The following is a 57,671-nucleotide window of genomic DNA, read 5'->3' as shown; positions in this document are numbered from 1 at the left end:
TTTAGAGGTTTGATTTGGATTTAACTGCTTTCCCCTATTCCCATGCACCTGAGAATATTGTCTGTTAACTCCATCTGTTCCTTTATTGGCGTTAATTTGATTTGAATGATTTTGTTGAGGGGTGATTTTTTTGCTCATTGTAATAAGTTGTTGATTGAATTATAAATATACTCTTCTTATAAAAGACCTTTTTTCATTATGGGATTAAATATACCTTCTCCTATATCTTCCAACAAAGAAGAGATTTTCTAAGCAATTTTCAAAATATCCTCACACATCAACAAATAAAATAAAACCTCCCGATTTCAAAATGAAATCAAGAGGTTTACATTGCGCTACTTTTTTACTGTGGTGCCACCAGGAATCGAACCGGGGACACAAGGATTTTCAGTCCTTTGCTCTACCAACTGAGCTATGGCACCATCACTTGATCGTGATTCGCTTGCAAAGGTAGATCTTTTTTTTGAATCTCCAAATGTTTCGCCCATTTTTCTTCATTTTTTTCTGTTGAAATGGCTATTTTCTGCCTTTTCTATATCTTTATGCCCTGCATAACAGAAAGAAGAGAAAGAGAAAGATGGATAAGTTGCGCCCCATTATGTTTGTCGGAACAGGTTCGGATGTCGGGAAGTCGGTTGTAAATGCCGGTTTCTGTCGTGTATTCTTACAGGATGGCTACTCGCCTGCTCCGTTCAAAGCACAAAACATGTCTCTGAACAGCTATGCCACGCCGGATGGTTTGGAGATAGGGCGTGCACAAGCAGCTCAAGCAGAAGCGTGCGGACTGGCATGCTCGGTGGAGATGAATCCGATACTTCTCAAGCCGAGCGGCAATCTCACTTCGCAGGTGATTGTGAATGGGAAGCCGTGTGGCAATGCTACGGCAAAGAGCTATTTTCGAGGCAACTTCCGTCAAGATCTTTTCGAGCATGTTCTCACGGCTTATCACAAATTGGAGCAGAAGCATAACCCTATCGTGATAGAGGGAGCAGGGAGCATTTCCGAGCTCAACCTGAAAGATAAAGACATTGTCAATATGCGAGTTGCCGTGGCAACCCGGGCAGCCACTTACCTTGTAACGGACATAGACCGGGGAGGGGTGTTTGCAAGTGTTTATGGCAGTATCATGCTTCTGCCTCCGGAAGAGAGAGCCTGCATAAAGGGCGTTATCATCAACAAGTTCAGAGGCGATATCTCTCTATTCGATGAGGGGAAAAAGATCATCAAAGAGCTTACCGGCGTACCCGTTGTAGGCGTTTTGCCTTACGCCCCGGATATATACATCGAGCAGGAAGACAGCGTTGTTCTGGAACGTTTGCAGACCAAATCGAAAGAGGGAAAAATCAACATCGGGGTGGTTCGACACAAACTCTTCTCCAACTTTACCGACTTCGATATGCTCTCGCAGATACCCGAAATCAACCTTTACTTCTCCGAAGACCCCATGGAGATAGCCAAAGCGGACATCATCATCATTCCCGGTTCAAAAAATACCATTGCAGACTTGGAACGTATGCACGAAAACGGCATGGCGGAAGTGATATTGAACCATCACAAAGCAGGCAAATCTCTCTATGGTATATGCGGTGGATACCAGATGATGGGCAGGAGCGTTCAAGATCCTCTCCATATCGAGGGTGAGCAGGAATACACCAACGGCTTGGGCATTCTTCCCGTAGATACTATTATAAGTACGGAGAAAAGCACCAAGAGCTGTACGTTCTCGTTCATGAATGAACCCATTCACGGAACGGGTTATGAGATACACATGGGTGTAACGAAAACGGACAAACCTCTCCTCCGAACGAGCCACAATGAAGAGGACGGCTATATTCTGAACTCTCGCACATGGGGTACATATCTTCACGGCATCCTGGATAATGCTTCGGTGATCAACCGTATCATACAGGAAATAGATCCCAACTTCCACACCGACATAGACTACAAAGCAAAGAAAGAAAAGGGTTTCAATGCCCTTGCAGACCTCATACGAACCCACGTGGATATGGACTATATCTACCAAACAATGAAGCAGGAATGATCAACGGACACGGAGACGACTCACATCTATTCGGTCGAGAGAGTCTGCTGGACTTTAGTTCAAACATCCCCTACCGCAACCACTCGGACGCGATCATCGCTCACATCGGAGAGGTACTGCCTCGGATAAAAAACTATCCCGATCCCAATGCTTCAAAGCTTACCTCTCTGCTTGCCCGAAGACAACGGCAAAAGGAGTGCTCGATAGTCGTAACCAACGGCTCCACAGAGGCATTCTACATCACGGCTCAGGCTTACAAAGGGGCAAAAAGCATGGTTGCCATCCCCTCTTTTGCCGAGTACGAAGACGCCTGCACTCGTTTCGGGCATCGGATCTCCTACCTCACATATCCGGAGATTACAGCCAAAGAGGTGAAGCCATACGATATGCTTTGGATGGCTTACCCCAACAATCCGGACGGTTACATCATTCCCACCGATACGCTTACCGATATTCTGGAGCAGTGTCCCGATACGCTTGTCGTGGTAGATACCGCCTACTCCGAACTCTCCCACACTCCCATTCGGATAGATAGCCTTCACAGCTGTTATCCCAACCTTATCACCATCCATTCTCTGACCAAGACGTTCGCCATTCCGGGGCTACGTTTGGGTTACATCGTTGCATCCGAAAAGATAGCCGAGCAGATCTCATCCATGCGTATGCCCTGGTCGGTCAATGCTTTGGCACAGGAAGCAGGATGCTACATCATGGAACATTACGAGGAGCTGCTCCCTCCGTCGGAAGAGCTGATAGCAGAGTGCCGGCTCTTCAGAGGCGAACTTCTGAATGAGATAAACCGGCTGGCGATCTCCCCCACCTCTTCCAACTTTTTTCTGGCATGGCTTCCCAAAGGGGATGCAAAGAGCTTGAAGTCGTACCTGATAGAGCAGCACGGCATCCTTATCCGCAATGCCGACAACTTCAGAGGGCTCTCCCCTCAACATTTCAGAGTATCGGTGCAAGGTCCGGAAGCCAACCGCAGACTGCTCGAAGCTCTTCAGGACTATCTCTCACAGACTTCCATCTAAAACGGCAACCGCCCTCATTTCATGATCTATTCCGTAGCACCTCTTCTTTTAGGCTGGAGCATAGATGCTCTTATAGGTGATCCTTACTCACTCCCACACCCTATCCGGCTCTTCGGAAACCTTATTGCTTTCGGAGAAAAGATACTGAACAGAGGTTCTCATCGCAGGCTCAAAGGGACGCTGTTATCGCTGTTTTTGGTTGGGTTGGTTATCGGAGTCTTTTGGCTGGCAACCTATCTCCTCTCTCCTTATCCCCTGTTCAAAGGCATCTTTGAAGCGATCTTTATTTTCTACGGACTCAGTGCAAGGCAGCTTGTGAAAGAGGCTCTTGCCGTAGAGCACTTTGTCCAAATAGACGATCTTACGGGGGCACGGCACAGAGTGGGCTATATTGTAGGACGAGACACAAGCAACCTCTCGTTCAATCAGATACGCACAGCCACACTGGAGACACTGGCAGAAAATCTCTCGGATGGTGTCGTCGCTCCCCTCTTCTTCTATGCCATTGGGGGCGTTCCGCTTATGATGGGATATAAAATGATAAATACGCTGGACTCCATGATAGGATACAAGAACGAGAGATACGGAGAGTTCGGCTACTTTGCCGCCAAAATCCTGGACGATTGGGCCAACTATCTCCCCGCCCGAATCACTGCAATACTCATCTGGATGCTTCACCCCTCCCGGCAGGTATGGCATCACATCCGGAGGTATGCACGTGCGCACTCCAGCCCCAACAGCGGATACCCGGAGTCTGCCATGGCAGGACTTTTAGGTTGCCGTTTCGGGGGTCCCAATGTCTACCATGGGAAGTTGGTGGAGAAACCATACATAGGAGAGATCGAACGGGACATCACTCACGCAGATCTCATCAGAGGCTGTCGGGTAGTCTCTGTCGTTACACTGCTCAGTGTCGGTATCGTTTGCGGAATACTCCTTCTGCTATGATGGTCGCTACTCCGTTTTCGGGACTCTTATCTTGTGAGGCATCTCAAACGGAATGATCATAGAAAGCTCCACAAAGCCCATATAACTCCCCTCTTCGTACCAAGGGATTTGGTAGATGAGCTTCTTCACCCCGTTTTTCTCTATTGTGTAGGCATTCTTAGTCTGCTTTTCCATCATCTCTTTTAGCATGGAACGCGCCGGTTCAGGGTGGCAATCCAGTACATTGCTCCCTATCAGATTCTGTCCCGGTTTCTGATTCACCTTTTTGCTTTGCTCGTTCATCTCTATGATGATGCCGTCTTTATCGCAGACGGTTACGGCAATATCTGCCTCATTGAGATAGTTTATCATAAATAGTCTATGTTTAAGTTTAGAGCCTACCAACGGCTCTTTTTATTTCCCTTATGGCTGACATCAAGGGTTAGACACCGGTTTTGTTTTATAATCCGGTATTTCGTAGAAGTAGATATTCTCTCCTTTTTCTCCGCCATAAGCCTTGTTAAATGCCTCTACACGAAAGATAGAATATTTCCCGGCTTGTTTCTTAGGCAAGTCGATATAGATTAAGTAAGCCATTTGCCTTGGACCTCCTATAAATTCTCTTACTGCCTGTACGGACTGTATAGCCACCGGAACATCATCTGCATACACCTTAAACTCAATTTGATCAGGCTCGACAGAAAGATCGACCTCCTCTGTTTTTTCCGATTTCACCTTACCGCTCCAAACATCCTGCCCGTAAGAAAGCAGTCTGCCCAAGCTCATCGGACGAGTATAAATAATCATACTCGGATAACCTCCATTTACACTGAAAACGGTAGTGCCATACAGTTCGAGACGATGATACCGAGGATTGATTGTCAGATCCTTATCTGCCACAACATTCCAAGCCCAAAACTCCAGCCGCATATCTTTCTCTGCCACTTTCAGTTCCTTCGGATATTCATTGGGGCGGATGGCATAGATTGCCATGTACTTTCCTTTCTCAACATTCGGGATAGAGTAAAAGCCCTCATTATTGGTATACGCAGAATAGGCAACAGAGAAGTTCGGATAAAATAGAGCAACAAAGCAGCTGTCAATCGGATTGCCATTAAAGTCTGTTGCTCTCCCTGAAATTGTAATTGTATCACTGTTTTGCGCATAGGAGATTCCCATCACACAAATAGAGAGAAAAAGGGTAAGTAAGTTGCGTCTCATTTCAATGTTATTTACTGCTTTCCAAACGTATTAACACCCTGCGAATATACATATTTTATTCATGCCGAATATACTATTTTTCACATCTGTAAAGGCAGAAAACGAATCTGTTTCCAAATCTCATTTTTCCTCTACTTCTCAACCCATTAGCGGATAGAAATTGTCTCTATACACTATAAAAAGATGCTCTAAACGGCAATACAAACTGCCTTAAAGCTATTCAGTATCCTAAATCAAGGCTCGACTTCCCCACTTCAAAGCTTGCTCTGCTCTTTTCAAGGCTTGATTTCTACAAATCACACTTCGATTTCAAAACTTTAATCCGTTGAGCATAAGATATAAACGTATTCAGGAAAACATCCGAAGCCGTTAAAGTCTATTTCTATGGCTCTTCTTTGATTTTGGGAAGTGTGGATATAAAACAAAACCACCGCTGTATGAAAAGTTCATACAGCGGTGGTTCTATCTATTCTCTCTTTGGAGAGATTAAGCTAATTCCGCTTGTATTTTAGCGATGCTCTCTTTGGCATCACCGAGAAGCATAAGCACTTTTTCTTTGTTGCTGTAAAGCGGATTCTCTACTCCGGCATAACCCGGTTTGAGGTCGTAGTTACAGAAGATGATACGCTTTGCTTGGTCGGCAAGAAGAATAGGCATACCATAGATCGGAGTGCCTTCTGCTTCACGAGCGGCAGGGTTCACCACGTCGTTTGCTCCCACTACGATAACAAGGTCGGTAGAGGCAAAATCCGGATTGATACGCTCCATTTCGTAGAGTTCATCATAATCCACGTTTGCCTCAGCCAATAGAACATTCATGTGTCCCGGCATACGACCGGCAACCGGATGGATTGCAAAACGGACATCAGCACCTTTCTTGCGAAGAGATTGTGCCAACATTGCCACCTGCTGCTGTGCTTGTGCAAGAGCCATACCGTAACCCGGTACGATGATGACACGTTGTAGATCGTTGAGAAGAGCAGACAGAGAAAGCTCTGTTCCGGAATTGCTGTTCATCGGAGCGTCTGCTACTGCCTCATTAAGAGCCTTATCTATCTTGGCGATGCTCTCTTTGGCATCACCGAGAAGCATTGTTACCTTTTCTTTATTGCTGTACAACGGATTCTCTACTCCGGCATAGCCCGGCTTGAGGTCGTAGTTACAGAAGATGATATGCTTGGCTTGGTCGGCAAGAAGAACAGGCATACCGTAGATAGGAGTGCCTTCCGCCTCACGAGCAGCAGGGTTCACCACATCGTTTGCGCCGATTACGATGACAAGATCAGTAGCGGCAAACTCCGGATTGATACGCTCCATTTCGTAGAGTTCTNGTTTGCGCCGATTACGATGACAAGATCAGTAGCGGCAAACTCCGGATTGATACGCTCCATTTCGTAGAGTTCTTCGTAATCCACGTTTGCCTCTGCCAATAGGACGTTCATGTGTCCCGGCATACGACCGGCAACCGGATGGATTGCAAACTTAACATCTGCACCTCTACCTTTCAAAGCATTTGCCAATGCCGCAACCTGCTGCTGTGCTTGTGCAAGAGCCATACCATAACCCGGTACGATGATAACACGCTTGGCTGTCTGTAATACAGAAGCAAAAGATGGAGCCGCAGCCTTTGGAGCTTCCGCCGGAGCAGACTCAAGAGACTCATTAAGAGCCTTGTCAATCTTGGCGATGCTCTCTTTGGCATCGCCGAGAAGCATTGTTACCTTTTCTTTATTGCTGTACAACGGATTCTCTACTCCGGCATAACCCGGCTTGAGGTCGTAGTTACAGAAGATGATATGCTTGGCTTGGTCGGCAAGAAGAACCGGCATGCCATAGATAGGAGTGCCTTCCGCTTCACGAGCGGCAGGGTTCACCACATCGTTTGCGCCGATTACGATGACAAGATCAGTAGCGGCAAACTCCGGATTGATACGCTCCATTTCGTAGAGTTCTNGTTTGCGCCGATTACGATGACAAGATCAGTAGCGGCAAACTCCGGATTGATACGCTCCATTTCGTAGAGTTCTTCGTAATCCACGTTTGCTTCTGCCAATAGGACGTTCATGTGTCCCGGCATACGACCGGCAACCGGATGGATTGCAAACTTAACATCTGCACCTCTACCTCTCAAAGCATTTGCCAATGCCGCAACCTGTTGCTGTGCTTGTGCAAGAGCCATACCGTAACCCGGTACGATGATAACACGCTTGGCACTCTGAACGATTGTACCCAAAGAAGGAGCAGCAGCTTGTGGCTTTTCTGCTTTTACAGGTTCCGCCTGCTTCTTTTGAGCAACCGGAGCAGGAGTATCTTTCGGGAAGAGGATATTCATAAGGCTTCTATTCATCGCTCTACACATGATCTGTGTGAGGAAGAGACCCGATGCTCCAACGATACCTCCGACTATAACAAGGAGAGGATCGCCCAATGCCATACCGGCTATACCGCCTGCCACTCCGGAAAGAGAGTTGAGCAGTGAGATGGTGATAGGCATATCCGCACCACCTACACGGATGGCGAAGAGGTGCCCAAAGAGTCCGGCACTGAGAATAGCGATGATGATCCAGACTATTGCAGATGAACCGATCAAGACATCAGCACCCACAATGGCACTCCAAACAAGGCAAACAGCCATGATGGTAGCTGCTCCCATAAGAGCGGAACGGTGTCTCGGTATCACAATGGGTCTTCCCGGAAATACGCCATGAAGCTTTGCCGCAGCAACCAAACTGCCTGTAAACGTAAGCGCACCGATAAGAATGGCAAGCATGGATGTGATATTTCCAAAGGTCAGATGCTCCAATGCCGAAAGATCATAAGCAATGGTTGCTCCGCTCATCACCACAGCTCCTACGAGCATAGAGGCCAAACCTCCGATACCATTGAGCAAACCCACAAGCTGTGGCATCTGTATCATCTTGACTGTTCTGGATAACCAGATCCCGACAACAGAGCCGATAAGAATACAGATAATAATGGGAACGAGTGCTGCAAAATTGAAACGTACAACGGTAAGCAGTACCGCCAAAAACATGGCTACCGCACTCACTCTGTTTCCAAGCCGTGCCTTGGTTACTTTTGTCATCATGACAAGACCAAGGATAACGAGAAGAGAGATAGCGATAGAAAGGATTACTACAACTGATGGAGAGAGATTCATTCGTCCTTCCCTCCTTTCTTTTTATTGAAGAAACCCAGCATTCTTTCGGTAACACCAAAACCACCCACAATGTTGATAGTGGCAAGAATAAGTGCCGAATATGCAATAATATAGAGCAATGTTACTCCAAAACCGGCAGGCAGTACCCTTAATGCCACAATAACAGATATGGATCCCAAGATGGTTATACCCGATAAAGCATTCATGCCGGACATAAGTGGCGTATGCAGCAAACTCGGAATCTTACTAATGATAAGGTACCCCACTATGGACGAAACTACGAAGAGGAGTACAAGAACAAGCGGACTCATAATAAATGTGATCTGATTATCCTGATTTTATAAAAAGAAAAAGACCACTCGCAAACCCGTCCTTTGAGGATGAACTTTCCGAGTGGTCTCTAAAAAATTTATGATTACGCAATACCCATTGCTTCTTTAGTTCCGACGTGAAGTATCTCTCCGTTATTGGTTACCAATGCACTGGATACCACCTGATCCGTCATATCGAGGTTAAGCTTGCCTCCCGGAACAAAATATTTTACCATCTGATACATGTTCTCAGAGAACATATAAGTGGAGGCTTGAGGGATCATACCCGGAATGTTCTTGATACCATTGAGTATCACTCCGTGTTTAATCTCTTTCTTACCCGGAGGTGTGATCTCACAGTTACCACCTTGGTCTATCGAGATGTCCACTATACAAGAGCCACGCTTCATGCCTTTGACCATATCTTCGGTAATAAGCACAGGAGCAATCTTACCCGGTACAAGAGCACTCAAGAATACTATATCCATGTCCTTGATGGCTTCACGGATCACTTCTCTCTCCTTAAGCAACCATTCGTTAGGCAAATGTTTTGCATACCCACCTTCTCCAACGCCGAGTTCATCCGGAACAGAAGTTTCGATAACCTTGGCTCCAAGACTTGTTGCCTGTTCGCGAGCAGCAGGACGGATATCCATAGCGTAAGTGGTAGCTCCAAGACGGCGAGCAGTTGCAAGAGCTTGAAGACCGGCTACACCTACTCCGATGATCAATGCTTTAGCAGGAGGCATAGAACCAACCGCAGAGAAGATAGGAGGTATAAACTTCACCATATCGTCCGCAGCCATGATAATACCCTTGTAACCCGCACATGTACTCATGGATGTAAGTGCATCGAGCTGTTGTGCTCTGGATATACGAGGAATACCATCAAGAGTAATAGAAATAACACCGCGCTTTGCAAGATTTCTTACCATATCGTGGTTCACCGGAGATGCAGGGTGGATAAAAGTGATAAGCACTTGTCCTTCCTTCATCATGTCCACTTCATGAATGTTGAGAACACTATTGAAAAGAGGCTCTTTCACCTTCAAGATAAGATCTGCATCATTGTAGATGGACTTCACATCCGTACGGATTTCAGCACCTGCAGCCTTGTAGTCTTCATCGTGATAGAGAGCACCCTCTCCGGCTTCCGCTTCAAAAAGGACACGGAAACCATCTTGCACAAATTTGCGCACGGTATCGGGAGTGGCAGAGACGCGATGCTCGCCACTCATTATTTCTTTTGGAATACCTATTATCATTGTTGTTTGTAGTATTTGTGGTTTTATTCTATGATAGTTACCCAGCCATGCTTATCCTCTACATCGCCATATTGGATACCGCGTAGGGTTTCGTACATCTTTGTGGATATAGGACCGGCCTTGCCATCTTTAGAGAAGACGTAGCTCTTATTCTCGTCAAGGTCGTCCACTCTCAATATTGGAGAGATCACTGCAGCAGTACCGCAAGCTCCGGCTTCTTCGAATGTTTCGAGCTCTTCTACCGGAATGTGGCGACGCTCAACCTTCATACCCAAATCTTCTGCGATTTGACAAAGACTCTTATTCGTAATAGAAGGAAGGATAGAAGGAGAATCTGGAGTGATGTATGTATTATTCTTGATTCCAAAGAAGTTAGCCGGACCGCATTCGTCAAGATACTTCTTCTCTTTAGCGTCAAGGAATAGCACCGCAGAGTAGCCTTTTTCGTGGGCAATATGGCCCGGTTTAAGGCTGGCAGCATAGTTTCCACCCACTTTGATAGTACCTGTACCAAGAGGAGCTGCACGGTCGTAGCCACGCATGATAGCCATTGGAGTAGGCTTGAATCCATCTTTGAAGTACGGGCCAACAGGTGTAACGAACACCAAGAACATATATTCCGAAGCAGGCTTCACGCCTACCAAAGGACCTACACCGATAAGCAACGGACGGATATAAAGCGATGCCCCACTTTCGTAAGGCGGAACAAAGTGTTCGTTTGCTTTGACTACCATCTTAACGGCTTCGAGAAACTTTTCTACCGGGAACTCCGCCATCATGATACCATGAGCAGAATCTGCCAAACGGCGAGCATTCTCTTCCGGACGGAAAAGACGAATCTTACCATCTTTGCCTCGGAAAGCTTTTAGACCTTCAAATGCTTCCTGACCATAGTGCAAGCACGAAGATGCCATGTGGATGTTGATGTTAGTATCCTGAGAAAGTTGTAGCTCTCCCCATTTACCATCTTTGTACTCGCATCTTACGTTGTAGTCCGTAGGATAATAACCAAATGTAAGTTGGCTCCAATCTGGGTTTTTCATTGAAACTTAATAATATTAATATAAGACATAAGCTATTCAAAGAAGACAAAGACACGGAAACGTCTCTGCCCTATCTCCTCGCAAAGCTACGTATTATTTCCTGAAATAAAAAGAAGAAATAGGGATTTAATTCTTCACTCTCCTCTTCACAAGAAATTCGCAAGATAAAAGCTCTTTTTTCCATTCCTTTTTAACCCCCTTTTCCCTCTCCATTTTTATATATTCCATACCACCTAAAACACCCTATTTTTATCACTCTCTATTTTAATCAGAGATAGTGTTTTCAGAGCGCGACCGAATTGTTAAATCAGTCCCGATTTATTAACACAATTTCCGATACCCGTTAAGCAAAAACGGTAAACAAGCATATTGTTTCGGCTTAACGTATTTAATTTTTCAATGAACACGTTTACCGATTTCATTTAATACGTTTACCGGATTCAATTAACGTGTTTAGAATTTTCACCTATAGTTCTGGCTATTAACATTTTACCGTTTTTCTCCTCTTTTTTGCCGTTTTCGAGCATAAAATAGGATTAGGATTTATTTACACAACACCCTGTTAAAATTCACCCATATTAACGCGAAAAAGCCCCATCAAACGGACTGAAGAAAAAATTTCTCCAAATTTAAGATTTTACATAACAACATCAAAATCAGAATCTTAAGAAGCACTCCAAATTTTACAAAGAGAAAATCAAGACAGAGAGGGAGGGAAAATCGGACAAAATCAAGAGTTCGTTTTTATATAAAAATTCCGCCAAAAGCCCCTTTTGAATCGGGACAAAAAGCCTCTTGAAAAGGGCAAAACAGAAGTATCATTCCTATCCTCCAAAAACCAGATACAGATAATAAAAAATAGCTATCTTTGTGCATTAAGACTCTAAGCTCCTTTTCTTGCGCCGTGCAAGCTGCACAGAGAAGAAAAAGACAAGACTCTAAACCTGATGTTCAGTAGCAAAAAACAACATATCAACTGGAAGGAAGATGGTGGTACAAAGATATGTATGACCATAGGAGAGTTGGCGCAGATGTACGGCATCACCGAAAGCATTTTGCGCTACTGGGAGAAGTGCAAGCTGATATCCCCCCGAAAGTCTAAAAAAGGTACCCGATACTACCATAAAAAAGATGTGGAACAGGTGGACAGAGTCTATTACCTTGTGCAAGAACAAGGCTTTACCGTGGAGGCTGCAAAGAGAAAACTCTCTGAGAAACAGCCTTCGGACGGTAAAAGTGTCGTGGATAAGCTCATGGAGATAAAGGCAGGGATAGACGCCTTGATAGAGCAGTGCGACTACATCATCGAGCGAAGAGAAAAATCAGAACATTCCTAACTGATTTGACGCGTACATCGTAACGAAATGAAGACAAAATTTACAGGACACAGCTACCTGATATTTTTTTACCATCTGCTACTCTCGTGGCTGATGTTCAACATAGGACGTCTGGTATTTTATATCCACAACCTCTCATCTTACGAGCATCTCTCGGCAGGTGAAATCTGGACTGCATGGCTCGGCGGACAGCGATTCGACATTGCGGCAATGGGCTACATCAACAGCCTCTATATGTTTGCATTCATCGTTTTAGGCTACTTTCCCGGCAGAGTAAGAGAGAGCAAAATCTCCTATCATCTGGTCAAGTGGCTCTTCCTGATACCGAATATTGCTGCAGTCATCCTCAATGTGGGAGATGCCGGATACTTTCCTTTTGTTCGCAAAAGAATGACGTCCACCGTCTTTCAAGAGTTCGGCGGAGACAATCCGTTCTTTCTCGTCTTGCGCCTTGCGTGGCAAAATCCGCTTCTTACCTCGGTTGCCATAGTCATGATTGCTCTCTTGATATGGGCTTACGGCAGGATAAAATATCGCAGCACCACAAACACCTCTGCACTTTGGAGGTTCATCATCACCACGGGGAAGGCTCTTGCCGTAGCGTTCGTTACGGTTGTCGGAATACGCGGAGGGCTTGTTCACAGCATACGTCCGCTCTCCCCTTTCAATGCACACTCGTATGTGAAAGAGGTTAAAGACCGTGATCTTGTCCTCAACACTCCTTTCTGCATGATACGAACAGCAGACAAGAAGGTGCTTAAACTGATAGACTACATTCCGCGAGAAGAGGCAGAGGCTCTCTTTTCCGCAACATATAAAGCCGCTCCACTCGGAGAGCAGGACTCTCTTTTTGGTTCATACAAAGATTATAACGTGATGATCCTGATCCTGGAGAGCTTTGCAAAAGAACACATAGGGGCATTACAGCCGGACGGCAAAGGGTTTTCTCCGTTCCTGGATGGTGTCATACGAGACAGCGCAACACTCTCGTTCCCCTACGCTTTCGCCAATGGCGTGAAGTCCATAGATGCTATGCCGTCGATAGTGGCAAGCATCCCGGCATTGGGATTGAACTTTGTTACCAGCAACTATTCCGGCAATGAGATAGACGGTATGGGCAGTTGCCTTATGCGACATGGCTATAAAGAGGCTGTCTTTATGCACGGTGCACCAAACGGCTCTATGGGATTCGATGCCTTCTCTACACACATGGGATACACCGGCTATCACGGCATGAAAGAGTACAACAACGATGCCGACTACGACAATGCTTGGGGAATATGGGATAAGAAATTCTTACCGACACTTCCTGCGGTCGTTACCGGACAATCCTCTCCATGGCTTACGACGATATTTACACTGTCGAGTCATCATCCGTTTAAGCTGCCTAAAGAGGAGAAAGGAAAATATCCGGAGGGAAAGGTGGATCTGCAACGGATGATCGGCTATTCGGATGATGCCCTCCGGTTGTTCTTTGAAAAAGCATCTTCCGAACCATGGTTCAATAAAACGATATTCATCATCACGGCAGACCATACCTCGCAAAGTGCAAATCCTGCATACGCCAATGTTGCAGGACGATTTGCCATACCGCTTCTCTGGTACATACCCGGTAAACCTTTGCCACAAGATATATACACCAGCAAAGTAGTGCAACAGGCAGACATCTATCCGTCTCTACTCTACTTGTTGGGCATAGAAGATGAGATCGTTTCATACGGACACAATCTGTTCGATCCGCATTCCACTTCATACGCCGTGGTATTCGGCGGAGAGTATAATCTGATCTCAAAAGACGGGGTGTTTGCTCTTAACGAACAGAACGGAGAATGTAAAAGATTGGATCTTGACTCGGAACTTCTTCCGAAAAGAGATACGATACAATCTCATGTTATAACAGATAAAATGCTTCCAGCCGTTGTCATGGACTATAACAGACGGCTTGTGGAAAACAGATTGAGTGCAAAAAAGATAAAAGATAATACTACAAAATAAAGAATTAGATATGCTCACATCAGCAGAGATACGGCAAGCGTTTCTCGACTTTTTCGCCTCGAAGGAGCACCATATAGTGCCCTCGGCTCCAATGGTTATTAAAGATGACCCGACGTTGATGTTTACCAACGCAGGGATGAATCAGTTTAAGGATATAATATTGGGCAATGCTCCCATCAAGTACCCTCGTATAGCAGACTCACAAAAGTGTCTCCGCGTAAGCGGTAAGCACAATGACCTTGAAGAAGTAGGGCATGACACCTATCACCATACCATGTTTGAGATGCTTGGTAACTGGTCTTTCGGCAACTATTTCAAGCAAGAAGCCATCTCATGGGCTTGGGAGTTTCTTGTGGATGTACTCGGTCTGGACAAAGACAGAATATATGTAACGGTCTTTGAAGGCTCGCCAGAAGAAAATCTTGAACGAGACAACGAAGCGGCTTCTTTCTGGAAAGCCTATCTTTCCGAAGAGAGAATCATAGACGGCAATAAGAAGGACAACTTCTGGGAAATGGGAGATACAGGTCCTTGTGGCCCCTGTTCCGAAATTCATATAGACCTTCGCCCGGACAACGAACGCCGTGAGGTAGAGGGCAGAAGCCTTGTGAACCATGATCATCCACAGGTCATAGAGATATGGAACCTGGTATTCATGCAGTATAACAGGAAAGCGGACGGAACATTGGAGCCACTACCGAATAAGGTAATAGATACCGGTATGGGCTTTGAGCGTCTCTGCATGGCTCTTCAAGGTAAGACATCCAACTACGATACCGACATCTTCCAGCCGATTATCCAAAAAATTGCATCGGACTGCCGCATACCGTATGGCAGCAATCCTAAGACAGATGTGGCGATGCGCGTTATTGCAGACCATATCCGTACTATCGCATTCTCCATCACGGACGGACAGCTGCCGTCCAATGCGAAAGCAGGCTATGTGATACGCCGTATCCTTCGTCGGGCTGTTCGCTATGGTTATACTTTCCTTGAACGCAAAGAGGCTTATATGTACTCCCTCATCCCTACACTCATAGAGGTTATGGGAGAAGCTTATCCGGAACTGCCGGCACAGCAAAATCTGGTACAGAAAGTGATGAAAGAGGAAGAAGAGTCTTTCCTACGTACTCTTGAGACCGGTATTCACATTCTTGAAGGATATGTAGAGGCTCTTAAAGCAGAAGGGAACAAGGTTCTTCAAGGCAGTAAGGTGTTTGAGTTATACGACCGCTACGGTTTCCCTACGGATTTAACGGAGCTAATCCTTCGCGAACATGGTTTGGAGTCCGACTTGAAAGGCTTTGAGGTGGAAATGAACAAGCAGAAAGAGAGAGCTCGTAACGCTGCCGCCATCGAAGCAAAAGATTGGGTCGAACTGTCCGAAGGGTCTCCCGAATTTACCGGATACGATTTCACTGAGACCACAGATGCTCATATTCTCCGCTATCGTCAGGTTACGAAGAAGAAGCAAACCTATTATCAGATCGTGATGGACAAGTCTCCATTCTATGCCGAAATGGGTGGACAGGTAGGAGATACCGGCGTAATGATCGGCGCGGAAGATGGTGAGAGCATCACCATACAAGATACGGTGAGAGAGAATAACCTGCCCATACATATCGTTGAAGCTCTTCCGAAGAACCCTTCACAGCCATTTACCTTGAAGGTCGATGTGGAAAAACGCATTGCAACAGAGTGTAACCACACCGCAACGCACCTGCTTCACGAAGCTCTCAGAGAGGTATTGGGTACACACGTAGAGCAGAAAGGATCTTATGTATCCTCTGAAGTTTTACGCTTCGACTTCGCTCACTTCTCCAAGATGACACAGGAAGAGATACGTCTTGTAGAGCGTAAGGTTACCGAAAAGATACGTGAAAACCTCACAAGAGAAGAGATGCGCAACATCCCTATTGCTGAAGCAAAGGCAATGGGAGCCATGGCTCTGTTCGGTGAAAAATATGGTGAAGAGGTTCGCGTGATTCGTTACGGCAACAGCATCGAGCTTTGTGGTGGTACGCACATATCGGCTACGGGACGCATCGGAACATTCAGAATTGTTTCAGAGTCCTCCATTGCAGCAGGTATCAGACGTATAGAAGCAGTTACCGCAAAGCATGCAGAAGATTATCTGTACGGTATGCAGACCACCATTCAGTCCGTACAAGAGCTGTTCCACAATGCTCCGAACGTTGTACAGGCAATACACAAGCTGCTCGAAGAAGATGAAGCTCTCAGAAGAGAGATACGTGAGGCGGCAGAGCTGTCCAAGAGACAAATCATCAAAGAACTGCTTTCACAAGATCATCCGGTCGTGAATGGCGTTAAGGTGATCCAGATCAAACAAAACCTCAAACCCGAAATCGCCAAAGACGTAGCCTTTACAGTAAAGGCGGAAGTCGGCACAGACAGTTTTGTATGCCTTGCAGGCTCTTACTCCGAAGAGGAGAAAAAGTGTACCATAACACTGATGTTGGGAGACGCTGTCGTTAGTCAGGGTGCCAACGCAGGCGCTTTGGTGAGAGCTGCAGGGAAGTTCATCCAAGGTGGTGGAGGTGGTCAGCCTCACTTCGCAACCGCAGGAGGTAAAAATCCTCAAGGACTCGATGAAGCATTGGACTTCATATTGGGCGAACTCCAATTGAGATAAACATAAACTCAATATGCAACCACGCTGTTCGGATACCATCATTCGACTTGACATCGAGGCAGACCTGCTCTCGAAAGTCTTGCTTGAAATGGAGCCGGATGGCGTGGTTGTCGTTTGTGATACCCATACCCGGGAGCTTTGTCTTCCGCATCTTCTCTCCCGTCTCGGCTCATATACTCCCGAAGTTATCACCATAGAGCCGGGAGAACAAAACAAGAGTCTTGAGACGGTAAGCCTCTTGTGGGACAGGTTTTACCACCTCAACCTCTCTCGCAAAACCGTTGTCATTCTTCTTGGAGGTGGCTCTCTTTTGGACATAGGAGGTTTTGCCGCATCCACTTTCAAGCGTGGGATGCCTTGCATCAATGTACCTACAACCATCTTGGCTGCCGTTGATGCCGCTGTCGGAGGCAAGAGAGGTTTCAACTTCAACGAGACCAAAAACATCATCGGTTCGTTCTATCCCTCTTCTTATGTGGTGTTGGATCCCGGCTTTTTCCGCACACTTCCTCCAACAGAAAAGCTTAGCGGATGGGCGGAGATACTGAAACACGCCCTTTTGGAGCCGGACAGAAAAGCACTCATAGAGCTGCTGAAAGAAGATCGACAGCCGGAAACTCTCTCTCTTCAAAAGTGGGGCAACCTGATTTCCCGATCCATTCGGACAAAACAGCGCATCGTCGAAGAGGATCCATACGAAAACGGCGTCAGACAGATGCTCAACCTTGGGCATACGTTCGGACACGCTGTGGAAGCCTATATGCTTCATAACAGAAAGAAAGAGCTGCCACACGGATTTGCAGTGGCTGCCGGCATCATCATGGAGCTTTATTTGAGCTTCAAGCTGCTCGGTTTTCCACAAGAGCTTCTCACTAAGGTCTGCTACTACATACGAGATACCTATCCGGTTGTTCCGTTCAACTGCAAAGCCTACAACACTCTCATTGCCTACATGGAGCAGGACAAAAAAAATCGTGGCAAGGTTATCTCCGCCGCACTGCTCAAGGACATCGGTCTGTATGCTTACGGCACACCTCTCTCTCCCACTCTGTGCAAAGAAGCCATGGATTTCTATCGAGACCTGTACAATACCTGACACCTCATCATGATACTCCATAAGACATTTCAGATAAAGCCACTTCCCTCTCTTTACTCTCACAGACACCTCATACAAGTATGGGGTTCCTGCTTTGCGGACGAGATGTACAAGTATCTTCTCGAAGGGGGCTACCGTGTATTTCCTTCACCATTCGGTACGATGTACAACCCTCTCAGCATCGCTTCCGGCATCGCTTCGGTTCTTGACGGTACGCAGGCAGATCCCTCTCTGTTTACCGAACGGGACGGGAACTATTACAGCTACATGCACCATAGTCGCATATCAGGCGAGAGCATGGAAGCCTTAGCTTCTGTTATCAACGAGCGTTCTGCTCAAAACGGTATCATTTGGAAGCACACTCGTCTTCTGGTTGCCACGTGGGGTACAGCCTATGTCTATTATAAAGATGACGTAGTGGTGAACAACTGTCATAAGCAACCCGAAAAACTCTTTAAGCGTCGTCTCATCTCCGTAGAGGAGATTGTTGCGGTTTGGGACGCCCTATTGCAAAAACTTTGGGAAAGATTTCCCAATCTTCGAGTAGTGCTTACCGTGAGCCCCATACGCCATTACAGAGACGGCATACACGCCAACACTCTCAGCAAGGCAACGCTTCAACTCGCCATAGAACAGCTACGACTCCGATACCCGGAACGTATCTCTTACTTCCCCTCCTACGAAATTGTTTTGGACGAACTCAGAGACTACCGCTTCTATGCCGAAGATATGGTTCACCCATCGCCTTTAGCCATCTCCTACATCATGGAAAAGGCAAAAGCGTTTATGTTGGACCCCGAAAGTTTCTCCTTTGCAGAAGAGTGGCGCAAAGCGTACAAGCTCGCCAAGCACACACCTTCGGAGAAAGGAAAAGAAGCGCATCAGAGAGAGGTCTATATGCTCTTTGAATCTCTCCGAACCGAACGAGACACCCTCTACCCTCCTCTCACCACACGACCATGAAGCTATCACGACTGGCATCCATACTCGGCATCCAACGGATCGACCACGATAGAGAAATAGAAGTACTCCTTACAGACAGCAGGCAGCTCACATTTCCCTCATCCACTCTATTCTTTGCTCTCATCACCCCAACGGGGGACGGACATCTTTATATAGATGAACTCTACCACGCCGGAGTGCGTGCATTTGTTGTGGAAAAGCTGCAAAAAGAAGAAGCCGAATACCCCGAAGCACAATTCCTGATCGTTCTGGATGTTCTCGATGCACTACAAAAAATCGGAGCGGAAAGACGCCAAGCCTTCAAAGGGAAAGTGGTGGCGATCACCGGGAGCAATGGCAAGACGACCATAAAAGAGTATCTCTACCAGCTTCTCACTACCGCCGGAGTGAATGCCGACCGCTCTCCTCGAAGCTTCAACTCGCAGATCGGTGTTCCTCTCTCCCTTTGGCAGGCAGACCCCGAAGCGGAAGTGTGTCTTGTGGAAGTGGGAATATCGAAACCGGGAGAAATGGAACGGCTCGCCAAGATTGTGGCTCCGGACATCATCCTCATCACCAATATCGGAGAAGCGCATCAGGAAAACTTCTCATCCTTACAGCAGAAAGCGGAGGAGAAATGCAAGCTCGCGACCCACTCCTCTCCGGCTCTGCTGCTCTACAATGGCAGAGACAGAGTGTTGTCGGAGGCTGTTTCCGGCATCAGCCAACCGCCTCTATGCCGTTCATATACAGAGCATCGGAGCAGACTCACCCCTCCCGTATCCGTTGCCGAGCTGCTTCTCCCCGAAAATCTATCGGCTATCATGGCTCTCTTGGATGAGCTTGTGCCCTCGCTCTCTCCCGATACCACCATCTGGAGTCAGCTTGAACCGGTGGAGATGCGCTTGGAAATCTTCAACGGGATATACGATACCACCATCATCGACGATGCTTACAACAACGATGCTTCTGCCTTGCTGCTTGCTTTGGAACAGCTCAAAAGAGTCTCCGAAAAATCTCAAACTCCATCCTGTCTCATTCTTTCGGACATGACAGGTATGTCTGCTCCGCATCTCCGTGAGGCTCTTCTGTCTCAAGTATCGGATATGATACGGAAGATGCCGCCCGACAAACTGATATTTGTAGGGAAACAGCTTGCCGCACTGACTGCAGAACTCTCCGGAATGACTTCGACTCCTCTCTGCTTCGAGAGTACCAATCATTTCCTCGAAACATTCGATCCTCAAACGCTGAAAGGCTATACCATACTGCTCAAAGGAGCACGAACTTTCAAGTTTGAAAAGATCTCCGCTCTGTTTCATCCCAAACGGCATCAAAGCATTCTGGACATCAACCTCACGGCACTGCTGGATAACCTGAAGTATTACCGCTCCCTTGTCCCTTCGGAGACCCGATTTGTCGCCATGGTAAAGGCGTTCGGATACGGTAGCGGAGACGTAGAGATAGCCCGGCTATTGGAGGCACACCACTGCCATTACCTTGCCGTGGCTCTTATAGATGAAGGTGTGAAGCTGCGAGAAGAGGGTATAAGGATGCCCATCATAGTGATGAATCCGGAGTCTTCCGCCCTTTCTCACATGTGCAAACACAGCTTGGAGCCGGAAGTGTACAGCCTTGCTTTGCTGGACAAACTCATAGAGAGTTGCAGACGGCTTGGCATCACACACTATCCCATACACATAAAGCTCGATACCGGAATGCATCGCTTGGGATTCGATACCCATGAGGAGTTTCTGCTGCTTCTGGACAAATTGAAGTCCACCAACCGTGTTCGGGTCAAAAGCATCTTTACACACCTTGCTGCGGCAGACGATATTACGGCAGATGAAAAGACTCTCGGACAGCTCCACACCTTCCAAACATGGGCAGAAGAGCTGGAAAAGACACTCGGCTATACCGTTCTGAAACATGCGCTCAACTCCGCCGGCATCTCCCGCTTTCCGCAGTACAGCATGGATATGGTGCGTCTCGGAATAGGATTGTACGGCTATCCACCCTACGAGGATAAGGGTACTCTCAAGACCTCGCTCCGTGCAGTGGCTTCCCTCAAAAGCATCATCTTGCAGATCAAGCAGATTCCGGCAGGAGACTCCGTAGGCTACGGCACTCACGCCACTGCCGACACTCCCCGAAGAATAGGCATAGTGCCGATAGGATATGCCGATGGAATAGACCGGCGGTTAGGCAACGGCAATATGTCCGTCCGCCTGCAAGACGGCTCGTTGGCACCGACAATAGGAAATATCTGCATGGATGCAATGATGATAGACCTCACTCAAGCCTCATCCGTAAGCGAAGGAGAGGAGGTCGTGATCTTCGATGAGCAGCTTCCTCTGCAGCGTCTCTCCTCCACACTTGGCACTATCCCGTATGAGATCATCACCTCCATCTCCTCCCGTATAGCGCGCCATTACTTCAGAGAATAAGGTTTACAAAATCTTCTGAACATATTTACATCTTTTTCCAAACCTGTTCGGAAGTAAAATTCAAGGCTTGATTTGCAACAATCAAGCCTTGATTTTTATGTACCAAAGCACGAATACCACCGACCACGCCTCTATTTCAACTTCTGAAAAGGTTTAAGGGAAACATCAAATGCTTTCGGACAACTTTTTGTCCCTTATAAAATCAAATTTGAAAGAGGTTGTACCCTTTCCGCAACCGAATCTTTAATAATAAGAAATCCCTGCTTCCGATACCGGAAGCAGGGATAAACAAGATGATTTGAGGATAAAAAATAAACTTTACTTACTCAATGCTGCTCCTATGGTCTCGATAATCTTGACGATGTTTGCCATGAAGAATTTCACGGAGATAGCCAAAAGGATAACGCCGAAAAACTTACGCAAAACATACACACCGCCTTTCCCGAAAAAGCGTTCCAGCTGATTCACGAACCTGAGCATCAAGTATATCATCAATGCATTTAGTAGCAACGCAATGGCAATGTTCGTAGCCGCATAGCCATCCGCTTGCAGAGTCAGAATCGTGGTGAATGTTGCGGCACCGGCAAAGAGTGGAAAGACCAAAGGAACGATCGTGGCACTGCCCGAAGGCCCGTCATCCTTAAAGATCTGCACGCCAAAGATCATCTCCACAGCCATTACGAACAGGACGATAGCCCCGGCAACGGCAAACGAAGAGATATCCACCCCGAAAAAGTTCAGCATAGGCTCTCCGATAAACAGGAAAGCCAACATCATTATGCCTGAAAAGAGACTCACTTTTACGGTGCTGAAAGTCTGTCCCTTATCCTTCAGACTAAGGACGATAGGTATGGCGCCGATAATATCGACCGCCACAAAGAGGATCACAAAAGCCCCCACGACATCCTTGATGTTGAAGTGGCTCAAGTCCTGCATGATGTTTTCTAATACGTTCATTCTGTTACAGTAGTTTTTTGTTTGTTTGTTGATATGTTGGTTTATCAGTGTGTCGCCATACCGGCGAGAGTATTACAGTTTATTCTTTTCGCTTTTTCGGGGAGCATACAACCTGCTGCCCATAAATATTCGGCACAAAAATAGAAGAAAAAAATGACAATCCGGTCATTAAGGAGAGCCCGAAAAGCCGTATATTTGAGACACTGTTTGAGAAACTTACACGACAAAACCATAAATCAGACCACATGAAACCGGGAAAAACAATCCTTACCCTGCTTCTTCTACTCTGCTGTACAGCATCGGTATATGCACAGAAAGGCTATAACAGACTCATAGAAGAGGCCTCCGACCTGATGTACAACGGGGCGGACTCCGTTAAATATGTCAAAGCGATGCAGATCTTCGACGATGCATTCCGCCTCTATCCCGATAGCATAGATGTCGCAGGGCTGTATCATGCCTCTGTCCTTGCGGCGAGACTGGATCGGAAAGAGCGCGCTTTCTCGTTCCTCCACAGCATGAACGCACTTGAAAAAGATGAATACGGATTTCCCGGATGGTTTACCATCGCTTCCGAAGAGCAGATCGGGAAGGAGTATCCCAACCTGATAGGCGATCCGAGATGGCAGGAAATGCTCAAAGATGTGGAGAGAAGAAAAGCGCTGTTCGACAAAAGGCTTGCCCTCTCTCAAGAAGAGTTCTTCGCCTCCTCATACACCGCTCCGGACACCACACTCACGCCGGAAGAGCTGTACGGAGAGTTGCAAAAGGAGAGAGGGTATCTGCCCAAGAAAGAGAGAAACTACTCCATCAAGTTCAGGATAAACGACTCTGCCCTCACCTCTTACTACGTTCATCTCCCGGCAGATTACTCCCCCGACAAGAGCTATCCTATGCTTGTGATCCTGCACGGAGCGGTGAGAAACAACTCTCTATTGGAGTTTCTCACACCGGAGATCTGCCTTGAGGGCTTCAACCGATTCTATACCAAGTATGCGGATCAACACGGTGTCGTACTTCTCATTCCGCAAGGAAGCAGAGAGTACAACTGGATGATGCCGGATGACGGATTCTTTATGGTACCTGCGATGATACGCGAAGTGAAAAAGGCTATCAACATAGACGACAACAAAGTATTCCTTTCGGGACACTCCAACGGAGCTACCGGAGCGTTCTCTTACCTCATGAAGCAACCCACGATATTTACCTCGTTCTATGGCTTCAACGGCTATCCGAAGGTGCGTACCGGCGGCACCTTTATAGAAAATATCCTCAACCGCTCTCTCCTCTCCTTCACCACGGATCAAGACTACTACTATCCGCCCAATGCCAATGACAGCATAAGCCGGCTGATGACCCGGCTTGGAGCCGACTACAAAGAGATCCGGACAAAAGGATTTCCGCACTGGTTCCCAAGGTTTGACGAGTCCGAGCCCTGCTTCCGTCTCCTTTTTGAAGACCTCGTTCGGCGACAACGTCATCCGTTTCCCTCGAAGCTCACATGGGAATATGACGACCAACAATACAACGCAATAGACTGGATCTCCGACATCCGAATGGATACCATAGCTCCGAGAGCGCAGTGGCACAAAGATCTCAACTTCGATATAACAGAGTGGCAACAGTACGATGAACAGGATCGGCTGCAAACCATAAAGGTGAAAAAGAAAGCTTTCGACTTTCCTCGCAAGTCCGCAAAAATCCGTGCAGAGTATCGGGACAACAGCTTCCACATATCGACCTCCTGCGTGAAAGCCTTCCGAATAAAGATCTCGCCCGAAATGGTGAACACAAAAAAAGCAGTAAGCATCTTCGTGAATGGCAAGCGACTCTTCCGAAAAAAAGTACAATACGACAAAGCCTGCCTGCTCCGACAGCTGTCCGATCCCGACAGAAAGCAGATTTGGATAGCAGAGATAGAAATAAAAGTCTGATTCTTCCCTCCCTACCGATCCTCCTCACCTCCCCCTCAAAAGCTCTAAAGGTTTTGGCAAAAAGCTCTAAAGGTTTCAGACAAAAGCTCTAAAGGTTTCAGACGAAAGCTCTAAAGGTTTCAACAAAAGCTCTAAAGGTTTCAGACAAAAGCTCTAAAGGTTTTGGCAAAAAGCTCTAAAGGTTTCAGACGAAAGCTCTAAAGGTTTTGGCAAAAATGAGCGTTAGGTATCTGCGTAGCCAACAACGGATCCTGCCTGCGAAAACTAAACAAAAAATCCGTCTGCAAGCCGAAACTTACAGACGGATGAAATGATTGATGCGTTCTTTGTCCGAACTTTTTCCGAATCTCTTACTTTGCAGATATTGGTGCCGAGAATCTGATTTCGGAGTTTTTGATATGCTCCATGTAGTTGATGGGAGATGAAACTTTCTCTTTAGAGAGTGCATGGGTAATCACATCCGTTATGTCATCTACGTAAACAAATGAAAGACCTTTCAGATAGATCTCTTTGATCTCGTCTATGTCTTTTTTGTTCTCTGAGCATAGTATGATGGTCTTGATGCCGGAACGCTTTGCCGCCAATATCTTCTCCTTGATTCCTCCCACCGGAAGCACTTTTCCTCTGAGCGTGATTTCGCCGGTCATTGCTATGGACGACCTCACTTTTCTTTGTGTAAAGGTCGATATAAGAGAGGTTACCAAGGTAATACCGGCACTCGGCCCGTCTTTCGGGATAGCTCCTTCCGGTACGTGTATGTGGACATTCCAATACTCGAACAGCTCTTTGGGGATGTCATAAAGATCACTGTGGCTCTTTATGTATTCCAAAGCAAGCAGGGCAGATTCTTTCATGACATCACCCAAGTTTCCGGTTATGGTCATCTTGCCGTTGCGTGAAGGACTCATGGCACTCTCTACCATCAGGATCTCTCCCCCAACGGATGTCCATGCCAAACCGGTTACAACACCTGCATAAGAATTGCCTTCGTACAGATCTGTGGAGTATTTGGCTGCCCCCAGCATATCTTGAAGTTTATCAGGTGTTATGGTGTAAACAAAAGAAGAGTCGGCTTCTTCTCCTGCTTCTGCACGATCTATCTGCGCGGCGACCTCTTTGGCAACTTTACGCATCAGAGCCGCCAAGCGTTTCTCCAACTCCCGAACGCCACTCTCCTTCGTATAGCTTTGAATAAGGGCAGAAAGAGTATTCTTAGGAATCTTGACCTGCTTGGCTTTCAGTCCGTGGGCTTCCAATGCTCTCGGTATGAGGTGTCTCTTGGCAATCTCCAACTTTTCTTCCAAGATATATCCGCCGACCTCTATCATCTCCATCCGATCTCTTAACGGACCGGGAATGGCTCCGATGTTATTCGCCGTGGCAACAAAGAGAACCTTGCTGAGATCGTAGTCGATATCCAGATAGTTGTCGTGGAAAGTGTTGTTCTGCTCCGGATCAAGCACTTCCAAAAGAGCCGATGAAGGGTCTCCCTTATAGTCGCTTGCCAGCTTGTCTATCTCATCCAGAACAAATACAGGATTTGCTGCTTCTGCCTTGATGAGACCTTTAATAATACGACCCGGCATTGCTCCTATGTATGTACGCCTGTGTCCACGAATTTCGGCTTCATCGTGAAGTCCTCCAAGAGATACACGAACATATTTCCGGTTAAGGGCTTTCGCTATGGACTGTCCCAAGGAAGTCTTTCCGACTCCCGGAGGTCCGTAGAGACAAATGATCGGAGAACGCAAATCTCCTTTCAGCTTGAGCACAGCCAAGTGTTCCAAGATACGCTCTTTGACTTTCTCCAAACCGAAATGATCTTTGTCCAAAACCTTGGCTGCGTTGGTAGTGTCGAAGTTGTCTTGAGTAACTTTATCCCAAGGAATATCAAGAACAGTCTGAAGATATTGCAGCTGTATGCTGTAATCGGGACTTTGGATATTGAGCCGCTCCAGTTTTTTTATCTCCTTTTTTACTGTGGCATAAACTCCCTTGGGCCACTTTATTTTAGAAGCCTTTTTCTTGAGTTCTGCTATATCATCGTCATCTCCACCATCATTCAGCTCTTCTCGTATGACCCTCATCTGCTGTTGAAGGTAGTACTCTTTCTGCTGCTTATCCAGTTCGGAACGAGTTTTCATGGCGATAGTCGCCTTCATCTCCAGCAGTTGAAGCATTGTATTGACTGTCGTCAAAAGAGTAAAAGCCCTTGTCTTTAGGTCATTATGACTCAAAAGAGCATACTTCTCCTCTATATCTATCGGCAGATGTGTACAAGCAAATCCAAGAATGTTTGTAGGATCTTTGAGTTCGGAGAAAGATTTGATCATTGGCTTGGGCATCTCTCCACCCAAGAGCAATACCTTCATCGTAGTCTCTTGTACAAGTGGGATAAGTGCCTTATACTCCATATCCGAAACTGGAGGTACAATCTCTTCTATAAGGGTATAGCTTGCCGTAAGAATAGGGTTGCTGTCAATAATGGTATTGATCTCAATCTTCTTCTTGCCCATCACAAGCAAAGTGGCTCCCTCTTCCGAAATATCCAGAACTCTCATCACCTCTGCTATTACAGCAATAGGCATAAGATCATCCAGCTTGGGATCTTTTGCAGCTCTGTTTTTTTGAGTAACGACAATTACGTGCTTGTCTTTAGACTCTTCCAAATACTTTAGAAACTCCGGATTGGAAGTTGTATCGTTCATTACGGGAACCGTAACATTAGGATACAATACGGTATTTTGAAGAGGCAAAACGGGAAGCACAAGAGGTATATTCTCCGGAAGAGTAGTGAGTTTATCCATCTCTTCATCAGGAAAAACCATGTGCATTGTGGAAAAAGATGGTTCCATCTCTTCCATCATATCATCTATATTATTTGTCATATCTATTCTTCGCTATTGTTATGGTATTACCTATCAATATATATGCCAAGTCTTACACCTCTCTCGGATCTATACCCCACATCAACTTATCTCTGAGAGTTTGGTAAAAATTGTAGCCGAATATCTGAATAGATCGGATATTCTCCTTTGATTTTTTCAGACAAAGCACCGTGTTACAACTTAAAGAGGAGGTCTTTCCATCGGCGACAAGAAGAAAAGAGAGATTTCGAGCAGAAACTTTCAAGCGAATCTCAGAGTCATCCGCAACGACAAGCGGCCTCATATTCAGCATGTGAGGAGCTACGGGAGTAAGGCAAAATGTCGAGGTATTAGGAGCTATGATAGGACCATTAACGCTAAGAGAGTAAGCGGTAGATCCGGTTGGAGTAGAGATGATAAGTCCATCCGCCAGATAGGTAGCCACTCTCTGGTCATCAATCTGAGCCTCAATGGAAATCATAGAACCTGAATCTTTCTTCGAGACAACTACTTCGTTCAAGACTGTACCCTGTTCGGTAGTATGCCCCTCTTTTTCTGTATAGATATCTATCATGGAACGTTCTATGACACGATACTCTTTCCTAAGAATATGTTCCCATGCCTGCCTGAACACATCTCCGGATATTGCAGCCAAGAAACCGAGTCTGCCAAGATTGACACCCAATACAGGGAGTTTATACTCCATCACTTGCCATGCTGTACGCAGATAAGTGCCATCTCCCCCAATGCTAATGGCAATAGTATCCTTATCTTTTAGAATAGCCGTTGGCAAAGAGGTCATATCCGTAAAGGAATTGACATCTTTCAAAACCACTTTTTTGCTTTCCAAGAATTTAAGAAACTCCAGATGAATCCAAACTTTCACACCACTCTCATCTATGATTCTAAAGATGTCTAATAGTGTTTCAAGGGGTTTCGATGGATATTTTGATCCAAAGATAATCGCTGTCATGGCTATTGGGTTAGATTTTTAAGTAATCCGGCTTTTATAGCTTTACCTGTCTGCAAATTTAATAAAAATGTTGTGGCAAATAGTAATAAAAAGATCGCAACACTCTTTGAGTGCTGCGATCTAATATCAAGTATTTCTATGTACTTGTACTATGACGATTATGCTTCCTCTATTGCCGCTTGTGCTGCTGCAACACGAGCAATAGGCACACGGAATGGAGAACATGATACATAGTTAAGACCTACTTTGTGACAGAACTTCACTGATGAAGGCTCACCACCGTGCTCGCCGCAGATACCACACTTAAGTTCCGGACGTTTTGCACGACCCTTTTCTGTAGCCATCTTAACAAGTTGACCAACACCATTTTGGTCTAATACTTGGAATGGGTCTACCTTCAAAATCTTCTTCTCCAAATAGATTGGAAGGAAAGAAGCGATGTCATCACGAGAATACCCAAATGTCATCTGAGTAAGGTCATTGGTACCGAATGAGAAGAACTCTGCCGATGCAGCGATCTTGTCTGCAGTAAGAGCCGCACGAGGAATTTCGATCATGGTACCAACCTTATAGTCTATACGATCGCCGTACTCTTCAAATACCGCTTCGGCTGTTGCACGAATAACATTCTCTTGCTCCTTGAACTCATATACGATACCTGTTAGAGGAACCATGATTTCCGGTTCAGACATTACACCTTCTCTCTTAAGTTCGAGAGCTGCAGAGATAATGGCACGTGTCTGCATTTCTGTAATTTCCGGATAGGTATTACCCAAACGGCAACCACGATGACCAAGCATTGGGTTATGTTCCATTAAGCTTGATACACGATGACGGATAACTTCTACATCAAGTCCCATATCTTTAGCCATCTCCTCTTGTCCCTTTGCGTCATGAGGAACGAACTCATGCAAAGGCGGGTCAAGAAGACGAACAGTTACAGGATGACCGTGCATTTCACGGAAGATATTCTTAAAGTCTTCTTTTTGGAATGGAAGAATCTTTGCAAGTGCTTCTTTTCTTCCTTCGGTAGAATCTGAAAGAATCATACGGCGCATCGCAACAATCTTTTCACCTTCAAAGAACATATGCTCTGTACGGCAAAGACCGATACCTTCTGCACCGAAAGAATAAGCTACGGCAGCATCATGTCCGGTATCTGCATTTGCACGAACTTTCAGACGAGAATATTTGTTGGCAAGCTCCATAAGAGCGGAGAAGTCTGCATCCATTTCTGCTGCCTTGGTGTCCACCATGCCTTCATATACTTCTCCTGTTGTACCATTAAGAGAAATGAAGTCTCCTTCACGATAAACCTTTCCATCCACAGTAAGCGTACGAGCCTTGTAGTCTATTTGAAGAGCACCTGCTCCGGACACACAACACTTACCCATACCACGAGCAACAACCGCTGCGTGAGATGTCATACCGCCTCTTGCAGTAAGGATACCTTCTGCCACCTGCATACCTGCAAGGTCTTCCGGAGATGTTTCAAGACGAACAAGGATCACACGTTGTCCGCCTTCGTTGTGTAGTCTGTCGGCATCTTCGGCGAAGAATACAATCTGTCCTGTTGCCGCGCCCGGAGATGCAGGAAGACCTCTTGTAATTACCGTTGCCTTTGCAAGAGCCTTCTTGTCGAATACAGGGTGAAGAAGTTCATCAAGTTTATTAGGTTCGATACGCTTGATAGCTGTCTTCTCATCAATCTTTCCTTCCTTTAGAAGATCCATGGCAATCTTTACCATTGCCTGTCCTGTACGCTTACCGCTTCTTGTCTGAAGGAACCAAAGCTTACCTTCTTGAACGGTAAACTCCATATCCTGCATATCACGATAGTGCTCTTCGAGTTTTAGTTGGAGTCTGTGAAGTTCCTTATAGATTTCCGGCATAGCTTCTTCCAAAGAAGGCATTTCGCGTACACGTTCTTCTTCAGAAACATTTGCTCTTTCAGCCCAACGTTGAGAACCGATCTTTGTGATCTCACGAGGTGTACGGATACCGGCTACCACGTCTTCTCCTTGAGCATTGATAAGATACTCACCATTGAAGAGGTTTTCACCTGTTGCAGAGTCACGAGAGAAGCATACACCGGTAGCGGATGTCTCACCCATGTTACCGAATACCATTGCCTGTACGTTTACTGCAGTACCCCATTCGGCAGGAATACCTTCCATCTTACGATAGAGGATAGCGCGTTCGTTCATCCATGAACGGAACACGGCCATTACAGCACCCCAAAGTTGCTCATAAGAGTCTGTTGGGAAGTCTTTTCCTGTTTGCTCTTTAACTGCTTTCTTAAAGCGAGCAACAAGAACCTTAAGATCTTCAACAGTAAGATCTGTATCCTGTTCTACTCCTCTTTCTTCTTTCAACTCATCTATAAGAGCTTCAAACGGATCTATTTCTTCCTTGCTGGTTGGCTTCATACCAAGTACCACGTCTCCGTACATCTGAACGAAACGACGGTACGAGTCCCAAGCAAAGCGAGCATTACCTGTCTTACGGATAAGACCTTCTACCACTTCGTCATTAAGACCAAGGTTAAGGATAGTATCCATCATACCCGGCATAGAAGCAGGTGCACCGGATCTGACAGAAAGAAGAAGAGGATTCTCGATGCTGCCAAACTGAGCATTCATAAGACCTTCAATCTTCGCAACTGCTGCTTCTACTTCCGGCTTCAATAGTTCTACTACTTTGTCTTGTCCTACTTCATAGTACTCATTACACACCTCTGTTGTAATAGTAAATCCCGGAGGAACCGGAACACCGATCAAATTCATTTCGGCGAGGTTAGCACCCTTACCTCCCAATAGCAGCTTCATGTCTGCCTTACCTTCGGCTTCTCCATTACCGAAGGTGTAAACTCTTTTTTTTGACATTTTTGGCTTAATTGTTTATATATAAGTGATTACAAAATTATTTATCCTACTTACATAGAAAAGTCCGAATCTATAACTCCCTCCGAAACGGCCTCTGTCTCAAGATTGAACAGATTTCTACATGGAGAGCGATACATTTCGGGCACGTTAAAGTCCTCGTTCGGATTGAGCTTTAACACTTTGTCATTGTATATCTTTTGCATAAACAGAGCGACGATAGGCAGTGCCATGGAAGCACCCTGACCGTCTGCAATAGTATCGAAGTGAATATCCGGATCTTCTCCTCCTACCCAACAACCCGTAGATAAAGAAGGAGTAAAGCACATGAACCACCCGTCGGCGTGTCTCTGAGAAGTACCTGTTTTTCCGCCCATAGGTGCTTTCACGTTGTAGCGATATCTTACCCGGCTACCGGTACCGCCATCCATTACGTTTCGCAACATGTAGAGCGTCTTGTATGCAGCTTCTGCCGACAACACCTCATACATCTTAGGCTGGAATGTAGCCAGCACATTTCCATACTGGTCTTCTATCCGTGTGGCGAGCAGAGGTGCTACACGAAGTCCGCCATTGGCAAAAGCAGAATATCCGCTCACCATTTCCGAAACGGATATATCCGGTGTTCCGAGGCAAATACTCGGTACAGGATCCAAATGTCCCGTAATGCCAAAAGATCTCAACAGATCCACGAACGCATACGGAGAGAGATGACTCATAAGCCAAGCCGTAACCCAGTTGTCCGACATTTGGAGTCCCCAGTTGATGCTAACCATTTCACCCACTCGTGTGCTCCTTGTATTCTTAGGAGTCCACACCGTTCCGGCTTCGGTCGTAATACTTTGCGGCACATGAAGCATTTCGTCACAAGGCGTAAAGCCTTCCCCCATCGCCATGGAGTAGAGAAACGGTTTCATCACGGAGCCGACCTGTCTGCGCCCGAGCGAAACCATGTCATACTGAAATGCCGTATAGTCTATACCTCCGACGTATGCCTTTACCTGTCCGGTAAGATTATCCATCGCCATAAATCCGCTACGCAGAAAACCCTTATAGTAAAGGATACTGTCTCTTGGGGTCATCACGGTATCTTTATACCCTTTCCACGTAAAGACGTTCATTTCGGTAGGGGTATCGAAAGCGATGTCTATCTCTTTTTCGCTTTTGCCATCGGCTTTCATCTTTCTGTATCTGTCGCTCTGCTCCAAAGACTTCCGCAAAATCTTGGCACGTTCCTGCGTAGAAAGATTTCTGGAATAGGGGGCATAGCTTCTGCCTTTCTTCTCTCTTTCAAAGCGTTTTTGGAGATCATTTCCGAGATGTTCTCTTACAGCCTCCTCGGCATAGCGTTGCATTATGGCATTTATACCGGTGTATATCTTCAGCCCATCGGTGTAGAGGTTATAATGCTCCCCGTTGCTCTTCTTATTTTTCTTGCACCAGCCGTAGAGAGGATCCGTAGCCCAGGCCACAGAGTCTCTTTCATACTGATCTTTCTGCCACTTTTGATACTTGCTTCTCTCCGGCTTATCTGCCATGAGCACCTGCTTCAGATGCTCTCTGAAATAGGTTGCCAAACCCTCTCTGTGGTTTCTCACACGGAAACGAAGCTCTACCGGGATGTTCTTTAGCGAGTCGCACTCCACAGCGGTCAAGTGTCCGGCTTTCCTCATCTGGTCCAATACCACGTTGCGACGCTGCATAGCTCTTTCCGGATAACGTACCGGATTGTACAACGATGGATTTTTACACATTCCTACCAGTAGTGCCGCCTGTTCCGTTTTCAGGTCTCTCGGCTTGACATCGAAGTATGTCTTGCAGGCACTCTCTATACCCACTGCCTGGTAGAGGAAGTCGAACTTATTCAGATAGAGATTGATAATCTCCTCTTTGGTATAATATCTCTCAAGCTCGACAGCTATAACCCACTCTATGGGCTTCTGTAAAAGCCGCTCCACCTTGCTGTCTGCGGAGGGAGAATAGAGTTGCTTTGCCAGCTGCTGCGTTATGGTACTACCCCCACCGGCATTCTTCTGCCGCATCAATCCTGTTTTCACGACCGCACGCAAGAATCCGCGCATATCTATCCCCGAATGTTCGGTAAACCGGACATCTTCTGTGGATATGAGGGCATTGACAAGAGCAGGAGAGAGATCCTGATAGGTGATGTATATACGATTATTGTTTTTCAAAGCATAAGATCCCAAGAGCTGTCCATCTTCCGAAATCACCTGAGAAGCATACTTATCTATCGGATTTTGAAGGTCTTCGATGGGTGGCATATAGCCTATCTTACCCTTGGCTATAAGAAAGAACATAAGCAGGGTTCCGCTTCCTATCAAAAGGAATAAGCCCCACATGGCTATGAGTAGATATTTCAACCAGCGATTCATATATTCTTCTTAGTTCGTTTAATACGCTTGCAAAGATACATATAATTAGTGATATTCTGCATCCCCGTATCGGAAGTTAAAAACCACCCAACATCAAACACTTAAGCGGTGTTAATATCACGGGAAAAGCGTACACTTGGAAACGATAAAAAGAGGATGTGGAAAGGGGGAATAAAAGGAGGAGTCATTACCTCATTCCGAAAGCCACACGCATTATTTCGGACACAATGCAAATCAATAATTATCAACTACTTTCTTCGTAAAACAGAGCCGGACTTATACAATAAACCGGGAACAACCAAAGAAGGCACAAGACCATCTATCCCGATTAAGCCACTCCTCCAATTTTATTTTTATGTCATCAATTATCAAAATCAAGACATCACAAAAATAAATATCACATTTGCACACCGCCATAATTTCAAACAAAGACCCATTTATAACATTTCTTTTATATAAAAACTCCCCAAAAGGTTCGTGTTTCACCCCTAAAAATTCCTTCCGAAAGAGGATTTTTTGAAGAAAAATAGAGCCAATCACACTAAAACCGACACAAACCACTAATAACCAAAAGGATAAAAAAGAGGGCTGATTCCAAAACTTTTCTCCTCTCGGTCGGTTTCATGGGCTGTTTTCGAGTTAATAAAGATCAATTTATCCCCATTGTTGTGTTTAGAAATCTTAATGAAGAAATCACGCCAAAGAGCCTCAAAAAATGGAGCAAAACGATAAACACCTAATTATCAGCACACTAATAAAAATTCTAAACACGTTAATTGAATCCGGTAAACGTATTAAATGAAATCAGTAAACGTATTCACTGAAAAATTAAACACGTTAAGCCGACAAAATATATTGCTTTACCGTTTTGGGTGAACAGGCATCGAAATTTGTGTTAATAAAACGACCCCGATTTAACAACTCGGATGTGCTCTGAAAACAACCCGAAAAGAGAAAATAGAGAAAGGAGAAAAACGCATTTTCCAGAGGGGATGAAATATATAAAAACAGAGGCCCACTCGTGAGGCAAACGAATGCAAAAAGGATCTCAAATACCAACCTTTTTGCATCTTACAACGACCGATACTTTTTCAACACCTCTATTTTATAAAGTGAAGCAATTATCCTACCTTTGTGTAATAAGAAATAGAGATTGCGGATATGAAGATAATTCACATCATCAACGGCCCCAACTTGAACCTTTTGGGCGAACGAGAGCCTGAGATATACGGGAGTGTGGACTTTGAAGAATACTTGGAGAAGCTGAGAGATATATACCACAACGTGGATATCAGATATTTCCAAAGCAACCATGAAGGCGAGATCATAGACTATCTGCACGATATAAGATCGCTCTCCGGAGGCATTGTTCTCAATCCGGGAGCTTTGACGCACTACTCCTATGCCCTTAGAGATGCCATCGCTGCCATAAGTGTTTCTGTGGTGGAGGTACACATATCCAATCTCTACAAGCGGGAAGAGTTCAGACAGAAGTCGGTCACGGCTGCAGAAGCAGCAGGAATACTTTCCGGCTTTGGGCTGGATGGCTACAGACTTGCCATAGCCCACTTGTTGTCGAGACGTAACGGATAGTCCGAGAAAGGTTTATCCGAAGCGGATATATTAAAGATTTAGAAAAACAGATATGAAGAAAGCGACCAAAATCGTAGCAACGATATCGGACAGAAAGTGCGACATCCCTTTTCTTAAAGAGCTTATAGAGGAGGGTGTCAATGTTGTCAGGCTCAACTCTGCACACATGGACAGAGAGGGCTTTGACCGGGTAGTGGATAACACTCGCGCCGTAGCCGGGGATGTTGCTATCTTAATGGACACGAAAGGACCGGAGATCCGGACAACGATATGTAGCGAACCCATAGAGTTTAGAAGAGGAAGCACCGTTCTGCTGAAAAGCGATCCGGATACACTTACAACCAAAGAGTGTATCTGCGTAACCTATCGGGATCTTCACAAGGATATAGCTCCCGACTCTCACATCCTTATAGATGACGGACTTTTGGAGCTTTGCGTCATAGAGAAGACTCCGGATAAGATCGTCTGCTCTGTACTTAACGATGGTATCTTGGGTAGCAGAAAGAGCGTAAATGTACCGGGTGTCAGGATCAATCTGCCCTCTCTCACTCCAAGAGACATAGAGACCATCAACTACTGCATAGAGAAAGATGTGGACTTTATAGCACACTCTTTCGTCAGAAACAAGCAGGACGTCTTGGACATCCAAGAGATTTTGGATCGCCACAACAGCCCTATAAAGATCATCGCAAAGATTGAAAACCAAGAGGGTATAGACAATATAGATGAGATATTAGACCATGCCTTCGGTATCATGATAGCACGGGGAGATCTCGGCATAGAGGTGCCGCAAGAGAAAATTCCGGCTATACAGAGTCTGCTCATACGGAAAGCCATTGCGAAGAAAAAGCCTGTGATAGTAGCAACACAGATGTTGCACACCATGATATACTCGCCTCGCCCCACAAGAGCCGAGGTCTCCGATGTTGCCAACGCTATTTTTTACAGGACGGATGCCGTGATGCTCTCCGGAGAGACCGCCAATGGGAAATATCCGGTAGAGGCTGTAAGAACCATGACGAGCATTATAAGAGAGGCAGAGAAAAGCAAGCTCGAAGAGCAGGATATAAGGGTGCCGATAGAGCCTCAAGACTTAGACGTTACCTCTTTTCTATCCAAACAAGCCGTGAAGAGCATCAGTAAGCTGGGCGTTAAAGCGATTGTCACGGACAGCTTTACCGGGCGCACTTGCAGAAATATTGCTGCATACAGAGGGCGTGCCACCGTATTTGCAATATGTTATAAGGAACGGACGGCACGAGAACTTGCTCTCTCTTATGGCGTAAAGGCCGTTGTACAAGAGAAGTGCGGAGGTAAGATAGACTACTACATAGGTGCGCTGAAAGAGCTTTTGCGTAAGGGACAGATAGAGAAAGAGGATATGGTCGCTTACGTCAGCGGTACTTTGGCAGAAGAAGTGGGTACAACGAGATTGGAACTGAATAAAGTGCAGGAGGCTTTGGACTTCTACCATAAAAACAACCCCGATAAGCAGTAATGATATCCGGACAGAACGATAAAACAGAGGCAGAACTACTGGCTTTGGAGGAGTATATACTGGAGCACATATCTCCGGAACCGCCACTCCTCAAGAAGCTATACAGGGATGCACATACCCATCTGGTGAGACCGAGAATGATGTCCGGGCATCATCAGGGGCGTTTACTGGCTCTTCTGTCCAAGCTCAAATCTCCTCGGAATATTATAGAGATAGGCACTTATACCGGCTATGCCACACTCTGTCTGGCTGAGGGATTATCCGAAAAAGGGATAGTCCACACCATTGAGCTGAACGATGAAATGGAGGATTTCCTCAGACGATATTTCGACCAAAGTGAATGGAAAGAGCATATTCGTCTCTACTTTGGCGATGCTCTGGAGATTCTTCCTACTCTTCCGCTTGAAGAGACAGACATCGTATATATAGATGCCAATAAGAGGCACTATATCGAGTATGTCAAGCTGGTTTTGAAGCGGCTGCCGGCAGGTTCGCTCATCATCTCCGATAATACTCTTTGGGACGGGAAAGTGATAGAACCGGAGGCACAGGACGAGCAAACGGTATCCATCAGAAACTTTAACGACTATCTTTTAGAGCAGCCCGAACTCTCCACCGTCATACTCCCTCTGCGAGACGGACTCACTCTAAGCATTAAACAAACAGACACACAACAATAGTATGGACAATAAAAGAATGAGCATGATCTCTCGTCTGATTCAAAAAGAGCTGGGAGAGCTTTTCCTCCTTGAGACTAAAAAAACTCCGGGAATACTGATCACCGTAAGCGAAGTACGCGTAACGCCGGACCTTAGCCAGGCAAGAGTGTTCCTCAGTATCTTTCCGGATAATAAGGCCGACGAGCTGATAAAAGCAATTCAACAGAATTCAGCGACAATCCGATACGACTTTGGGAAGCGAGTACATACACAGCTGCGAATCATTCCGGAGCTTATCTTCCTCAAAGATGATAGTGAAAAGATCATAAGTAGAATAGATGAGCTGTTGAAGCAATGATCTTTAATAAGTGGAAGACAATCCTGTTCATTGCATGGAGATACTTCCATGCTCCGAAATCCACACACGCTGTAAACATTATCGCAACCATTGCCACATCTTCCATTGCCGTGGTCGGTATTGCGATGGTTATTCTCTTTTCCGTCTTTAACGGCTTTGAGAGTTTCACGAAAGGGCTGTACAAAAATTTCACTCCCGACCTGATCGTAGAGCAGAAAGAGGGTAAGCCTTTTTCTTTAAGCACTGTCGCCGAACTGCTGGATAACGATCCGGAGATTGAGAAATACGCTTTCGGGCTGAAAGGTCAAGCCATGCTTGTGTTTGAAGAGAATACCATTCCGGTCATTCTTTATGGTATAGACGATCATTTTTCTCAAGTCATTCCGCTTCATCAAAGCCTCTTCGATGGAGAGTTTCTGCTGGAAAAAGATTCTCTTCCACAGCTCATAACGGGAGTAGGGATAGCTTCCAAGCTCGGCGTCAATGCCGGTATGGATCTGCCGGTACAGATTATCGTGCCTCGGCGGATAGGCTCTCTCTCCATGGTAAGACCGGACAGAAACTTCAGGACATCCGATGTCTTCATCTCCGGAGTATTTCGAGTGGATCAGAGTGAAGACGGTACAGTATCTTTTCTTCCCATTGAGCTTCTGCGCTCACTCCTTCAGTACGACTCGGATACCATAAGCGAAATATCTCTGAAACTTGCTCAAGAAAGCACCACAAAACGAACAGCGGAAAGACTATCTCGCTTGCTGGGAAGCAATTTTGTGGTCAAAGACCGGGAACAACAGCACCCCGACATCTTCCGAATCAATAAGATCGAAAAATGGATCTCCTTTTCCATCCTTCTGTTCGTACTCCTGCTCTCTCTGTTTAGCATTGTAAGCACATTAGGGATGCTTATCATCGAGAAGCGTAAAGACACAGAAACGCTCAGAGCATTGGGTGCAGAAAAGTGGATGACCAGAAGTATCGTCATCACGGAAGGGTTTATACTCTCCTTTATGGGAGGTGTTATAGGAATAGCCACAGGTATCTTTCTGGTGGGCTTACAGGCACAGTTCGGTTTTGTAAAGCTTGCCACCTCGAACAGTGGAGCTTTTCTCATAGACTCTTATCCGGTAGAGTTGAGATTCTTGGATATTGTTGTCTCCATTTTCACGATCTTATTGGTAGGTTTCTTGAGCAGCCTCATCGCTTACAAGATATTCGGAAACAAAAAAAGCTGATCGATACCATTCACTTAAATAACTATATATAGGTATTTTGGGGTATAGACAAAGAAAGTATATTTGAACCATGACAGTAAAACTTTCTGAACTTAAAGAAGGAGAATCCGGTAGTATTGTCGATGTCCGTCTGACCGGGCATTTTAGAAAACGTATTCTCGAAATGGGATTTGTTCCGGGGCAGGATGTTCTGGTCGTTCGTAATGCTCCGCTACAAGACCCGATAGAGTACAAGGTAATGAACTATGAGGTCTCTCTTCGTAGAAAAGAGGCTCAACATATCTATGTAAATAAGAGTTTAAGCAAGGAGCACAGCACCAACGCATCGGCTCCTGTCGTTAAGCACGACCCCAATATCCATCCCGATATTTTAGGGAATGGGACAAAAAAAGAGATCCCTGCCGATACAAAAATCTCCGTCGCATTTTTAGGCAATCCGAACTGCGGAAAAACCTCTCTGTTTAATGCTTGTTGCGGAACACACGAACACGTGGGCAACTATTCCGGTGTTACGGTCGATGCCAAGCATGGCAAGTATAAAACAGGCGACATAAACTTCGACATCATAGACCTTCCCGGTACTTACTCTCTCTCCTCATACAGCCCGGAAGAGAAATATATAGAGGACTTCCTTTCGGGAGATAAGCGACCGGATGTTATCGTGAATGTCATCAGTGCCACCAATTTGGAGAGACACCTTTATCTCACAACCCAACTGCTTGAGACGGGTATCCCCATGGTTATCGCTCTGAATATGTTCGATGAGTTTGAAGCCAGTGGCAGCAAGCTCAACATACCCTTGTTGTCCCAGCTGTTAGGGACGCCGGTTGTTCCGACCGTAGCGAGAAAAGGAGAGGGAAAAGAGGAGCTGTTCAACTGTGTTCACATGGTCTATGCCGGCTCTTGCACCCTTCAGCGCAAAGTGCCTATGCCTTACTCTCTGGAGATCGTCAAGCATCGGGACGAGTTAGCCGAGTTTATACGACAGGCAACAGCAGATCAGCCACACCTTTCATGGTGTCATGGTGCCGAAGAGTATATTGCCATAAAACTCTTGGAAGGTGATCCTCTCTACACCGGCAAGGTGGAAAAAGAGATCCCGAAAGGCGGTTTTCTGCTCACCAAAGCAAGATACATCTCTAAAACATACTCCGAAAGCTACTCTCGACACCTCTCGGATGTAATCACCGATACCCGCTACGGATTTATCAATGGTGCGTTAAGAGAGACGCTCGACTCGAAAGTGGATCACCTCAAAGGCAGAGATCAAAAGATAGACTACTGGCTCACGCATCGTATTTGGGGCTTCCCTATCTTCTTACTTTTTATGTACCTGATGTTCCAAACGACATTCACATTGGGAGAATACCCTATGGAATGGATAGAAGCAGGTGTCGCGTGGCTGGGAGAAGCGGTACGAGCCATTCTTCCGGAAGGAGCTCTTCAAGATCTTATCTGCGATGGTATCATCGGAGGAGTAGGGGGCGTCATAGTTTTTCTGCCCAATATCATGATCCTCTATGTCTTTATATCCTTTATGGAAGACACCGGGTATATGGCGCGGGCAGCCTTTATCATGGACAAGCTAATGCACTCCATGGGCATTCATGGGAAGAGTTTCATCCCCCTTATCATGGGCTTCGGATGCAATGTTCCGGCTATCATGGCAACCAGAACGATAGAGAGCAAAAACAGCAGACTCATCACGATGCTGATACTTCCCTTTATGAGTTGCAGCGCAAGGCTTCCGGTCTACATTCTACTCACGGGTGCGTTCTTCAGTGCCTACGCCGGGACTGTGGTTTTCTCCATCTACATTATAGGTATACTGCTTGCACTGCTCACGGCATTCTTCCTCAGAAAATTCTTTATCAAGGAAGAAGATGTGCCTTTCGTTATGGAGCTACCTCCTTATCGCCTTCCCACCACTCAGAGTATTCTGTTGCACATGTGGGATAAAGCTAAGCAGTATCTCACCAAAATGGGTACCACCATTCTGCTTGCATCCATTGTGATATGGTGTTTAAGCTACTTCCCAAGAGGAAACGAAGCAGACATTGCAACGGGTATAGAGCAGATGAAAGCAGAGAACAACACGCTCCAAGATCTCTCTGACGATCAGTTGGCATCCATGTATCAGCAGGAAAACTCTTACATAGGCAAGATGGGAAAAGCTCTCCAACCGATATTCTCACCCATGGATTACGATTGGAAGCTGACCATGGCACTGCTTAGCGGACTGCCTGCCAAGGAAGTTGTGGTAAGTACTATGGGAGTGTTGTACACCGGAGACATGGAAAACGAAGCCGGACTACAGGACAGGCTTTCTCAAGCCACACTTTCCGACGGTTCTCCCGCCTATACTCCGGTGATGATGTTCTCCTTCATGCTGTTTGTTCTGGTCTATTTCCCCTGTATTGCAACGATAGTTGCGATCGGCAGAGAGAGCGGCAGCGCAAAGTGGGCACTCTTTAGCATGATATATTCCTGCTCTTTGGCTTGGTTGGTAGCCTTTACTGCCACACTGGTCGGAAAGCTATTCACATAGTCCTTATTCCTATAACCATGCTTCAAGACATTATAGTATATATCATCATAGGTGTTGTAACGCTCATTCTGCTACGGAATGCGGCGAAGCTTTTCAAGGCTCCGAAAGAGAACGACAAGTGTCCGGGCTGCAATGCTTGCGATATAGGCAAAAAGAGCCATAAAGGGAAAGAGATTGACAAAAAAGCGGAGTAGAGTTTTGATATATCCTAAAGAATACCTACCTTTGCACCGTCTTTCCTGAAAAGGATAGGGTCGCGTAGCTCAACTGAATAGAGCATCTGACTACGGATCAGAAGGTTACAGGTTTGAATCCTGTCGCGATCACAATTTTTTTGTTGACAATGATTATATCGGTCGCGTAGCTCAACTGAATAGAGCATCTGACTACGGATCAGAAGGTTACAGGTTTGAATCCTGTCGCGATCACACAAAGATTATTGCAGAAAGGCTGCCGAAGATCTCTCTTCGGCAGTCTTTTTTTTCGTTTAACCCGTTTGCAAAATGAGCTAAACACTATTATAAACCGGTCTAAAAGTACATAGAATCCGGATTCAAGGCTTGATTTGTAGAAATCAACATTTGATCTGCACAATTCAAAGCCCGGTCTACAGAAATCGAACTTTGAAAAAGAGTTCCGAACACGATAAACGGAAAATATTAAAGTGGTAAGAGGATATTTCGGAAGCGTTAAAAAGAAAAGTCCGACACCATTGCCGGACTCTCTTTGTCTATCTTTGCAGAGGCGGACTACTCGTTTCGCCTCTTCTCATCCTTTTCTATCTGTTCGGTAGGGCAAACAAAGGTCTTTGCCAAAGCAAAGTTTTCAAGAGCCACATGGCAATACCCTGCGGGATTGGCGGTGAGATACTCTTGATGATACTCCTCTGCACTGAAATAGTTCTTCAACGGCATGCACTCCACAACGATACTCTTCGTGTACTTTTTCTGCAGTAGAGCCAGGCTGTCTGCAATAATAACGGCATCCTTCGGATCTGTATAGTAAACTCCCGTACGGTACTGCGTTCCGACATCTCCACCTTGCTTGTTGAGAGAAGTGGGGTTGATGATGCGATAAAAAGCAGACAGCAGGTAGCTCAAAGCTATTTTGGAGGGGTCGTAAATCACTCTTACGGTCTCCACTGCCTCTGTCCGTCCGCTGCACACCTCCTTATAAGTGGGGGTGGCAATAAGGCTGTTGGCATATCCTACCTGTGTAGAGCAAACGCCGGCAATCTTCTTGATATAGTGCTCCACTCCCCAAAAGCAACCTCCTGCGAGGTATATTTCTCTTGTCTGTTCCATCTGTTTATCTGTTTATATTGGTTTGCTGTATCCGGCAGGAGCTTTAGGATTGTAGTGAATATCAAAGCACGCTGCAACGTTTCGTACAAAAGCATGTGCGCTTTTCTCCATGACAATCTCTCCGGTATCTTCATCCACCGAGCAGAGGCCGTCCTCCGCCATCTCTTTTAGAGCATCATACTTGAGAAATGATATGGTATGCAGGCTATCCGTATCTATGCCGAAATCGGAAAGTATCCGAACAGGATTGCAGCGATAGTTGCACATCAGTTCGGTAATGATCTCTTTAATAACCTGCTCTTCTTCGGTAAGGCTGTACCCGGTAACCACGGGAAGCGTATCACGATTCAGGAATGAGTAGTAGGTCGAAATATCTTTACAGTTTTGGGCGTATGAGCCGTAAAGCTGAGAGATGCCTGTAATGCCCAAAGCATAGACCTGTCCGGTGATCTCTTTTGTGCAGTAGCCTTGAAAGTTTCGATGCAGACTCCCCTCTTGAAGAGCCATGGCAAGAGCGTCTGTGGGAAGGACAAAGTGGTCCAGACCAATCTGTACATAACCTCTTTCCAAAGCGACACCCAATGCTTTGGAGTACATCACGGCTTTCTCCTGCGGGGTAGGCAGCCCCACTCTTTCCAATGCTTTCTGTATGGGATGAACCCATGGAACGTGAGCATAAGAAAAGGTTACGACTCTGTCCGGTCTCAGATCCAACACCGCTTCGATGGTTTTACCGAACGACTCTGCCGTCTGCAACGGAAGACCGTATATAAGATCTATGTTGATCTCGATACCATTGGAACGCAGGAGAGAGACAATCTCGTGAAGAGGGAGCTTGCTCTCTGTCCGTTTTACCTGCCGTAAGACTTTGCTGTCTATATCCTGAATACCGATGCTCATCCTCGTAAATCCCATATCTATAAGGCTTTTCCAAGCCTGCTCATCCAGGTATCCGGGATGACATTCGATAGCCACCTCTGCTTCGGGTGCGATGACAAACTTCGATCGTATCGCTTCCAAAATTTTCTTTATATCGTTCAATGGGATAGAGGTCGGCGATCCGCCACCGAAATGGATCTGATAAACCTTTCGGAGAGGGTCTATCTTTTGAGACAACAGCTCCAATTCTTTGAGAAGATAGTCCACATAAAGAGCCACCCCATCCCCCTCTTTCGGCATCACTTGCTTATTACAACCGCAATAGAGACACAAGCTGTTGCAGAACGGAATGTGTATGTAGAAGGAGAGTTTGTCCGTACCATTACTATTGGAAAGCAACAGATCTGTCTCGTACCGCACAGAATCGTACAAAGGAGAGAACAGATTTGCCGGCGGATAGCTGGTATATCGTGGAACAGGAATATTATATTTATTTAGAATTTCTGCTTTCATCGACACGAAGGTACATATTTTTAATATATCTACAGCCTTGAGTATAAAGGAGAAAAAGGAGTATTTATCCCCGAAAAAGAGCAAGAATAAAGCTCCTATACTCATTTTTTGCTACATTTGTAGGGAGAAGAGTAGTGCGGTAGAAGCAGAGCAACAAAGCTTTCGGACTCTTTGCCGGAGTTTTGCTCCGCTGATGTGTCGCAAATTCAATCTCATCAACACCTCTTTTTCACTTTCAACCATGATGGTTAAAAGATAAGAGGAGACAAAACAAATGGATATTTATAACATCTAAATAACAGAAAAACAGAGCTATGAAGAGAAAAATGACGCTAATTTCATTTGCTTGGGTCCTTTTGGCATCCATGAGTTTTGGTGTTTATGCCGCAACAGAGGAGACTGTTGGTACAGTAGAAGAAACTCAGACACCTCCTTCTCAACCGGCGAAGAAGAGACAATACACCATCATCGTGGGTGATACGGATAAAGAGACCACATACTCTCACCGAGAGAGAAGATTGGTTATGGGAAAAGACATTACCGGAAGAAGAGATATGTATCGCGGACATTCCAAGACAGCGCATTTCAGTGGCTTCGGAATAGGCTTCATATCTATGAGTCCTATGGATGACAGCGGTAAGGATATGGCGAGAAATGTGGATATGTCTTCGTCTTTGAAGTACGATCTCTCTTTCTTTGATGTCAAATATTCATTGGGAGCGAATAATCTTAGCTTTGTCAGCGGTTTGGGTATCGAGTTCAACTCCATCCACTTTACCAAGAACCACTTCTTGAACTTTGCCAAAAATCAAGCATTCGTTACCGATGACATCCCGGCAGGCAAGAATATGTCCAATGCGAGATTTCATACGACATACCTGAAAATCCCTGCTCTCATAGAGGTAAACAGCGGTAAGCGACACGGGACATCATCACCGATGTTCTTCAACTTCGGTGTTTTGTTCAAGGTAAAGACAGCTTCTAGCTCGAAAGTTTGGTGGGCAGCATCGGAAGAGAATCACTCTGCATCCAAGCAGATCATAGATAAAGGCTTGGGACTAAGACCTGTACACCTCGACTTTATCGTCCAGGCAGGTATAGGCAACTTCGGTCTTTTTGCAACCTACTCCCCTATCTCTCCTTTCCAAAAAGATTTCGGACCGAATGTTTCGACATTCAGCACAGGTCTGAAGCTCTATTTCTCCCAATGGTAAACCGATCATGCAAAGAGTAGTACTACATCTGCAGCGCTGTCTGTTCAAGCATCCGTGTGTGGTGGTACCACAGTTGGGTGCATTCATAAAAGCCGAAGAGCACTCTTCCACAGGAGGCATGCTCGGACCGGGTAAGGTATCACTCTGCTTCAATGCCGAGTTGAAACACGTCTCGGACGGTATTCTGATACACAGCTATGTCGCTCGGTACGGCATAAGTTACAGAAGAGCAGAACAGATGTTGACGAAAGATGTAGAAGCTCTACTGCATCATCTCGGCAGCCGTACCTATGTGGAGCTGGAGGAGATCGGTCGCATTCGCTTGGGACACAGTTCGGAAGGAGCCACTCCTATATTTGAACCGAATCCGCACCATCCGTTTGCAACAAATCTGTACAGCCTTACCGATATTGCTTCTCTGCCCAAGCTGCTTGTTATGGGAGAAGAGACGAAAGAGGTGGCAGATAACACCTATTATCTGCCTATCAATGTGAAAGCATTGAAGTACTTTACTGCCGCCATGGTGATCTTAACGTTGGGTCTGCTGATGCCGTTCCGCGCTGTGGAGACCGAGATGAAAGAGTACCAAGCCGGTTTTGTGCCTCACTTCCTGACAGAGAAAACAGCTGAAACGACAAAAGCGGAAGAACCCGCAGTACCGGTAGAAGCGGAAGCAGTAACCGAAGAAAAGAGCGTGGAAGCTCCTAAGGAGACTCACGTGGAGAGTAACAGATTTCTTGTGGTAATAGCCACACTCTCCACAGAAAAACAGGTGGAAGAGTTTGTCGGCCACCATAAGCTGAACGACTATCCGGAGTTTGGCATAGACCGCAGAGGCAAATCGTACAGACTCTATCTCGGCAACTTTGCCTCCCAAGAGGAGGCTCTGAACAAGATGAGAGAGCTTCATCGGGAGAAGAGATTCAAAGACGCCTGGATATATAAGACGAAATAACTCTATTGAAGTACAAATAAAAAGCTGTGCCGAAGGGATCCCTTCGGCACAGCTTTTCGTTTATAGTCCCGACCAAACGGGATTGTCCTAAAAGTAATACGAGAAATCCAGTCTTACGGAACGTACTCTCAAAGGATAAGATGCCGAATGAGACTGTAAAGCATCATGAACGGTGTAGGCAAAAACACTCTTGTTCAGAAGGTTTTCCACGACAAAAGAGAGAATATATTTATCATACTTATATCGGGCAATACCACCCAACAAATTTCCATGGGCATAGAAAAAAATTTTCGTGGCCAAGAAAAAAAATTTCCATGGGCATAGAAAAAAATTTTCATGGGCATAGAAAAAAATTTCTATGGGCATAGAAAAAAATTTCCATGGGCATAGAAAAAAATTTCCATGGGCATAGAAAAAAATTTCCATGCGCACAGAAAAATATTTACGTGCGCACAGAAAAAAAATTTACGTGCGCACAAAAAAATATTTACGTGCGCACAGAAAAAAATTTCTGCATATACGAAAAAAAATTTCTGCATATGCAAAAAAAATTTTTTGCATATGCAGAAATTTATCCGCGTGCGCACAGAAAAAAAGTTTCGTGAGCTTGGAAGTATTTTTCCGTACTCACGAAACTTTTCACGCGTTGCGAAAGGAGTGTCAAAACATCCTCTTATTTTTTGATTTTCAATGGCTTATATCAGCTCCTTCGTGCCTTTCCCACGAAAGCCGGGGAGCCTTTCAGGCAGAGTGCTCTGCGCACCTCTCGGAGCGGGAGGGGCTATCTGTTCGGCTTCAACAGCTCCGGGCGTAGCAGACGGGTGCGCTCTTCGGCTTGTCGGAGACGCCACTCGGCGATTTTTGCCTCATGCCCGGAGAGAAGAATGTCGGGCACTTTCCAGCCGTTGTAGTCCGCAGGGCGGGTATAGACCGGTGCGGAGAGGAGCCCGTCCTGAAAGCTGTCCGAGAGCGCGCTCTGCTCGTCGCCTATGACTCCCGGTATGAGCCGAACCACCGCGTCCGCGATGATGGCTGCCGGCATCTCCCCTCCGGTGAGGACATAGTCGCCCACCGAAATCTCTTTCGTGATGAGATGCTCGCGGATCCGGTGGTCTATCCCTTTGTAGTGTCCGCAGAGAATGATGATGTTCTGCAGCAAAGAGAGTTTGTTTGCCAACGGCTGCGAAAAAAGTTCGCCGTCGGGAGAGGTGAAGATCACTTCGTCGTACGCCCGTTGGCTCTTCAAGTGGGAGATGGCACGATCGACAGGCTCGACCTGAATCACCATGCCGGCTTCTCCTCCGAACGGGTAGTCGTCCACCCGTTTCCACCTGTTCGTGGAGTAGTCCCTGAGGTTGTGGAGGTGTATCTCCGCCAGACCTTTGTCCTGTGCGCGCTTGAGGATGGAGGTGTTGACGCATCCGTCTATCATCTCCGGTATCACTGTGATAATATCTATCCGCATGAGAAACAGTTTTTTTCTGTGGGTCGTCTTATTTCATGTTACAGAGATAGGCATCGAAGGTACGCACGCCCGGCTTTCGCTCGCCGCCTATCATCAGAAGCTCGTCTCCCTTGGCAGCCAAAACGGCTCCCGCGGTGGAGAAGATCGCAGAGTCTTTCAAGATGTTCCAGCGATCCTGCCTGTGGTCGTACCGGAGCAGACGCGGCGAGAAGCGGTAGCGGCTCTCCGGCTGCAAGAGGTAAGCGCGGTGCTCTTCCTTCAGCCTCGCCTCCGCCTCGGCATCCCGACGGAATACCGCCTTCTTCAGAAGATAACCGCGAGAGATGGCGTCCTGAAACAGCACGGGATCGACACCGCCGACAGCATAAACCGCCCCGGAAACTTGGTCTTGTGCCACGGCGACACCGATGAAGCTGAGCGGAGAACCGGGCATCGCTTCGGGAGCGTTCAGCTTCTCCCAGCTCTTCGGAGCACTCAGGTTGAGCTTCCATGCCGTCCTGTGAACGTAAGGCTCTTCTCCCGGAATCCGCACATCGCCACCGGGGAAAAAGCCTCCGAAAAGGAACAGATAGCCGTCGATGACAAAGAGATTGGGCTGGAGCCTTGCACCATCGGGCAGAGAAATCACTTTCGTTGTCTCTCCTGATCTCAACGAAAAGGCATAAAGATCCGTCACAAGCTCCCCATCTTTCCATCCGCCCGTGAAATAAAGACTTTTTCCATGCTCCGCCGCCGCACCTTCATACCACCCGAAAGGAAGTGCAAACGGATACTTGGAGAGCCTGATCTCCCCGGTGTCTGTCATCTTGGAGAGCATCATGATCTCACCGGAAGCTCCCCGCTCTCCCACTCCTCCCACAAGCAATAGCATATCTCCCCCGCCGAGAGAGACAGATGCCCCATAAGCAAGAGACTTGGGAAGGAACGAAATGAAAGTTGTCTCCCAACTCTCCCCTTTCCCGGAGAGCGCGTAGAGAGATTTGTAGAAGACTTTCTGTCCGCCGTCTGCCACGGGGATGTCCGGAAAGTTGCACCCGCCACCATATATATATGTATCCCCGACAGCTCCTCCGAACGCTCCGGAAACTCCCTGCAAGAAGCCCGGCTCGGCGTATAACACACTGTCTCTGCTGATCTCTACGGATGAGATGTTCACAACATCGCTATATGACGAAGCCGACCCGCCCTCTCCGCAAGAGAAGAGAGCCAAAGCAAAAGATACGAGCAGCGGTAGGAGTGTCGCCTTTGAGTGTAAGTATTTCATGTCCGAATATCTGAGCGGTAATGCTCCAAGAAGATTTGTTTTTCGAGTGTAAGCCGAAGCCGTTACGAGCTAAGCGCTTCCTTTTCCGATCTTTCTCAGATCGAGTTTCTTTTTCGATGCCTGATTGAAATGGTCGTCTGCATGGTACGAAGAACGCACGAGCGGTCCGCTCTCCACGTGAGTGATGCCGAGACTCTCTCCGAGCTGCTTATAGCGTGCAAACCGGTCGGGATGCACATACTCTTTCACTTCGATGTGCCTCGATGTCGGTTGCAGATACTGCCCGATGGTCAGGGTAGATACTCCGATCGCCGCAATATCTTTCATCAGCTCCACAACCTCTTCTTCTGTCTCTCCCAACCCTACCATGATTCCCGTTTTGGCTATGGCGCCTCTGTCGACAATCTGCTTCAAGACCTTCATACTGCAATCGTAGGTAGCGCGATGTCTGACCTGCGGTGTGAGTCTCCGAACAGTCTCAAGATTATGTCCGATCACGTCCGGTGCTGTCTCTATGACCATATCCACACACGCCTCGTCTCCCTGAAAGTCCGGAATCAACACCTCTATCTTAGTCTCCGGAGAGCGTTTGCGTATCTCGTTGATGCAGCTCGCCCAGTGTCCGGCTCCATAATCCGGCAGATCGTCTCTATCCACGGATGTGATGACTGCGTACTTCAACTTCATCTGCGAAACAGAAGCCGCAAGTCTTAAAGGCTCTACCGGATCGGGCGGAGAATCGGGCTTTCCGCTCTGAGTGGCACAGAAACGACACGCACGAGTACAGACATTGCCACAGATCATAAACGTAGCTGTCCCTCTGCTCCAGCACTCTGCCTGATTCGGGCACTTTCCGCTTGCGCAGATCGTATTGAGCGCTCCCTGAGAAATGGTTCGTCCGGTGTGCGTGTAGCTGTCTATGCTGGCTCTGCTGATTTTGAGCCATTCGGGTTTACGTATATATGTTCTTCCTGTTTTCTTTTCTACCATTTTCGGAATTAAAGAGATCTGTTCAAAAATCTTAGAATACTGTTGTAGAGATGCTTTCTCGTATTCCCTCCGTAGATACTGTGGTTGCGATCCTTATATATCAGCATCTCGAAGTATTTATCCTCCTGCACAAGAGCCTCCACATACTGCATTGTATTTTGGACATGCACGTTGTCATCCGCAGAGCCGTGTACGATAAGAAGATTTCCGGTATGATTCGCTGCTCGCGTCATGACGGAAGTACGGTCATATCCGGAGTTGTTTTCCTGCGGAGTACGCATGAAACGTTCCGTATAGGTCGTATCATACAGACGCCATGATGTAGGAGGAGCTATCGCTATACCTGCCTTGAACACGGGAGAGGTGTGAGACATCGCCATGAGAGTAGTATATCCGCCGAAACTCCAGCCCCAGATAGCCATTCTATCTTCATCTATATACGGGAAGAACTTGGCCGTGGCGGTGGCTCCTTCGCACTGGTCTTGCGACTCAAGGAGACCAAGATTGAGATATGTACACTTTTGGAACTCTGCTCCTCGTCCTCCCGTTCCTCTTCCATCAAGAGAGACCACTACGTAGCCGTTCTCAGGGAGCACGTATTCCCAGTCGAACTTAAATCTGTTCTGCACCTCTTGAGAGCCCGGACCACTGTATTGTGTAAACAGAGCAGGATATTTCTTTCCCGGCTCCATATTCTTAGGTGTGATGATATATCCGTTGAGGGTTACTCCGGAAGCGGTGGTTACTTGGAAGAATCTCTTTTGAGCGAACGAATACTGTGTCATCTCATGTTTAAGCTCCGCATTATCTTCGAGCAGCACCATCTCTTTGGCATCCTTCGTTCTGTTGAGCGAGTATCGTGCAGGAGTTTCCATGTCCGACGAAGTGAGCAGATAATAGCTCATATCTTTGCTGAACACGGCTCTGCTGTTTCCTTTTTCCGGAGAGAGAGTACGGCTCTTTCCGTTCTTCAGATTCGTTGCCACTATTATCCTGTCCATAGGGGTCGGATAAGCCATAGCATAGATTGCTTCTCCCTGATTCGACACACCGTAAAAGGCCGTAACATCTGCATTGTCTCTGCTGATCTTCTTCTGAACAGCACCTTGTTTGGAATAGAGATAGAGCTGATTATAGCCGCTTTTATCATTAACATAAGTAAATCCGTTCGAAGTATATGCGAGCTGTCTTGCCCATTCCGGGTCTATGTATCTCTCGCTCTTTTCTTCAAGGAGCAGCTTCGAGAGTCCGCTCTTCGGATTCACGGTAAAGAGTCGGAAGTGGGTCTGATTCCTGTTGAGCGTAAACACCTGAAGTGCACCGTGAGCATAATCCAAGCGAGGGATATAGTACTCACCGCGAATCGGCAGTTCTATCACCTCCGTTTTTTTGGAACGAATATCGAACGAACGCAAAGAGATCTCTGCGTTTCTCTCTCCCGGCTTAGGATATTTGTAGCGATAATCCTCAGGATAAAGCCTGTTTCCAAAGATCTGCATATTGTAGAGAGGTACTTTCGACTCATCCGTTCGCACAAATATGAGCTGTTCCGAAGAGTCTGCCCACTGCATAAGGTTCGTGGCATAGAGCTCCTCCTCATAGACCCAGTCCGTCGTCCCGTTCAGAATCGCGTTCGGCTTACCATCGGTTGTTACGGCAGACTCGGTATTGTAGTCGAACTTCGCAACATATATATTATTATCCTCCTTCACGAAAGCGCACATCCGTCCATCCGGAGAGAGTGTCGGGATGCGCACCTTTCCTTCGGAAGCAGACAGAGGCTGCACCAGATTCCGCCTCACATCATACCGGAACGCATTAAACTTCCGACTCCTTCTATATATATACTCCGTATCCTTAAACAGCAGGATCTGCAAACCGTTCGGAGCTATCACATAATCGTCAAACGTCTCAAACTCGCACTCTCTTGCCGTTTTCGTATAAAAGAGCGTATCCACCACCTTTCCTGTGGAATAGCTGCACTTCAGCACGGCTCTGTGATCCCGGCTCACCACGGAATAATGCGCTCCATCCTCCATGGGACGAAATCCCGCACCGGCACTCTTAGCCGAGAACGTTCCGTTCGTGATCGAATCTATCGTAAGCTGCTTCCCTCCGTTCTGTCCGTAAGAGAGCTGAATCGCTCCTGCCGCAACCAATGCGAGTACCGCTAACTTTCTTCTCATAACTACTATTTCTCTGATATTATCAATAAAAACCATGCGTCAAATAGACGAAAACAAAGATAGCAATAATGCCCCAATCTCAATGGAATGCACTCCCCACTCCTCCCCCACTTACGGAAGAATACAAAGCCTCTCTCCATCTCCCGAAAGAGACCGTCCTGCCCTCTTCCGTACAAGCCGACAATCAAGACAAAGATTGATAATTACCAATCCGAGAAACGGTAATTACCAATCCGAGAAACGGTAATTACCAAAACAAGAAACAGTAATTACCAATCCACAAAACAGTAATTACCAATCCACAAAACAGTAATTACCAATCTACAAAACAGTAATTACCAATCTACGAAATGATAATTATCAACCTTAAAAATGATAATTACCAATCCGATAATCACAAATCCCCAAATGATAAGGACTAATTTTCAAAAAGAGCCTGAGAGTAGCTATTTACTCTCAGGCTCTGTGTATTGGTACGCTATCGACTAACGTTGCCCTATTCGATCAGGCATCTATATTCGCATAGTCCGCATTCGCCGTAATAAAGTCGCGACGAGGAGCAACATCTTCTCCCATCAACATGGAAAACACAACGTCCGCCTCAACCGCATTGTCTATCGTGATCTGCTTGAGAAGACGGTTGTCCGGGTCCATCGTTGTCTCCCAGAGCTGCTCGGCATCCATCTCTCCAAGACCTTTGTAACGCTGTGTAACGACTTTCGACTCGTTTCCTTCCGCATACTTCTGAATGAACTCCATCCGTTGGCGATCGTCCCAGCAGTACTCCACGACATCTCCCATCTTGCACTGATAAAGCGGTGGTGTGGCAAGGTAAATGCAACCACGCTCCACAAGGACACGCATGTGGCGGAAGAAGAACGTAAGGATAAGCGTGGCAATGTGGCTTCCATCCACATCGGCATCCGTCATGATGATCACCTTGTTGTACCTCAGCTTCGAGATGTTGAGTGCCTTGGGATCTTCTTCCGTGCCGATGGTTACTCCCAACGCAGTGTACATGGCTCGTATCTCATCACTTTCCAAGACACGGTGCGGCATGGCTTTCTCTACGTTCAGAATCTTTCCGCGCAACGGAAGGATGGCTTGAAACATAGAGTCCCGACCTTGCTTTGCAGTACCGCCCGCCGAGTCTCCCTCGACAAGGAACAGCTCACAACGTGCAGGATCTTTGCTTCTACAATCCGACAGTTTGCCCGGAAGTCCTCCTCCGAACATAGGCGTCTTGCGCTGTACCATCTCTCTTGCCTTGCGAGCAGCGATACGTGCCTTTGCCGCCAATACGACCTTGTCCACTATCATCTTCGCTTGCTTGGGGTTCTCTTCCAGGTAGTGTCCCAGAGCTTCCCCCACTGCGGTATCCACTGCACCGGCTACTTCGGAGTTGCCAAGCTTGGTCTTTGTCTGTCCTTCAAACTGAGGCTCCGCAACCTTGATGGATATGACTGCCGTGATACCTTCGCGAAAGTCGTCTCCAGAAACATCTATCTTCTCTTTCTCAAGGATCTTGGACTCCTCCGCATACTTCTTCAGCGTTCTTGTCAAAGCGCGTCTGAAGCCGGCAAGATGCGTTCCACCCTCTATCGTGTTGATGTTGTTCACATAAGAGTAGACATTCTCGTTATAGGAAGTATTATAGGTCATCGCCACCTCCACAGGTATATCCTGCTTCTCGGTAACGATGTGTATGACATCGTCTATGAGAGGCTCTTTGTTGGAGTCGAGGTAGGAAACAAACTCCTTGAGTCCGTTCTCGCTGTAAAAGATCTCTTTCTTAGGATTTCCGTCCTCATCTCTGTGGCGATAGTCTGTAAGGGTCAGCGTAATGCCGGCATTAAGGAAAGCCAACTCACGAAGACGATCGGAAAGTGTCTTATAGCTGTATTCGGTGGTGATGAAGATAGTGTCGTCCGGTTTGAAGTAGATAGTCGTACCGGTCTCTGTACTCTCTCCTATCACCTTCACATCATCGGCAGGAACACCTCGGTGATACTCTTGCATATAAACCTTCCCCTCTCTCTTCACTTCCGCTCTAAGGGTTGTCGATAGCGCATTTACGCAAGAAACCCCCACTCCGTGAAGTCCTCCGGAAACTTTATAAGAGCCTTTGTCGAACTTTCCTCCCGCATGGAGCACCGTCAGTACAACTTCCAAGGCACTCTTTCCCTCTTTCTCGTGCAGATCCACAGGGATACCTCTACCATTGTCATGGACTGAGATGGAGTTGTCTTCGTTGATCTCAACATCTACTTTATCGCAATAGCCTGCCAGTGCTTCGTCTATGGAGTTGTCCACCACCTCGTACACCAAGTGGTGCAAACCTTTCTCTCCAATGTCTCCAATATACATTGCAGGACGCATACGAACGGCTTCGAGCCCTTCGAGAACCTGAATGTTACTTGCGCCATAGTTGGCAGCTTCTTGCCGCATATCTTCAGTCATATATTATTATTCTAAATGAAGTAGTACTTAGTCCGATTTCTTCTTGAAATCTCAAGATACAAAGATAGCAATTTTTCCCACAATTGCGAATGACTTACGGCTCTAAAAACAAGGCGAACCAACCGAAGAAAATCCGATTGGTTCGCCCATTTATATAATCAATTATGCAAAAAAAATCAGAAGGTCCACTTCGCTGCAAGAGTCGGAAGTGCATAGAATTTGTTCGGGTTAAGGAAATTGTAAGAAAGTCTAACCTCTGTACCGAGACTCAAATTGAAATTGTCATGAAATCCGACAAGTTGATTCAAATTGATCCATGCCTGTGGTTCCGAATATACCACCACTCCGTGGCTTTTATCGGAAGCTTTCTTTGTCCAGACATCCACAAATCCGTTCAGGGTAAACACGCGATTCCAGCTGTTCCAACCCCATACGGCAGTAAGCTGCATACCATGATTGGCGTCTTGAACACCCTCTATCGCTTGATCGTAACGGTAGCTGGTGCTTATGCTAAAGTTCTTACTGAAGTCCTTACTTGTCCAAAGGTAAGAAGCACCAACGAGGTAAGCGTTGTTGATGGAGAAGTTTCTATCCACGCCGCCATTGTACTCCAAGTGAAGAGCAACGGGTGCTTTCCAGAACTTCAACTCTCTTGCGATCTCAAAATAAGAGTTTGAGATACCTTTTTCCGTATGAACGAAATCGACAAAAAGGAATGTCTGTCCCCATCTGTCTGCCTTAAAATGTTCTACGGTAGTAACAAAAGAGGGAGTTTTTTCCATATCCTTGTAGAGATGACGCCCTGCTTGATAGTGTGTCTGGATGTTCTGCCCAACGGCTGTAAGGGTTCCCAATAGAAGGGCTACGCCCAAAAGAATTTTCTTCATAAGTATGTATTTATAGTTTGTTTATCCAAATAACAATCCGTTGCAAATTTCGTTTCTATCCTTGAATTATCCAAATCTCCTCCTATTTTTCTCTACGCTCGTTTGGGAAAAGCAGTCTCAGCAGATCCAAACGCTTGATATGGGTCAGAGATTTCCGGATAGCGCCTTTCATCTCCGGCTTGTACCAGAAGAAGTACTGCCTTTGCCGCTCTTTCTGCTCGGATGTAGTAGCGGTGAAGACCCTTTCCATCGTATAAGGATGATACCCTGTGTAGTATATCACAGTGGATACCGTCATGGGTGTAGGCGTAAAGTCTTGCACCTGTTCCAGCTTAAACTGAAGATTTTTAGTGGCTACCGCCAGCTCTGCCATATCTTCTTCCCTGCTTCCTGGATGCGATGATATAAAATAAGGAATCAGCTGTTGCTTGAGACCATACGCTTTATTGATCCGGTCAAACTCCTTTTTGAACGTATAGAAAAGAGAGAAAGAGGGCTTGCGCATCTGCTCCAATACTCTATCCGAAGTGTGTTCCGGCGCCACCTTGAGCCGTCCGGATGTGTGATGAGCTATTACCTCCTCCATATAGGTACGTGCTGCCATCTTCAGCTTTTCATCTTTATACGGATGGAGGAGGAGGTCATATCTTATACCACTCCCGATAAAGCTCTTCTTGACGCCGGGCAAGGCATCCACTTTTTTCAGGATATTATTCAGCGGAGTATGGTCTGCGTTAAGATTCGGACATATATCGGGAAAGATGCAAGAGGGTCTGAGACACTTCTCGCAAGCTTTCAGGTTGCGTCCTTTCATGGCATACATATTTGCACTGGGTCCTCCAAGATCGGAGATATATCCCTTAAAGTCCGGCATGTGAGTGAGACGCTTTGCCTCTTCCAAAATGGAACGTTCACTTCTGGAAACGATAAACTTCCCCTGATGAGCCGAGATGGTACAGAAAGAGCATCCGCCAAAACAGCCACGGTGCATATTCACGGAAAACTTGATCATCTCGTATGCCGGAATGTGTTTACCCTTATACTTCGGATGAGGAAGCCGTGTATAAGGAAGATCGAAAGACTCATCCAACTCCTCCGAAGTCATAACGGGATAAGGCGGATTGACCACTATGTATCCCTCCCCTACCGGCTCTATCAACCTTTTAGCCTTGACGGCATTGCTCTGCTCCTCTATATGTTTGAAGTTGGCTGCATGTTTCTTTTTCGATGCCAACGCCTCCTCGTAGCTGTGAAGCACTATATCATCGCTATCGGGAGCGGGGGTATACGCGCCTTTTTCCAAGTAAGCAAGCTGAGGAATCTTCTTCATCTCCTCGATGCTTCTCCCTTCGGCATAAGCATCAGCCAGCTCCACGATAGGCTTCTCCCCCATACCGTAAATGAGGAAATCTATCGGAGCCATCACCGGCATACCGGGAAGAAGTTTGTCTTGCCAGTAGTCGTAATGCGCCACACGCCTCAACGATGCCTCTATACCGCCTGCCACGATCGGAACATCGGGGTACAGCTCTCTCAAAATCTTGGAATAGACGATGGTCGGATAGTCCGGACGCATATCCGATCTGCCGTCCGGCGTATAGGCATCATTGCTACGAAGTCTTTTGGCAGCGGTATAATGGTTGATCATAGAGTCCATTGCACCGGGCGATATACCGAAAAACAGGCGAGGCCGTCCGAGCTTCTTGAAGTCTCTGAGGTCGTCTCGCCAGTTGGGTTGCGGTACTATCGCCACTTTGTAGCCGTGCTTTTGGAGGATGCGACCAATGACCGCCATTCCGAACGAAGGGTGGTCGATGTATGCATCACCGGCAAAAAGGATGACATCAAGGGTGTCCCATCCCAGTCTTTCCACCTCCTTCTTGGTTGTCGGAAGCCATAAAGAGGGATCGGTAGGATTCTCTTTCTTCAAATTCTCTACTTCTATATCGGTCTAAAATCAGTAGCGGGTGATGATGCCACCCTTTTTGGTATCTGTTGTTGTCGTAGCACTTCCACCGTAATGCTTGAGTGCTTCGGGCAGATACTTATTGATGGCATCTATCCTCTTCTTGTCCGAAGGGTGAGTGCTAAGCATATCGGAGGTCTCTTTGGCTCCTTTGCTCTGCGACATCTTCTCCCAAAACGTTACAGCCATACGAGGGTTATACCCTGCCATTGCCATGAGTGTAAG

At 46.5% G+C, this 57,671-nt stretch carries 44 protein-coding genes and 3 tRNA genes (2 of these 47 cut by a window edge); 22 read left to right on the top strand and 25 right to left on the bottom strand.

Annotated elements, in window-relative coordinates:
* Both HQ29_RS10470 and HQ29_RS08440 read right to left on the bottom strand, forming a co-directional pair.
* Window positions 1-138, bottom strand: the 5' portion of a protein-coding gene (locus HQ29_RS10470; RefSeq protein ID WP_200878525.1) for a hypothetical protein. The gene continues 9 nt to the left of window position 1, outside the view; the window shows 138 of its 147 coding nt (coding positions 1-138); it begins with the start codon at window positions 136-138; the stop codon falls past the left edge of the window.
* Between the two features lie 211 nt (window positions 139-349).
* Window positions 350-422: transfer RNA gene (locus tag HQ29_RS08440), tRNA-Phe, on the bottom strand.
* Between the two features lie 155 nt (window positions 423-577).
* Here HQ29_RS08440 and HQ29_RS08435 point away from each other — a divergent pair.
* Genes HQ29_RS08435 through cbiB form a run of 3 tightly spaced genes read left to right on the top strand, consistent with a single transcriptional unit; the run spans window position 578 to window position 4,020 of the window.
* On the top strand, window positions 578-2,041 hold the full coding sequence (locus HQ29_RS08435; protein WP_036869184.1) for a cobyric acid synthase: 1,464 nt from the start codon (window positions 578-580) through the stop codon (window positions 2,039-2,041).
* Window positions 2,038-3,072 (top strand): aminotransferase class I/II-fold pyridoxal phosphate-dependent enzyme, encoded by a 1,035-nt coding sequence (locus tag HQ29_RS08430; RefSeq protein ID WP_036869181.1) that lies wholly within the window; start codon window positions 2,038-2,040, stop codon window positions 3,070-3,072. Before HQ29_RS08435 ends, HQ29_RS08430 begins: the two co-directional genes overlap by 4 nt.
* 21 nt (window positions 3,073-3,093) lie before the next feature.
* Window positions 3,094-4,020 (top strand): adenosylcobinamide-phosphate synthase CbiB, encoded by a 927-nt coding sequence (cbiB, locus tag HQ29_RS08425; RefSeq protein ID WP_036869179.1) that lies wholly within the window; start codon window positions 3,094-3,096, stop codon window positions 4,018-4,020.
* 6 nt (window positions 4,021-4,026) lie between these two features.
* On the opposite strand, the gene HQ29_RS08420 is transcribed toward cbiB, so the two are convergent.
* The 8 genes from HQ29_RS08420 to HQ29_RS08395 all read right to left on the bottom strand — a co-directional run bounded on the left by HQ29_RS08420 (window position 4,027) and on the right by HQ29_RS08395 (window position 10,999).
* Window positions 4,027-4,371, bottom strand: coding sequence for a PAS domain-containing protein (locus tag HQ29_RS08420; protein WP_036788663.1), 345 nt, complete (start codon window positions 4,369-4,371; stop codon window positions 4,027-4,029).
* 63 nt (window positions 4,372-4,434) lie between these two features.
* On the bottom strand, window positions 4,435-5,220 hold the full coding sequence (locus tag HQ29_RS08415) for a carboxypeptidase-like regulatory domain-containing protein (RefSeq protein WP_036869176.1): 786 nt from the start codon (window positions 5,218-5,220) through the stop codon (window positions 4,435-4,437).
* A 486-nt stretch (window positions 5,221-5,706) separates the two neighbouring features.
* Window positions 5,707-6,537, bottom strand: a complete 831-nt coding sequence (locus HQ29_RS10645) for an NAD(P)(+) transhydrogenase (Re/Si-specific) subunit beta (RefSeq protein ID WP_316930810.1) — start codon at window positions 6,535-6,537, stop codon at window positions 5,707-5,709.
* Entirely contained in the window at window positions 6,489-7,160 is a 672-nt protein-coding gene (locus HQ29_RS10640) for an NAD(P)(+) transhydrogenase (Re/Si-specific) subunit beta (protein ID WP_316930809.1), read from the bottom strand. Before HQ29_RS10640 ends, HQ29_RS10645 begins: the two co-directional genes overlap by 49 nt.
* Window positions 7,112-8,305, bottom strand: coding sequence for an NAD(P)(+) transhydrogenase (Re/Si-specific) subunit beta (locus HQ29_RS10635; RefSeq protein ID WP_449421042.1), 1,194 nt, complete (start codon window positions 8,303-8,305; stop codon window positions 7,112-7,114). The genes HQ29_RS10640 and HQ29_RS10635 overlap by 49 nt, the downstream gene beginning before the upstream one ends.
* Window positions 8,306-8,376: 71 nt before the next feature.
* Window positions 8,377-8,691, bottom strand: a complete 315-nt coding sequence (locus tag HQ29_RS08405; protein ID WP_036788653.1) for an NAD(P) transhydrogenase subunit alpha — start codon at window positions 8,689-8,691, stop codon at window positions 8,377-8,379.
* Window positions 8,692-8,795: 104 nt separating this feature from the next.
* On the bottom strand, window positions 8,796-9,956 hold the full coding sequence (locus tag HQ29_RS08400) for an NAD(P) transhydrogenase subunit alpha (protein ID WP_036788650.1): 1,161 nt from the start codon (window positions 9,954-9,956) through the stop codon (window positions 8,796-8,798).
* 23 nt (window positions 9,957-9,979) lie between these two features.
* Window positions 9,980-10,999: a branched-chain amino acid aminotransferase gene (locus HQ29_RS08395; protein WP_036788647.1), complete on the bottom strand. Its 1,020-nt coding sequence runs from the start codon at window positions 10,997-10,999 to the stop codon at window positions 9,980-9,982.
* Between the two features lie 947 nt (window positions 11,000-11,946).
* Between HQ29_RS08395 and HQ29_RS08390 the strand changes: the two genes are divergently transcribed.
* From HQ29_RS08390 to alr, 6 genes are read left to right on the top strand one after another with little or no spacing between them, the layout of a single operon-like run.
* Window positions 11,947-12,336 carry a MerR family transcriptional regulator gene (locus HQ29_RS08390; protein ID WP_052079251.1) on the top strand — a complete coding sequence of 130 codons (390 nt, stop codon included), beginning with the start codon at window positions 11,947-11,949 and terminating at the stop codon, window positions 12,334-12,336.
* Window positions 12,337-12,363: 27 nt separating this feature from the next.
* The gene (locus HQ29_RS08385; RefSeq protein ID WP_036869173.1) at window positions 12,364-14,331 is read left to right on the top strand and encodes an LTA synthase family protein; all 1,968 of its coding nucleotides are present in this window, start codon (window positions 12,364-12,366) and stop codon (window positions 14,329-14,331) included.
* A gap of 10 nt (window positions 14,332-14,341) precedes the next feature.
* Window positions 14,342-16,984, top strand: a complete 2,643-nt coding sequence (alaS, locus tag HQ29_RS08380) for an alanine--tRNA ligase (RefSeq protein WP_036869171.1) — start codon at window positions 14,342-14,344, stop codon at window positions 16,982-16,984.
* A gap of 13 nt (window positions 16,985-16,997) precedes the next feature.
* Window positions 16,998-18,080, top strand: a complete 1,083-nt coding sequence (locus HQ29_RS08375) for a 3-dehydroquinate synthase (protein ID WP_036869169.1) — start codon at window positions 16,998-17,000, stop codon at window positions 18,078-18,080.
* Window positions 18,081-18,089: 9 nt separating this feature from the next.
* Complete coding sequence (locus HQ29_RS08370) at window positions 18,090-19,043, top strand: GSCFA domain-containing protein (RefSeq protein ID WP_036869166.1); 954 nt, start codon at window positions 18,090-18,092, stop codon at window positions 19,041-19,043.
* Complete coding sequence (alr, locus tag HQ29_RS08365) at window positions 19,040-21,469, top strand: alanine racemase (RefSeq protein ID WP_036869163.1); 2,430 nt, start codon at window positions 19,040-19,042, stop codon at window positions 21,467-21,469. Before HQ29_RS08370 ends, alr begins: the two co-directional genes overlap by 4 nt.
* Before the next feature lie 318 nt (window positions 21,470-21,787).
* Here the strand turns inward: alr and HQ29_RS08360 are convergent, their stop codons facing one another.
* Window positions 21,788-22,426, bottom strand: coding sequence for a MarC family protein (locus tag HQ29_RS08360; protein WP_036848583.1), 639 nt, complete (start codon window positions 22,424-22,426; stop codon window positions 21,788-21,790).
* A 245-nt stretch (window positions 22,427-22,671) separates the two neighbouring features.
* Here HQ29_RS08360 and HQ29_RS08355 point away from each other — a divergent pair, with 245 nt between their 5' ends.
* A complete protein-coding gene (locus HQ29_RS08355) occupies window positions 22,672-24,360 on the top strand; it encodes an alpha/beta hydrolase-fold protein (RefSeq protein WP_052090031.1) in 1,689 nt (562 codons plus the stop codon).
* A 350-nt stretch (window positions 24,361-24,710) separates the two neighbouring features.
* Here HQ29_RS08355 and lon read toward each other — a convergent pair whose 3' ends face one another.
* From lon to HQ29_RS08335, 4 genes are all read right to left on the bottom strand, one after another.
* Window positions 24,711-27,248: an endopeptidase La gene (lon, locus tag HQ29_RS08350; RefSeq protein ID WP_052090030.1), complete on the bottom strand. Its 2,538-nt coding sequence runs from the start codon at window positions 27,246-27,248 to the stop codon at window positions 24,711-24,713.
* Window positions 27,249-27,300: 52 nt separating this feature from the next.
* Complete coding sequence (locus tag HQ29_RS08345) at window positions 27,301-28,200, bottom strand: NAD kinase (RefSeq protein ID WP_036869161.1); 900 nt, start codon at window positions 28,198-28,200, stop codon at window positions 27,301-27,303.
* A gap of 158 nt (window positions 28,201-28,358) precedes the next feature.
* Window positions 28,359-31,085 carry a pyruvate, phosphate dikinase gene (gene ppdK, locus HQ29_RS08340; protein WP_036788620.1) on the bottom strand — a complete coding sequence of 909 codons (2,727 nt, stop codon included), beginning with the start codon at window positions 31,083-31,085 and terminating at the stop codon, window positions 28,359-28,361.
* Between the two features lie 50 nt (window positions 31,086-31,135).
* Window positions 31,136-33,475: a transglycosylase domain-containing protein gene (locus HQ29_RS08335; protein WP_052090029.1), complete on the bottom strand. Its 2,340-nt coding sequence runs from the start codon at window positions 33,473-33,475 to the stop codon at window positions 31,136-31,138.
* A gap of 1,161 nt (window positions 33,476-34,636) precedes the next feature.
* Here HQ29_RS08335 and aroQ point away from each other — a divergent pair.
* From aroQ to HQ29_RS08290, 9 genes are all read left to right on the top strand, one after another.
* On the top strand, window positions 34,637-35,068 hold the full coding sequence (gene aroQ / locus HQ29_RS08325; RefSeq protein WP_036869156.1) for a type II 3-dehydroquinate dehydratase: 432 nt from the start codon (window positions 34,637-34,639) through the stop codon (window positions 35,066-35,068).
* Between the two features lie 52 nt (window positions 35,069-35,120).
* Window positions 35,121-36,566, top strand: coding sequence for a pyruvate kinase (gene pyk, locus HQ29_RS08320; RefSeq protein WP_036788610.1), 1,446 nt, complete (start codon window positions 35,121-35,123; stop codon window positions 36,564-36,566).
* Window positions 36,566-37,246 (top strand): O-methyltransferase, encoded by a 681-nt coding sequence (locus HQ29_RS08315; protein ID WP_052090028.1) that lies wholly within the window; start codon window positions 36,566-36,568, stop codon window positions 37,244-37,246. The genes pyk and HQ29_RS08315 overlap by 1 nt, the downstream gene beginning before the upstream one ends.
* A gap of 1 nt (window position 37,247) precedes the next feature.
* Window positions 37,248-37,583, top strand: a complete 336-nt coding sequence (rbfA, locus tag HQ29_RS08310) for a 30S ribosome-binding factor RbfA (protein ID WP_036869155.1) — start codon at window positions 37,248-37,250, stop codon at window positions 37,581-37,583.
* Window positions 37,580-38,815: an FtsX-like permease family protein gene (locus HQ29_RS08305; protein WP_036869152.1), complete on the top strand. Its 1,236-nt coding sequence runs from the start codon at window positions 37,580-37,582 to the stop codon at window positions 38,813-38,815. The genes rbfA and HQ29_RS08305 overlap by 4 nt, the downstream gene beginning before the upstream one ends.
* Before the next feature lie 70 nt (window positions 38,816-38,885).
* On the top strand, window positions 38,886-41,363 hold the full coding sequence (gene feoB, locus HQ29_RS08300) for a ferrous iron transport protein B (protein WP_036869150.1): 2,478 nt from the start codon (window positions 38,886-38,888) through the stop codon (window positions 41,361-41,363).
* A 17-nt stretch (window positions 41,364-41,380) separates the two neighbouring features.
* Window positions 41,381-41,557 carry a FeoB-associated Cys-rich membrane protein gene (locus tag HQ29_RS10325; RefSeq protein ID WP_152566521.1) on the top strand — a complete coding sequence of 59 codons (177 nt, stop codon included), beginning with the start codon at window positions 41,381-41,383 and terminating at the stop codon, window positions 41,555-41,557.
* A 58-nt stretch (window positions 41,558-41,615) separates the two neighbouring features.
* Window positions 41,616-41,689: transfer RNA gene (locus tag HQ29_RS08295), tRNA-Arg, on the top strand.
* 28 nt (window positions 41,690-41,717) lie between these two features.
* Window positions 41,718-41,791 (top strand) — tRNA-Arg (locus HQ29_RS08290).
* Window positions 41,792-42,112: 321 nt separating this feature from the next.
* On the opposite strand, the gene msrA is transcribed toward HQ29_RS08290, so the two are convergent.
* Window positions 42,113-42,667 carry a peptide-methionine (S)-S-oxide reductase MsrA gene (gene msrA / locus HQ29_RS08285; RefSeq protein WP_052090027.1) on the bottom strand — a complete coding sequence of 185 codons (555 nt, stop codon included), beginning with the start codon at window positions 42,665-42,667 and terminating at the stop codon, window positions 42,113-42,115.
* Between the two features lie 12 nt (window positions 42,668-42,679).
* Entirely contained in the window at window positions 42,680-44,059 is a 1,380-nt protein-coding gene (gene hemN / locus HQ29_RS08280) for an oxygen-independent coproporphyrinogen III oxidase (RefSeq protein WP_036869241.1), read from the bottom strand.
* A 314-nt stretch (window positions 44,060-44,373) separates the two neighbouring features.
* On the opposite strand from hemN, the gene HQ29_RS09995 reads away from it, so the two are divergent.
* On the top strand, window positions 44,374-45,273 hold the full coding sequence (locus tag HQ29_RS09995; RefSeq protein WP_052090025.1) for a hypothetical protein: 900 nt from the start codon (window positions 44,374-44,376) through the stop codon (window positions 45,271-45,273).
* 7 nt (window positions 45,274-45,280) lie between these two features.
* Window positions 45,281-46,228, top strand: a complete 948-nt coding sequence (locus HQ29_RS08270; protein ID WP_036869147.1) for an HU domain-containing protein — start codon at window positions 45,281-45,283, stop codon at window positions 46,226-46,228.
* 781 nt (window positions 46,229-47,009) lie between these two features.
* Here HQ29_RS08270 and trmD read toward each other — a convergent pair.
* The 4 genes from trmD to HQ29_RS08245 form a co-directional block, all read right to left on the bottom strand.
* Window positions 47,010-47,693: a tRNA (guanosine(37)-N1)-methyltransferase TrmD gene (gene trmD, locus HQ29_RS08260; RefSeq protein WP_036788589.1), complete on the bottom strand. Its 684-nt coding sequence runs from the start codon at window positions 47,691-47,693 to the stop codon at window positions 47,010-47,012.
* Window positions 47,694-47,721: 28 nt separating this feature from the next.
* A complete protein-coding gene (locus HQ29_RS08255) occupies window positions 47,722-48,957 on the bottom strand; it encodes a hypothetical protein (protein ID WP_036869144.1) in 1,236 nt (411 codons plus the stop codon).
* Window positions 48,958-49,026: 69 nt separating this feature from the next.
* A complete protein-coding gene (gene lipA / locus HQ29_RS08250; protein ID WP_036788583.1) occupies window positions 49,027-49,947 on the bottom strand; it encodes a lipoyl synthase in 921 nt (306 codons plus the stop codon).
* Between the two features lie 8 nt (window positions 49,948-49,955).
* Complete coding sequence (locus HQ29_RS08245) at window positions 49,956-52,133, bottom strand: S9 family peptidase (RefSeq protein WP_036869143.1); 2,178 nt, start codon at window positions 52,131-52,133, stop codon at window positions 49,956-49,958.
* A gap of 68 nt (window positions 52,134-52,201) precedes the next feature.
* Here HQ29_RS08245 and HQ29_RS10600 point away from each other — a divergent pair, with 68 nt between their 5' ends.
* The gene (locus tag HQ29_RS10600) at window positions 52,202-52,333 is read left to right on the top strand and encodes a hypothetical protein (protein ID WP_262501427.1); all 132 of its coding nucleotides are present in this window, start codon (window positions 52,202-52,204) and stop codon (window positions 52,331-52,333) included.
* A 304-nt stretch (window positions 52,334-52,637) separates the two neighbouring features.
* Here the strand turns inward: HQ29_RS10600 and gyrB are convergent, their stop codons facing one another.
* From gyrB to HQ29_RS08225, 4 genes are all read right to left on the bottom strand, one after another.
* Window positions 52,638-54,593: a DNA topoisomerase (ATP-hydrolyzing) subunit B gene (gene gyrB / locus HQ29_RS08240; RefSeq protein ID WP_036869141.1), complete on the bottom strand. Its 1,956-nt coding sequence runs from the start codon at window positions 54,591-54,593 to the stop codon at window positions 52,638-52,640.
* A gap of 176 nt (window positions 54,594-54,769) precedes the next feature.
* Window positions 54,770-55,480: a DUF5020 family protein gene (locus HQ29_RS08235; RefSeq protein ID WP_036788577.1), complete on the bottom strand. Its 711-nt coding sequence runs from the start codon at window positions 55,478-55,480 to the stop codon at window positions 54,770-54,772.
* 82 nt (window positions 55,481-55,562) lie between these two features.
* On the bottom strand, window positions 55,563-57,410 hold the full coding sequence (locus HQ29_RS08230) for a YgiQ family radical SAM protein (RefSeq protein WP_036869140.1): 1,848 nt from the start codon (window positions 57,408-57,410) through the stop codon (window positions 55,563-55,565).
* 27 nt (window positions 57,411-57,437) lie between these two features.
* Window positions 57,438-57,671, bottom strand: the 3' end of a protein-coding gene (locus HQ29_RS08225; RefSeq protein ID WP_052090024.1) for a M48 family metallopeptidase. It continues 639 nt past the right edge of the window; 234 of the gene's 873 nt are visible here — the last part of the coding sequence; its start codon lies beyond the right edge, outside the window; it ends in the stop codon at window positions 57,438-57,440.

The organism is Porphyromonas canoris, from assembly GCF_000765975.1.
In the GTDB taxonomy this organism is placed as follows: domain Bacteria; phylum Bacteroidota; class Bacteroidia; order Bacteroidales; family Porphyromonadaceae; genus Porphyromonas_A; species Porphyromonas_A canoris.
This window is presented reverse-complemented; position numbering and strand designations above follow the sequence as displayed.

Coding starts and splice junctions, on each gene's coding strand:
- HQ29_RS08435 (WP_036869184.1), top strand. CDS start 578: ATGGATAAGTTGCGCCCCATTATGTTTGTCGGAACAGGTTCGGATGTC.
- HQ29_RS08430 (WP_036869181.1), top strand. CDS start 2,038: ATGATCAACGGACACGGAGACGACTCACATCTATTCGGTCGAGAGAGT.
- cbiB (WP_036869179.1), top strand. CDS start 3,094: ATGATCTATTCCGTAGCACCTCTTCTTTTAGGCTGGAGCATAGATGCT.
- HQ29_RS08420 (WP_036788663.1), bottom strand. CDS start 4,371: ATGATAAACTATCTCAATGAGGCAGATATTGCCGTAACCGTCTGCGAT.
- HQ29_RS08415 (WP_036869176.1), bottom strand. CDS start 5,220: ATGAGACGCAACTTACTTACCCTTTTTCTCTCTATTTGTGTGATGGGA.
- HQ29_RS10645 (WP_316930810.1), bottom strand. CDS start 6,537: ATGGAGCGTATCAATCCGGAGTTTGCCGCTACTGATCTTGTCATCGTA.
- HQ29_RS08405 (WP_036788653.1), bottom strand. CDS start 8,691: ATGAGTCCGCTTGTTCTTGTACTCCTCTTCGTAGTTTCGTCCATAGTG.
- HQ29_RS08400 (WP_036788650.1), bottom strand. CDS start 9,956: ATGATAATAGGTATTCCAAAAGAAATAATGAGTGGCGAGCATCGCGTC.
- HQ29_RS08395 (WP_036788647.1), bottom strand. CDS start 10,999: ATGAAAAACCCAGATTGGAGCCAACTTACATTTGGTTATTATCCTACG.
- HQ29_RS08390 (WP_052079251.1), top strand. CDS start 11,947: ATGTTCAGTAGCAAAAAACAACATATCAACTGGAAGGAAGATGGTGGT.
- HQ29_RS08385 (WP_036869173.1), top strand. CDS start 12,364: ATGAAGACAAAATTTACAGGACACAGCTACCTGATATTTTTTTACCAT.
- alaS (WP_036869171.1), top strand. CDS start 14,342: ATGCTCACATCAGCAGAGATACGGCAAGCGTTTCTCGACTTTTTCGCC.
- HQ29_RS08375 (WP_036869169.1), top strand. CDS start 16,998: ATGCAACCACGCTGTTCGGATACCATCATTCGACTTGACATCGAGGCA.
- HQ29_RS08370 (WP_036869166.1), top strand. CDS start 18,090: ATGATACTCCATAAGACATTTCAGATAAAGCCACTTCCCTCTCTTTAC.
- alr (WP_036869163.1), top strand. CDS start 19,040: ATGAAGCTATCACGACTGGCATCCATACTCGGCATCCAACGGATCGAC.
- HQ29_RS08360 (WP_036848583.1), bottom strand. CDS start 22,426: ATGAACGTATTAGAAAACATCATGCAGGACTTGAGCCACTTCAACATC.
- HQ29_RS08355 (WP_052090031.1), top strand. CDS start 22,672: ATGAAACCGGGAAAAACAATCCTTACCCTGCTTCTTCTACTCTGCTGT.
- lon (WP_052090030.1), bottom strand. CDS start 27,248: ATGACAAATAATATAGATGATATGATGGAAGAGATGGAACCATCTTTT.
- HQ29_RS08345 (WP_036869161.1), bottom strand. CDS start 28,200: ATGACAGCGATTATCTTTGGATCAAAATATCCATCGAAACCCCTTGAA.
- ppdK (WP_036788620.1), bottom strand. CDS start 31,085: ATGTCAAAAAAAAGAGTTTACACCTTCGGTAATGGAGAAGCCGAAGGT.
- HQ29_RS08335 (WP_052090029.1), bottom strand. CDS start 33,475: ATGAATCGCTGGTTGAAATATCTACTCATAGCCATGTGGGGCTTATTC.
- aroQ (WP_036869156.1), top strand. CDS start 34,637: ATGAAGATAATTCACATCATCAACGGCCCCAACTTGAACCTTTTGGGC.
- pyk (WP_036788610.1), top strand. CDS start 35,121: ATGAAGAAAGCGACCAAAATCGTAGCAACGATATCGGACAGAAAGTGC.
- HQ29_RS08315 (WP_052090028.1), top strand. CDS start 36,566: ATGATATCCGGACAGAACGATAAAACAGAGGCAGAACTACTGGCTTTG.
- rbfA (WP_036869155.1), top strand. CDS start 37,248: ATGGACAATAAAAGAATGAGCATGATCTCTCGTCTGATTCAAAAAGAG.
- HQ29_RS08305 (WP_036869152.1), top strand. CDS start 37,580: ATGATCTTTAATAAGTGGAAGACAATCCTGTTCATTGCATGGAGATAC.
- feoB (WP_036869150.1), top strand. CDS start 38,886: ATGACAGTAAAACTTTCTGAACTTAAAGAAGGAGAATCCGGTAGTATT.
- HQ29_RS10325 (WP_152566521.1), top strand. CDS start 41,381: ATGCTTCAAGACATTATAGTATATATCATCATAGGTGTTGTAACGCTC.
- msrA (WP_052090027.1), bottom strand. CDS start 42,667: ATGGAACAGACAAGAGAAATATACCTCGCAGGAGGTTGCTTTTGGGGA.
- hemN (WP_036869241.1), bottom strand. CDS start 44,059: ATGAAAGCAGAAATTCTAAATAAATATAATATTCCTGTTCCACGATAT.
- HQ29_RS09995 (WP_052090025.1), top strand. CDS start 44,374: ATGAAGAGAAAAATGACGCTAATTTCATTTGCTTGGGTCCTTTTGGCA.
- HQ29_RS08270 (WP_036869147.1), top strand. CDS start 45,281: ATGCAAAGAGTAGTACTACATCTGCAGCGCTGTCTGTTCAAGCATCCG.
- trmD (WP_036788589.1), bottom strand. CDS start 47,693: ATGCGGATAGATATTATCACAGTGATACCGGAGATGATAGACGGATGC.
- HQ29_RS08255 (WP_036869144.1), bottom strand. CDS start 48,957: ATGAAATACTTACACTCAAAGGCGACACTCCTACCGCTGCTCGTATCT.
- lipA (WP_036788583.1), bottom strand. CDS start 49,947: ATGGTAGAAAAGAAAACAGGAAGAACATATATACGTAAACCCGAATGG.
- HQ29_RS08245 (WP_036869143.1), bottom strand. CDS start 52,133: ATGAGAAGAAAGTTAGCGGTACTCGCATTGGTTGCGGCAGGAGCGATT.
- HQ29_RS10600 (WP_262501427.1), top strand. CDS start 52,202: ATGCCCCAATCTCAATGGAATGCACTCCCCACTCCTCCCCCACTTACG.
- gyrB (WP_036869141.1), bottom strand. CDS start 54,593: ATGACTGAAGATATGCGGCAAGAAGCTGCCAACTATGGCGCAAGTAAC.
- HQ29_RS08235 (WP_036788577.1), bottom strand. CDS start 55,480: ATGAAGAAAATTCTTTTGGGCGTAGCCCTTCTATTGGGAACCCTTACA.